This window comes from Rheinheimera soli (assembly GCF_021290985.1).
Classification (GTDB): Bacteria; Pseudomonadota; Gammaproteobacteria; order Enterobacterales; family Alteromonadaceae; genus Pararheinheimera; species Pararheinheimera soli.
Window position 1 is genome coordinate 1 of sequence record NZ_JAJOYU010000019.1, and the last position, 57,671, is coordinate 57,671.

General features: G+C 46.8%; 50 protein-coding genes and 1 pseudogene (1 of these 51 running past the window's edge). 28 read left to right on the forward strand and 23 right to left on the reverse strand.

The features are described 5' to 3' along the window. Positions 1-51: 51 nt before the first annotated feature. From LSG37_RS13655 to LSG37_RS13665, 3 genes are all read right to left on the reverse strand, one after another. Positions 52-1,680 (reverse strand): M28 family metallopeptidase, encoded by a 1,629-nt coding sequence (locus LSG37_RS13655; protein ID WP_233080402.1) that lies wholly within the window; start codon positions 1,678-1,680, stop codon positions 52-54. Between the two features lie 61 nt (positions 1,681-1,741). Then, positions 1,742-3,445 carry a M28 family metallopeptidase gene (locus LSG37_RS13660; RefSeq protein ID WP_233080403.1) on the reverse strand — a complete coding sequence of 568 codons (1,704 nt, stop codon included), beginning with the start codon at positions 3,443-3,445 and terminating at the stop codon, positions 1,742-1,744. A gap of 132 nt (positions 3,446-3,577) precedes the next feature. Then, positions 3,578-4,177: a hypothetical protein gene (locus LSG37_RS13665; protein ID WP_233080404.1), complete on the reverse strand. Its 600-nt coding sequence runs from the start codon at positions 4,175-4,177 to the stop codon at positions 3,578-3,580. An 81-nt stretch (positions 4,178-4,258) separates the two neighbouring features. Here LSG37_RS13665 and LSG37_RS13670 point away from each other — a divergent pair, with 81 nt between their 5' ends. Together LSG37_RS13670 and LSG37_RS13675 are read left to right on the forward strand one after the other, a co-directional pair. After that, entirely contained in the window at positions 4,259-4,525 is a 267-nt protein-coding gene (locus LSG37_RS13670; RefSeq protein ID WP_233080405.1) for a DUF3081 family protein, read from the forward strand. A 103-nt stretch (positions 4,526-4,628) separates the two neighbouring features. Beyond that, positions 4,629-6,566, forward strand: a complete 1,938-nt coding sequence (locus LSG37_RS13675) for an alpha-amylase family glycosyl hydrolase (RefSeq protein ID WP_233080406.1) — start codon at positions 4,629-4,631, stop codon at positions 6,564-6,566. Positions 6,567-6,638: 72 nt separating this feature from the next. Here LSG37_RS13675 and LSG37_RS13680 read toward each other — a convergent pair whose 3' ends face one another. The 7 genes and pseudogenes from LSG37_RS13680 to LSG37_RS13710 all read right to left on the reverse strand — a co-directional run bounded on the left by LSG37_RS13680 (position 6,639) and on the right by LSG37_RS13710 (position 13,826). Continuing rightward, complete coding sequence (locus LSG37_RS13680; RefSeq protein WP_233080407.1) at positions 6,639-7,175, reverse strand: hypothetical protein; 537 nt, start codon at positions 7,173-7,175, stop codon at positions 6,639-6,641. A gap of 138 nt (positions 7,176-7,313) precedes the next feature. Further along, positions 7,314-7,433 (reverse strand): annotated as a pseudogene (locus LSG37_RS13685) (DUF6429 family protein); the annotation flags it as partial. A gap of 17 nt (positions 7,434-7,450) precedes the next feature. Then, positions 7,451-8,212 (reverse strand): CPBP family intramembrane glutamic endopeptidase, encoded by a 762-nt coding sequence (locus LSG37_RS13690; RefSeq protein ID WP_233080408.1) that lies wholly within the window; start codon positions 8,210-8,212, stop codon positions 7,451-7,453. A gap of 264 nt (positions 8,213-8,476) precedes the next feature. Next, on the reverse strand, positions 8,477-10,114 hold the full coding sequence (locus tag LSG37_RS13695; RefSeq protein ID WP_233080409.1) for a methyl-accepting chemotaxis protein: 1,638 nt from the start codon (positions 10,112-10,114) through the stop codon (positions 8,477-8,479). Positions 10,115-10,265: 151 nt separating this feature from the next. Beyond that, complete coding sequence (locus tag LSG37_RS13700; RefSeq protein ID WP_233080410.1) at positions 10,266-10,997, reverse strand: substrate-binding periplasmic protein; 732 nt, start codon at positions 10,995-10,997, stop codon at positions 10,266-10,268. Between the two features lie 9 nt (positions 10,998-11,006). Next, positions 11,007-13,121, reverse strand: a complete 2,115-nt coding sequence (locus tag LSG37_RS13705; RefSeq protein WP_233080411.1) for a methyl-accepting chemotaxis protein — start codon at positions 13,119-13,121, stop codon at positions 11,007-11,009. Between the two features lie 9 nt (positions 13,122-13,130). Continuing rightward, complete coding sequence (locus tag LSG37_RS13710) at positions 13,131-13,826, reverse strand: TorF family putative porin (RefSeq protein WP_233080412.1); 696 nt, start codon at positions 13,824-13,826, stop codon at positions 13,131-13,133. Between the two features lie 212 nt (positions 13,827-14,038). On the opposite strand from LSG37_RS13710, the gene ppnP reads away from it, so the two are divergent. From ppnP to LSG37_RS13730, 4 genes are all read left to right on the forward strand, one after another. Then, positions 14,039-14,320: a pyrimidine/purine nucleoside phosphorylase gene (gene ppnP, locus LSG37_RS13715; RefSeq protein ID WP_233080413.1), complete on the forward strand. Its 282-nt coding sequence runs from the start codon at positions 14,039-14,041 to the stop codon at positions 14,318-14,320. Between the two features lie 39 nt (positions 14,321-14,359). Continuing rightward, positions 14,360-16,171, forward strand: a complete 1,812-nt coding sequence (locus LSG37_RS13720; protein WP_233080414.1) for an ABCB family ABC transporter ATP-binding protein/permease — start codon at positions 14,360-14,362, stop codon at positions 16,169-16,171. Positions 16,172-16,292: 121 nt separating this feature from the next. After that, a complete protein-coding gene (locus tag LSG37_RS13725) occupies positions 16,293-17,648 on the forward strand; it encodes a DUF4397 domain-containing protein (RefSeq protein WP_233080415.1) in 1,356 nt (451 codons plus the stop codon). Between the two features lie 182 nt (positions 17,649-17,830). Beyond that, positions 17,831-18,904 carry a calcium/sodium antiporter gene (locus tag LSG37_RS13730; protein ID WP_233080416.1) on the forward strand — a complete coding sequence of 358 codons (1,074 nt, stop codon included), beginning with the start codon at positions 17,831-17,833 and terminating at the stop codon, positions 18,902-18,904. A 115-nt stretch (positions 18,905-19,019) separates the two neighbouring features. Here LSG37_RS13730 and LSG37_RS13735 read toward each other — a convergent pair whose 3' ends face one another. The 4 genes from LSG37_RS13735 to LSG37_RS13750 all read right to left on the reverse strand — a co-directional run bounded on the left by LSG37_RS13735 (position 19,020) and on the right by LSG37_RS13750 (position 21,170). Further along, positions 19,020-19,220: a hypothetical protein gene (locus tag LSG37_RS13735; protein ID WP_233080417.1), complete on the reverse strand. Its 201-nt coding sequence runs from the start codon at positions 19,218-19,220 to the stop codon at positions 19,020-19,022. A 138-nt stretch (positions 19,221-19,358) separates the two neighbouring features. Continuing rightward, positions 19,359-20,180 carry an SDR family oxidoreductase gene (locus LSG37_RS13740; protein ID WP_233080418.1) on the reverse strand — a complete coding sequence of 274 codons (822 nt, stop codon included), beginning with the start codon at positions 20,178-20,180 and terminating at the stop codon, positions 19,359-19,361. Beyond that, the gene (gene map, locus LSG37_RS13745; RefSeq protein WP_233080419.1) at positions 20,177-20,971 is read right to left on the reverse strand and encodes a type I methionyl aminopeptidase; all 795 of its coding nucleotides are present in this window, start codon (positions 20,969-20,971) and stop codon (positions 20,177-20,179) included. The genes LSG37_RS13740 and map overlap by 4 nt, the downstream gene beginning before the upstream one ends. After that, on the reverse strand, positions 20,940-21,170 hold the full coding sequence (locus LSG37_RS13750; RefSeq protein ID WP_233080420.1) for a ParD-like family protein: 231 nt from the start codon (positions 21,168-21,170) through the stop codon (positions 20,940-20,942). Before LSG37_RS13750 ends, map begins: the two co-directional genes overlap by 32 nt. Positions 21,171-21,345: 175 nt before the next feature. On the opposite strand from LSG37_RS13750, the gene LSG37_RS13755 reads away from it, so the two are divergent. Beyond that, entirely contained in the window at positions 21,346-22,560 is a 1,215-nt protein-coding gene (locus LSG37_RS13755; RefSeq protein WP_233080421.1) for a methyl-accepting chemotaxis protein, read from the forward strand. Here LSG37_RS13755 and nhaR read toward each other — a convergent pair. Further along, positions 22,557-23,450: a transcriptional activator NhaR gene (gene nhaR / locus LSG37_RS13760; protein WP_233080422.1), complete on the reverse strand. Its 894-nt coding sequence runs from the start codon at positions 23,448-23,450 to the stop codon at positions 22,557-22,559. The genes LSG37_RS13755 and nhaR overlap by 4 nt on opposite strands. A gap of 237 nt (positions 23,451-23,687) precedes the next feature. Here nhaR and LSG37_RS13765 point away from each other — a divergent pair, with 237 nt between their 5' ends. Then, the gene (locus LSG37_RS13765; RefSeq protein WP_233080423.1) at positions 23,688-24,026 is read left to right on the forward strand and encodes a DUF4144 family protein; all 339 of its coding nucleotides are present in this window, start codon (positions 23,688-23,690) and stop codon (positions 24,024-24,026) included. Positions 24,027-24,087: 61 nt separating this feature from the next. Next, positions 24,088-24,390 carry a DUF1330 domain-containing protein gene (locus LSG37_RS13770; protein ID WP_233080424.1) on the forward strand — a complete coding sequence of 101 codons (303 nt, stop codon included), beginning with the start codon at positions 24,088-24,090 and terminating at the stop codon, positions 24,388-24,390. Here the strand turns inward: LSG37_RS13770 and LSG37_RS13775 are convergent. Further along, a complete protein-coding gene (locus LSG37_RS13775; RefSeq protein WP_233080425.1) occupies positions 24,387-25,964 on the reverse strand; it encodes an ATP-binding protein in 1,578 nt (525 codons plus the stop codon). The genes LSG37_RS13770 and LSG37_RS13775 overlap by 4 nt on opposite strands. 68 nt (positions 25,965-26,032) lie before the next feature. Beyond that, entirely contained in the window at positions 26,033-26,404 is a 372-nt protein-coding gene (locus tag LSG37_RS13780) for a DUF3703 domain-containing protein (RefSeq protein WP_233080426.1), read from the reverse strand. A 156-nt stretch (positions 26,405-26,560) separates the two neighbouring features. Between LSG37_RS13780 and LSG37_RS13785 the strand changes: the two genes are divergently transcribed. The 5 genes from LSG37_RS13785 (at position 26,561) to LSG37_RS13805 (ending at position 32,549) form a co-directional block, all read left to right on the forward strand. Continuing rightward, a complete protein-coding gene (locus LSG37_RS13785) occupies positions 26,561-27,016 on the forward strand; it encodes a hypothetical protein (protein ID WP_233080427.1) in 456 nt (151 codons plus the stop codon). Between the two features lie 80 nt (positions 27,017-27,096). After that, positions 27,097-27,588: a hypothetical protein gene (locus tag LSG37_RS13790; RefSeq protein WP_233080428.1), complete on the forward strand. Its 492-nt coding sequence runs from the start codon at positions 27,097-27,099 to the stop codon at positions 27,586-27,588. Continuing rightward, positions 27,572-28,963: a TolC family protein gene (locus LSG37_RS13795; protein WP_233080429.1), complete on the forward strand. Its 1,392-nt coding sequence runs from the start codon at positions 27,572-27,574 to the stop codon at positions 28,961-28,963. The genes LSG37_RS13790 and LSG37_RS13795 overlap by 17 nt, the downstream gene beginning before the upstream one ends. A gap of 12 nt (positions 28,964-28,975) precedes the next feature. Next, positions 28,976-30,361, forward strand: a complete 1,386-nt coding sequence (locus tag LSG37_RS13800) for a multicopper oxidase family protein (RefSeq protein ID WP_233080430.1) — start codon at positions 28,976-28,978, stop codon at positions 30,359-30,361. Positions 30,362-30,773: 412 nt separating this feature from the next. Further along, a complete protein-coding gene (locus LSG37_RS13805; protein ID WP_233080431.1) occupies positions 30,774-32,549 on the forward strand; it encodes a S8 family peptidase in 1,776 nt (591 codons plus the stop codon). 65 nt (positions 32,550-32,614) lie between these two features. Here the strand turns inward: LSG37_RS13805 and cueR are convergent, their stop codons facing one another. After that, entirely contained in the window at positions 32,615-33,028 is a 414-nt protein-coding gene (gene cueR, locus LSG37_RS13810; RefSeq protein ID WP_233080432.1) for a Cu(I)-responsive transcriptional regulator, read from the reverse strand. 1 nt (position 33,029) lies between these two features. Then, positions 33,030-35,207: a heavy metal translocating P-type ATPase gene (locus LSG37_RS13815; protein WP_233080433.1), complete on the reverse strand. Its 2,178-nt coding sequence runs from the start codon at positions 35,205-35,207 to the stop codon at positions 33,030-33,032. A gap of 166 nt (positions 35,208-35,373) precedes the next feature. Here LSG37_RS13815 and LSG37_RS13820 point away from each other — a divergent pair, with 166 nt between their 5' ends. After that, the gene (locus tag LSG37_RS13820) at positions 35,374-35,577 is read left to right on the forward strand and encodes a heavy-metal-associated domain-containing protein (RefSeq protein WP_233080434.1); all 204 of its coding nucleotides are present in this window, start codon (positions 35,374-35,376) and stop codon (positions 35,575-35,577) included. 17 nt (positions 35,578-35,594) lie between these two features. On the opposite strand, the gene LSG37_RS13825 is transcribed toward LSG37_RS13820, so the two are convergent. After that, positions 35,595-36,407, reverse strand: coding sequence for an NAD-dependent epimerase/dehydratase family protein (locus LSG37_RS13825; RefSeq protein WP_233080435.1), 813 nt, complete (start codon positions 36,405-36,407; stop codon positions 35,595-35,597). 248 nt (positions 36,408-36,655) lie between these two features. Between LSG37_RS13825 and LSG37_RS13830 the strand changes: the two genes are divergently transcribed. The 8 genes from LSG37_RS13830 to LSG37_RS13865 all read left to right on the forward strand — a co-directional run bounded on the left by LSG37_RS13830 (position 36,656) and on the right by LSG37_RS13865 (position 46,419). Then, complete coding sequence (locus tag LSG37_RS13830; RefSeq protein WP_233080436.1) at positions 36,656-38,206, forward strand: cytochrome ubiquinol oxidase subunit I; 1,551 nt, start codon at positions 36,656-36,658, stop codon at positions 38,204-38,206. A 1-nt stretch (position 38,207) separates the two neighbouring features. Then, the gene (cydB, locus tag LSG37_RS13835) at positions 38,208-39,344 is read left to right on the forward strand and encodes a cytochrome d ubiquinol oxidase subunit II (RefSeq protein ID WP_233080437.1); all 1,137 of its coding nucleotides are present in this window, start codon (positions 38,208-38,210) and stop codon (positions 39,342-39,344) included. 11 nt (positions 39,345-39,355) lie between these two features. Beyond that, entirely contained in the window at positions 39,356-39,472 is a 117-nt protein-coding gene (cydX, locus tag LSG37_RS13840; protein WP_008897492.1) for a cytochrome bd-I oxidase subunit CydX, read from the forward strand. A 17-nt stretch (positions 39,473-39,489) separates the two neighbouring features. Beyond that, positions 39,490-41,208, forward strand: a complete 1,719-nt coding sequence (cydD, locus tag LSG37_RS13845) for a thiol reductant ABC exporter subunit CydD (RefSeq protein ID WP_233080438.1) — start codon at positions 39,490-39,492, stop codon at positions 41,206-41,208. Next, positions 41,205-42,839, forward strand: a complete 1,635-nt coding sequence (locus tag LSG37_RS13850; protein WP_233080439.1) for an amino acid ABC transporter ATP-binding/permease protein — start codon at positions 41,205-41,207, stop codon at positions 42,837-42,839. Before cydD ends, LSG37_RS13850 begins: the two co-directional genes overlap by 4 nt. A gap of 340 nt (positions 42,840-43,179) precedes the next feature. Next, complete coding sequence (locus tag LSG37_RS13855) at positions 43,180-44,316, forward strand: hypothetical protein (RefSeq protein WP_233080440.1); 1,137 nt, start codon at positions 43,180-43,182, stop codon at positions 44,314-44,316. An 11-nt stretch (positions 44,317-44,327) separates the two neighbouring features. Further along, on the forward strand, positions 44,328-44,741 hold the full coding sequence (locus LSG37_RS13860) for a type 2 periplasmic-binding domain-containing protein (protein ID WP_233080441.1): 414 nt from the start codon (positions 44,328-44,330) through the stop codon (positions 44,739-44,741). Between the two features lie 64 nt (positions 44,742-44,805). Further along, positions 44,806-46,419 (forward strand): methyl-accepting chemotaxis protein, encoded by a 1,614-nt coding sequence (locus LSG37_RS13865; RefSeq protein WP_233080442.1) that lies wholly within the window; start codon positions 44,806-44,808, stop codon positions 46,417-46,419. Positions 46,420-46,580: 161 nt separating this feature from the next. Here the strand turns inward: LSG37_RS13865 and LSG37_RS13870 are convergent, their stop codons facing one another. Beyond that, positions 46,581-48,464, reverse strand: a complete 1,884-nt coding sequence (locus tag LSG37_RS13870) for a family 43 glycosylhydrolase (protein WP_233080443.1) — start codon at positions 48,462-48,464, stop codon at positions 46,581-46,583. Between the two features lie 116 nt (positions 48,465-48,580). Further along, positions 48,581-49,615: an arabinan endo-1,5-alpha-L-arabinosidase gene (locus LSG37_RS13875; protein ID WP_233080444.1), complete on the reverse strand. Its 1,035-nt coding sequence runs from the start codon at positions 49,613-49,615 to the stop codon at positions 48,581-48,583. A 323-nt stretch (positions 49,616-49,938) separates the two neighbouring features. Between LSG37_RS13875 and LSG37_RS13880 the strand changes: the two genes are divergently transcribed. The 3 genes from LSG37_RS13880 to LSG37_RS13890 are packed head-to-tail and all read left to right on the forward strand — an operon-like array spanning position 49,939 to position 54,685. Continuing rightward, positions 49,939-51,324, forward strand: a complete 1,386-nt coding sequence (locus LSG37_RS13880; RefSeq protein ID WP_233080445.1) for an MFS transporter — start codon at positions 49,939-49,941, stop codon at positions 51,322-51,324. Positions 51,325-51,353: 29 nt separating this feature from the next. After that, entirely contained in the window at positions 51,354-52,301 is a 948-nt protein-coding gene (locus tag LSG37_RS13885) for a glycoside hydrolase family 43 protein (protein WP_233080446.1), read from the forward strand. Positions 52,302-52,357: 56 nt separating this feature from the next. Then, a complete protein-coding gene (locus tag LSG37_RS13890; RefSeq protein WP_233080447.1) occupies positions 52,358-54,685 on the forward strand; it encodes a beta-L-arabinofuranosidase domain-containing protein in 2,328 nt (775 codons plus the stop codon). A gap of 1 nt (position 54,686) precedes the next feature. Here LSG37_RS13890 and LSG37_RS13895 read toward each other — a convergent pair whose 3' ends face one another. Next, positions 54,687-55,847 (reverse strand): FAD-dependent oxidoreductase, encoded by a 1,161-nt coding sequence (locus tag LSG37_RS13895; RefSeq protein WP_233080448.1) that lies wholly within the window; start codon positions 55,845-55,847, stop codon positions 54,687-54,689. Between the two features lie 143 nt (positions 55,848-55,990). On the opposite strand from LSG37_RS13895, the gene LSG37_RS13900 reads away from it, so the two are divergent. Beyond that, entirely contained in the window at positions 55,991-56,632 is a 642-nt protein-coding gene (locus LSG37_RS13900; RefSeq protein WP_233080449.1) for a peroxiredoxin-like family protein, read from the forward strand. Between the two features lie 289 nt (positions 56,633-56,921). Beyond that, positions 56,922-57,671, forward strand: partial view of an N-carbamoylputrescine amidase gene (gene aguB / locus LSG37_RS13905; RefSeq protein WP_233080450.1) — the 5' portion only. Its footprint extends 141 nt past the window's final position; the window shows 750 of its 891 coding nt (coding positions 1-750); its start codon is at positions 56,922-56,924; its stop codon lies beyond the right edge, outside the window.

Sequence of the window (57,671 nt, forward strand, 5' to 3'; positions counted from 1 at the left end):
AAAATGAAAAAACCGGCACTAAGGCCGGTTTTAATACGAACTAAGAACAGATCACTTTTGTAATGACTGGTCCCGTATCGCTTTAAATTCTTTACCAGGCAACCAGTTGGGCCAGCTTTGGCTGTTCGCCACTTCTAAGCCAACCTGATAAAACAGAAATAAATCCTGCTGCGAACCGCGTAAATCCCATTTGGGGTCGAACTCGTCATTGACCTTATGGTAGTAATCTGTGACGTAGTTTTTACGTTGCTGTAAGCCCCAATCTTTACCATGGGCTACGCTGTCGATGCCACCACGGGCGTACAGCATAGGCACACCTTTTTTCGCCAGATTAAAGTGGTCTGAGCGGTAATAAAAACCATCCTGCGGTGTAGGTTCAGGCGCTATATAGCGGTTTTGCGCTTTGGCGTATTTATCCAGTATAGGCTCAAGCTCTGAGCTGCCGTAACCAAACACCATCACGTCACGCATAGGGCCATAGACATTCATAATGTCCATATTGATACCGGCCACAGTTTTACTCACTGGAAACAACGGGTTTTCTGCATACCAGGCAGAGCCCAGTAAGCCCCGCTCTTCCACTGTGACTGCAAGAAAGGCGATAGAACGTTCTGGTGCCGGGCCTTGCTTAAACTTTTCAGCCAGCGCTAATAAAGCCGCCACACCGCCTGCATTGTCTTGTGCGCCGTTAAAAATCTTGTCGTCGCTGCGGCTGAAATCCAGACCAAAATGGTCCCAGTGCGCCATATAAATGACAGCTTCATCCGGCTTTTTACTACCCGGAATAAAACCTATCACGTTATTGGAATCAATTTCGCGCAGGTTGTTTTTGATGCTGATGCTGGCTTTGGCATTCAGGGGTATAGCTTTAAAATCAGGCTTTAAAGCACGCTCTTTCATCTGTTTTAAGCTGCTGCCATTGGCGGCAAATAAGCGTTCGGCGGCGTCCAGCGATAACCAGCCCTCCACTTCGGCTTTGTGCATGTTTTTGTTGGCATTGGCCAGTTCAAAACGGATAGGACTGGTGCCTGCAACAACGTTCCAGCCGTAGCTGGCGGCTTCAGTTTCGTGCACTATCAATACCATAGCTGCCCCCTGACGGGCCGCTTCTTCGTATTTGTAAGTCCAGCGGCCATAATAGGTCATGGCGTTGCCGGTAAAGAGCTTGGCATCCTGAGTGGCAAAGCCAGGGTCATTCACCAGCACGACCACTGTTTTGCCTTTTACATCTAAATCTTTGTAATCGTTCCAGTTGTATTCAGGTGCCACTATGCCGTAACCGGCAAATACCATTTCGCTGTTCTCGAGTTTAATCTCCGGCAGCATTCGGGTCGACCAGGCCATCATATCGGTTTTGTAACCCAGGGTAGCTGCGGTTTTATCCCCTGTTAAAGTCATGCCAGATACAGCCACAGGGTCAATTTGCACCACAGGCACAGCCTGGCGATAACTGCCGTTTTTATAGGGAGTTAAACCTAAACGCTTAAATTCAGTTTCAAGGTAAGCCACAGTGCGCTTTTCACCTTCAGTGGCAGGAGCCCGGCCTTGCATTTCATCTGACGCTAATTTCTCAAAATAGCGGGAGAAGTTAGGGTTAAAGTCGGTTTGTACTAATGCCGGCTCTGCGGCACTGGCGGTAAAAACCAGACCTAAAGCCAGGGTACTTATTAACTTTTTCATAGATTTCCTTTTAAAAAAATAAGGCAGAGTCAATGCTCTGCCTTATGGTCTTTTACTAACCTTATTTCGCTGCCAGAGACGCGTCGCGTATCGCACGGAACTCACGGCCTTCAAACCAGTTTGGCCACTGTTCTGAGTTCGCCAGATCAGCACCTACCTGATAAAACACATTCATATCCTGCTGCACACCACGCAAATCCCAGCTGTCATTAAATTCGTCAGCGGCTTTGTGATAACAACAGACGTTGTATTCTTTCTTCTGAGCAGCGCCCCACTCTTTACCATGTTCAAAGCTGTCGATGCCGCCTTTAGCGTACAGCATTGGCACCCCTACTTTGGCCAGATTGAAGTGGTCGGAGCGGTAGAAAGAACCATGCTCAGGACTTGGCTCAGGCGCTACATAACGGCCTTGCTGTTCAGTGTATTTGGTCAGAATGCTTTCCAGCTCTGAGTTGTTATGTCCAACCACCACCATATCTTTCATCGGACCATAGACGTTCATCACGTCCATATTGATGCCAGCTATAGTTTTATTCAGCGGGAACACCGGATTTTGTGCATACCAGGCTGAGCCTAATAAACCACGTTCTTCAGCTGTTACCGCAAGGAAAGCTACTGAACGTTTGGGTTGTGGCTGCTTCACAAAATGTTCAGCTAAGGCCATGATGGCAGCTGTACCGCTGGCGTTATCCTGTGCACCATTAAAGACTTTGTCTTTTGGATTGGAGAAATCCACCCCTAAGTGATCCCAGTGCGCCATATACAGCACCACTTCGTCCGGTTTTTCTGAGCCTTCGATATAGCCCATCACGTTATTGGAGGTCAGCTCACTGATATTGTTTTTCACTGAAACCGAAGCTTTCACGCCCATTGCTACAGGTGCAAAGTCTTTGCTCAGTGCTTTTTGACGCATAGTGTCAATGTCCGTGCCCATAGCAGCAAAGAGTTGCTGAGCCGATTCAGTGGTCAGCCAGCCTTCCACTTTGGATCTGTCCATGTTTTTATTGGCATTGATCAGGTCAAACTTAGTAGGCGATCCGCCTGCTATGACCTGCCAGCCATAAGAGGCAGGTTCTGTCTCATGGATAATCAGCGCCATAGCTGCACCCTGACGGGCCGCTTCTTCAAACTTGTAAGTCCAGCGACCGTAATACGTCATGGCATTGCCAGTGAACAGGTTTGGATCTTTAGTAGCAAAGCCCGGATCGTTGACAAACATCACCACGGTTTTGCCTTTTACATCCAGGCCTTCGTAGTCGTTCCAGTTGTATTCCGGTGCCACTATGCCGTAACCGACAAACACCAGTTCACTGTCTTTTACTTCAACCTGCTCAGTCACTTGCGTGGTCCAGGCCATCATTTGTTCTTTGTATTTCAGCTCTGTGGTCAGCTTGTCGCCCGACAGTTGCATGCCAGACACTTCTTTAGGGTCAATACGCACTAAAGACACAGGCTGCAGGTAGCTATCGCCATTAATGCCTTTTAAGCCAATGCGCTTAAAATGCTCTGAGATATAGTTAATGGTTTTTTCTTCGCCCGGCGTGGCAGGCATGCGGCCCTGAAATTCATCAGAAGCCAGAGTTTTTAAGTAGTCTTTGTACGCTGAGTTAAACTCAGTCCCCATCAAAGCACTGGCGGCTTTGGCTGGTTCAACTGCTGCAGTGGTCGCGCTTTGCTCTGGTTCAGCTGGTTTAGAACAAGCTGTTAGGGTTAAAGCGGCCATCATGGTCAGCGTTGTGGCTGAAAACCAAAATTGTGGTTTCATAACACTCCCGGATTATTATTGTTTTGTTTATCTATATAAACGAACTCTTCGATACTAACCAAGACAACTGCGACGCACCAGATCAGTGGTCGCAGCTTTTGCCCCGTTAAAGGAGAATGGCGTTAAAACAGCTTATTTAGCCGCACCCCAGTTCGCTTTTGGTAAGGCGACTGCTTTAGTTAAATCAAAGTCGACTCGAAATTCACGGCCTTCGCGGGTTAATCTATAGCTAAAACTTTCATTTGGGTATAAATACATATGCCAGGTGTTGCCGATAGACTGTGGCATTTTAGTTTTAATAAACAGGTTTTTAGAATAATCGTCAGCAGGGAAACTCTGAGCTTCAGTCCAGCCCGGAGTTGCTGTATGGCCACCGTACATAGTGGAGATGTCATCGCTGCCATCTTCATGTTTATGCTGATGCTGTAATTGCAGGCCATCAGCTGTTTTAGTAATAATCCAGGTGCGTGAACGGTTTTCACCCACCACAAAAGGCACCTGAATTTGTGTGTCGCTGCAGTCGCGCACATGCATCACCATATCGCCGCTAAAAGCCGCACTTGGCTGATTATCCAGCGTGGTTTTACCGGCAAAAGCTTTACCACAAAGCGATTTTAATTGATCAAAAAACTGCAGCTGTGCCGGGCTTGGTGCCGCAGCAGCAGACAAAGACATAAAAGTGGCAGCTAAGGTAAAGGTGTTGATAAGTAATGTTTTTTTAGTTATTTGCATCAGTGGACTCCTTTTTTAGTCACCGCACTATACCTTTAATAACGGCAAAAACGCAAAGCACCACAACAACAGGAAAATCTGATGCAAAACTTAATAGATGCAAAATTGCTGATGAAAGTATTCAGCAAAGTGGAACAACAGGGCAAGCCCGTGGACACGCCTTTTGGCAAAGGGTTTGAGCTGGACGGTATGACTATTGCCAGCGGCTTTGATGGCTACGATTTATATTTTGTGGCTGATCAGGTGACTGTCACTTTAGGTTTTCATCAGAAGTATCATATAGATGCAAAAGATGAAGAGCATATAGAGCAGTTTATCCAGCGTTTAAAACGTATAGATGCAAAGTAGCCAGCTCAAAGCGAATAGCTGCCTAATGAAAACGTATGCAGGAAAAAGGTCTGACAGACCGGCTGTGTTAGCATAAGGAAAAACGATATGGATACAGACGAAAATGCATCTTTCTATTTATTCCAAATGCAGCCGCAAAAAAGCCTGGCTGCTCAGCGCCTTTGCTTTGGCTTTAGTAGCGTCCTGCGGTAAGGCTCCAGTGCAAAACCAAACGCCAGCCACAGAAGTCAAAAAAGCGGCAGAAAAGCCTGCGCCAGTTGCAGCACAAGCCGAAGCTCAAACAGGTAAGGTTGTGGTGTATCAGATGTTCACCCGCTTATTTGGCAATACCAATAGCACCAATCAGCCCTGGGGCACTATTGAACAAAACGGTGTGGGTAAATTTAACGATATCAATGAAGCTGCGCTGAAAGGCATTAAAGAGCTGGGCGCAAGCTATGTCTGGTACACAGGTATTTTGCACCATGCGGTGATCCGCGATTACAGCGCTTATGGTATCAGCCATGACGACCCTGATGTGGTGAAAGGCCGCGCCGGTTCTCCTTATGCGGTAAAAGATTATTACAGCGTCAACCCGGATTTAGCTGTGGATCCGGCCAAACGACTGGAAGAATTTCAGGCGCTGATCAACCGCACTCATGCACAAGGCTTAAAAGTCATTATTGATATAGTGCCAAACCATGTGGCACGTCATTATCAATCACTGCATAAACCCGAAGGTATCGAGGATTTTGGTGCCAATGACGACACTAGTGTGGAATACAAACGCGATAACAACTTCTATTACGTGGTGGGCCAGCCTTTTCAGGTGCCAACACCACAAAACGGTTACCAGCCTTTAGGCGGCGAAGCGCATCCACTGTCTGACGGTAAATTTGAAGAAAACCCGGCGAAATGGACAGGCAATGGCTCTCGTTTAGCTCAGCCGGACTTTAACGATTGGTATGAAACCGTGAAAGTAAACTACGGTGTCAAACCAGACGGCAGTTACGACTTTGACAGCCTGCCTGCCGACTACGCCACTAAATCAGTACAAGAACATGCCGCCTTCTGGCAGGGCAAAGACGTACCAAACTCCTGGCTGAAATTCCGTGATATCACCTTCTACTGGCTGGATAAAGGCGTAGACGGTTTCCGTTTTGATATGGCCGAAATGGTGCCGGTAGAATTCTGGAGCTTTTTAAACTCCAGCATTAAAAGCAAAAACCCAAATGCCTTTTTATTGGCTGAAGTCTATAACCCGGCCTTGTACCGTGACTACATTCGTTTAGGCAAAATGGATTATCTGTACGACAAAGTAGAAATGTACGACAGCCTGAAATTAGTAATGCAAGGCACAGGCAGCACTGATGCCATCGCCAGCGTACAACAAGGTATGGCTGATATTGAACACCATATGCTGCACTTTTTAGAAAACCACGACGAGCAGCGTATTGCCGCCCCTGAATTTGCCGGTGATGCCAATAAAGCCAAACCCGCTATGGTGGTTTCGGCCTTAATCAGCAGTTCTCCAACTATGTTGTATTTTGGTCAGGACGTAGGTGAAGCAGGCGCTTTAGATTCAGGTTTTGGCGACCCAAGCCGCACTACTATTTTTGATTACGCTGGTGTGCCCGCTCACCAAAACTGGTTAAACGACGGTAAATACGATGGCGGAAAATTAACGCCAGAACAAAAACAACTGCGTGAGTTTTATAAAAAGTTAATGACCTTATCAGCGACAGAAGCAGTCTTTAACGGTGCTTACCAAGAGCTGCATACAGTAAACAAAGGAACTGAAGGTTATACCGATAAAACCTACGCTTTCGCCCGTTTTAACGATAAAACCAAAGTGATAGTGGCAAGCAACTTCGCCACCACAGCCACCAGCTTTGTATTAAAACTGCCTGCAGATTTAGTGCAACAATGGAAATTAAGCGGTAGCGGCTATGAACTAAAAGATCTGTTATCTGAGCGCAAAGCTTCGTTAAAAGTGACAGGTGATCAAGCTTCGCTGCAAATCGACTTAGCGCCGCTGGAGTCTGTGGTGCTGAAGTTTTGATGGTTAAATTGGCTTTTAATCTAAAAGGCGCCTGCGGCGCCTTTTAGTGTTTCAGACTTTCTAAAAAAAATATTACTGAATTGAAGCTCCCTCTTTTTCCAAACCTGAAAGTATCAGCAAATAAATACCCAGGTCATTTATATGCTTGACCTCCCTCTCTGAATCATCGAGTGTAGGTGACCAATAACAAAACTCTGTATATGACATCCCTGATTTAGGTCTGAAACACCAGGTCGATCCATCTAACCCCCTTACCTGATCAGATTTAGAATGAATCATCGCAGCAAGATACATGTCTTTGAGTTTCTCAGTTTTTTTTGGGCTCAATTTTACCTCTGACTTAAAAACGTAGTCTGGCCGGATCTGCTCACGCCAGATAAATCCATGCTGCTGTAATTCAGCGAACAGATAACCTGCATCTTCCTCGATGCAAAATCTAAACAGCAGATCATCTCGCAAAGAATTATTAATGCTTAGTTCAAACATTAACCCTGCATGGAGTTTATGTTTAGAACATTTATCCTCACCTGCAGAAACAGGTTGAGCCACAAACAGCAATAACATAATGAAATATATAAATTTATTTACATTAGCATGCAACAGCCCCATAGGAACACCACCTCGAACTAAAAGCCTGAGCAACCTCTGGGTCAATGACCAATTTAAAAATCAAGCCTTGCTCCTTGACTCAAAAGAGGTTTTACAATCACCTAGACGTCAAAAGCCTTTACCAATGCTAATGTCACACTACTTACAAAACAGCTTTTTAAACAATGCTTTAGACTTCTGCAGCCCTTCATCCGTAAGCAGCACGGTTTTTGCTTTACCGACTGGGTCGAGAATACAACCTTTTTCATAAAGCCTGTTTGTTAGATCCCATCAAGTCAGGAAACAACCGCCTTCTGCCCCAGTATAGCCAAAGTAAATAGCGTCCAGTCGTTAATGATATGAGCTCCAGAACACACCCAAAGGTTTTTGGTTTTGATATAAGCCAGAGTCAGCACCAGGCGGGCTGAGCCAATAATGACTAAACACTGCAACACATTCCAGTGATAAGTAGGCAGATGGATCAGGGCAAATAAAATCGCCGTCAGTATCCAGGCCGCCCAGATAGCGCGGCCTCTGGGCCAGTGAAAACAGCTGGTCAATAACCAAAGCAACGCCAGAAAAGGCAAAATGGTAAACAGCTCTTCACCAATCAGCTGGATAAAAGTGCGCAGATAAAACAATACCAGTTGATAATTCGAGGCCTCTTTAAGCTCTGCAAAGGCTGGGTTGGATTCTGTAGTCCAGAAATTTTCGACCAGCAAAGCGACAGAAAAAGTGACCAGTAAATTTAGTAAAGCGAAACCCAGCATCAGCCGCAGTTCCCGCCATCCAACCTTATAAAACAAGGCTTGAAGTTGGTGGCCGCTAAGCAGATACAAAGCGCCTAACGGAATTAACACAAAAAGTGCAGCCGGAATAAAAGCGGTCAAGTCCCCCCGAAATAGAAGAGCTACGCCGCTAAGTGCTGCTAAACCTGCCGCCACGGCAAGCATCAGCAGCCCCCACTGCATTGGGGTTAAACCCGTAGGAATAGCGTTATAAAACGGAAAATCACGACCTTGATCTTCCAGCCCTAACCAGCCCGATGTTTTACTCATTGTTGATTTCCCTTCCTTTGTTAGCACGTTTTTCCGGCCCCTAAATACTTCTGTTTTTCATACAATATCGGCATATATCCAACAGATAAGACATAGCTTTTTCAGGCCTGTTTAGCATCCAAGCTAGCTGCATTTACCCGGAAGTTCAACCGCTTGCAGGCTGATTGTTCTGATATCAACACAGAACTAAAGCCAGTTTAAGGCGGTAACAACCAAAGCTACGATTGATAGCTCAATCACAGCTTAGGTCTATGTGCTGGCAGGTTAAGCTAAACGAAAGTAATTCACATGGCCTGATAAACGGCTAGCGATTTGTTTTAACTCCAAGCTGGATCGGGCGACCTGATCGGCGGCGCTGGCGGTGAGTTCGGTTGCGCCTTTAATTTGCATCACATTACGGTTGATGTCTTCGGCCACTATGCTTTGTTGCTCGGCCGCACTGGCAATTTGTTCGTTCATTTGATTTAAAAGATTCACAAAACCTTTGATTTTACTGAAGGATTCTAGAGCGCCAGCCGCAAAGTCCACAGTATGACTTGCTTGTTTCTGGCTGCCAGCCATAGCACTGACTGTGGCTTGCACACCGTCGTGTAGGCGACTAATCATGGCCTGGATCATTTGGGTAGAATCCTGAGTACGGCTGGCTAAAGTACGAACTTCATCCGCCACAACAGCAAAACCCCGACCTTGCTCACCAGCCCGAGCCGCTTCTATGGCAGCATTCAGTGCCAATAAATTGGTTTGCTCTGCCACACCTCGTATCACCTCCACCACCTGGCCTATTTCAGCACTTTGGGCTGATAACTGCTCTATCACGCTGGTGGTCTGGCTGACGTCTTTGGATAAAGCTTCGATAGAGGCGATAGTTTTTGCCATCACTTCATCACTTAATTTCAGATTGGTTTCAGTTTCATTGGTTTTTTGTGCTGCGCTCACTGCATTTTGCGCTACATCAGCCACTGAAGTGCTCATTTCATTCATAGCGGTAGACACCATTTCTATTTCCTGGTGCTGCAAAATCAACTGATCCGTGGTTTTTTCACTGCTAACAGCCAACTCGTCAGCAGCTTTATCCAAAGCACCTGACGCCAGTTTTAACTCCACCACTATGCCGGATAACTGCGCTACCATAGCGCGCAAATGATGCAACAAACTGGAGTTATCCTGCTGCTTTAATTCAATTTGAATATCCAGCTCTCCGGCCGCCACTTTACGCACTATCATGGCGGCATATTCAGGCTCTCCACCTAAATGCCCAAGAGTGTGGCGCACTATCCAACTGGCGGCAGTGATTGCAGCTAACACAGCCACTAAAGTCAAAATACTGATCAGCCAGACTTCCTTGTTATACAACTGTTCAGAGGCAATAAACTCGGTTTCTGCCACCTGCAATTGCAAGTTCACCAGTTCAGTGATTTTTTCGCTGATAGGGTCGATGCTGTGGTACAAAGGGCCATTAAAGTCCTGCAAAGTGCCACTGATATCACCACTTTGTTGCTGCAAAAACAGCACCAGCTGCTTGATATCAGCATCGGCATTTTTAAACAAGACTGCAGCTTGGGTAGCAAGCTGTTGCTCCTGTGTCGTCAGCGTGGTGGCCATATAATTAGCCCACTCGACAGCAATTTGTTGCTGGGCTTTTTGTACTTGATCCAGCGCCTGCTCTGAGGTTAATAAGCCTGACTGAGCTTTGTTCACCGCATCAATCACCGAAACCGCATATAAATCCGCAATATTTTTTAAGCCTTTGAGTGGCACCACTCTGTCCAGATAAACAGTTTTTAAGCCCTGATTCATGCTATTCATTGCAAATAAGCCTGTGGCGGCTAACAACAACATCAGGACTAAAGGGATAGCAAAAAAGAATGACAGACGAGCGGCTAAACCAAATTTTGTGTTCATAACAGACTCCGATTCCGTTCAGGCGAAAGATGACCCTATGGCTCAGGTGACTCCGGGCGAGCCGCAAGAAAAATTCCATAGTTGGCACAAGTTTAGAAGTTGTTTACATTAGCGCAAGAGCAGACTAACCTTTGTAACAAATTAACAAAACTTAATCGGAAACCTGAAGAATTGCAGCAGATCCAGATTTAACTTTTTGTAAATGTTGATTAAATTTTTCTATCAGTTGCTGATGCGCTGGTTCACGTCGCAAAGCCAGATGTAAAGTTTTCAATTCAGTGAAGCTGCTATTGAACTGCACTTTATCTGTCGCCAGCCGCTTTACTTCCGTATCGTGCTCCAGCAAATAGAGTAAAACTCTGCGGTCTATCACCGCCAAATCCAAACGGCCCAACGCCACTTTCAGAACATTTTGCCGATCAGATAACGCCAGCTGTGGTTTCAGTTGCCCTCTGTTAATCATCTGATCAACGAGTGTCAAATTGACATAATCCTGCACCACTCCCAGTTGAAACTGCGCTAACAAAGCAACATTCAGCTGGCCCAGTGGCTTTGCTGTGGCTTCAACAAAACCCAGTTCACTGACACCAAGGCTATCCGACAGAATAAACTTAGGGTTGTAAGTTTGATACTCAGGAAAATAACCTGAGTACAACCCACCGGCTTTTTCACTGGCTCTTATAGCTCTGGACCAGGGTAAAAACTCTGTCTGCAACTCCAGTTGCATAGAGGCGAATACTTGCCTGAGCAGCACAGTGGTTTCCCCCTGCTGCTCAAGTTGATGCCCAGTGTAAGGCGGCCAGTCTAAACTGGCCAACCTGACAGCTTGCTCAGCCTGAACGAACAGAGGCCACAGGCATAACCAGCCAAGGTAGTTCTTCACTATTGTTCCTCAGCAGCGCAACTGCGCCAACTGAGCGTCCATGGCTCCGGTAATAGTGTCTATTTCCTTGCTGATTAACAGGTTTTGTTTAGCCAGTTGATGCAGTGCCTTAGTGGCATCATCTATGGCTGTAATATTGCGGTTAATTTCTTCACTGACCTGATTTTGTTCCTCCGCAGCTGAAGCCACCTGAAAAGCATTATCCGCTATGCTGGAAATACCAGCTGTGGCCAAAGAGAGTTTTTCATAGGAGCTTTCAGCTTCCTGTAAAGTACTGGTGACTTTGTCGGTATTGGTATGAATTTGTTGTACCGCCGCTGCAACCTGTTGTTGCAACGCATGGATCAGATTTTTAATTTCATCTGTTGAGCTGTGAGTACGGGCTGCTAATGACCGCACTTCATCGGCCACCACAGCAAAACCACGGCCCTGTTCACCGGCCCGCGCCGCTTCAATGGCAGCGTTCAGCGCCAATAAGTTGGTTTGTTCGGCTATGGCCTGGATCACATCAATAATGCCATTAATTTTCTGGCTGCTTTGCGCCACTTCATTCACGCCCTGACTGGTGTGGCTAAATTCTACAGACACAGTTTTAAACGCCTCAACCGTATTCTGAAACAAATGATTGGCGTCCGTTAAGGCAGCAAGTGATTCCTGAGCACCTTGCGCAGTGCTGCCCGCCAGATTAGCCACTTCATGTGCAGTGGCTGACATTTGATGCATAGCAGAAGCCACGTTTTGAATTTCACTGGCCTGAATACTGACAGAGCTATTGGTTTGATCTGTGGTTTTTACCATTTGTTCTGACTGGTATTGCATCAGCTTAGAGGATTCTTTTAAGTTATTGATCATCGACTTTAATTTGGCAGTGAACAGGTTAAAACCATCCGCCATATCATTTAATTCCTGATGCTGACTTTGTTTTAATTGCCGGGTCAGATCGCCTTCAGAGCCTGCCAGTTCTTTCATCAACACACTCATATGCAAAATAGGGGCTGTGGCACTTTTTAAACCCAAGGCCATTAACACCACAAAAGCGAGTAGTAGCACCAGACCTAAACCAATCATGCTTTGAGTGGTTTGGGCTGAGTCTGCATTCAGTTGATCAGCCAGTTGAATCGCCATCGCCAGGGCTGTCGCTTCAGGCACTGCCACCACAACTTTCCAGAGCGACTCTGTACTGTCGAGTTTTATCGGTTGTGTCACCAGCATGGAATCTTTGTATAAGCTGACGCCCGCCTGTTGCTGCTGCAAATGCGCCGCTAAATCTGCATCAAGCGCTTTAATCGACTGGCCCAGTTGATCAGGATATTTGTTACTGGCTACCACCAGGCCATATTTGCTAATCAAATAAAGTTCAGCTTTGCCACCATAGAGTAAATCAGCCTGGGCCTGTAATAAGGTTTGTAACACAGGCAGGTTTAAATCAACCCCTGACACCCCTCTGAACTGATCCTGAGTCACCACCGGATAAACCAGCGAGGTTAAAAGCACCTGATTGCCCGGCGTGATTTCCCATAAATAAGGTTCCATCAGGCAGGCTTTTTTGCTGTCACGGCTGCACAAATACCACTCAGCTTCACGCACACCGTATTCATTTTTTGCATCTTTGTATTTCACGGCCGGATCGGGAGTTTGTACAAATTTGAGCTGGCCTTGCTCACGGATCCAATAAATTTCCATAGAACCGGTTTTAGAGCTGTGATCATTAGCGATTGAATACTGACTGTCAGCACCATCGTAACCATTGGGTTCAAACTGACCAAATAAAGACGAAATACCAGGGTTGCTACCCAGAATATGGCCAGCCATCACTTTCACCTGATCACGGCTGTAAGGCGTTTGACCACTGCCCAAAGCTGAGCCGGATAACACTGCCGCAAAATTTTTGGCGGTATCAAAATTACGGTCCAGCACTGCGCTGGTTTCCAATGCGGTGCGCTGAGCAGCTTCGGTCAGAATTTGTTCAGCTAAAGTCCGTACCGACTGAGTTAAACGATTTACTGCAGACTCATTGCTGCTGGTCATGGAATACCAGCCAATAAAGGCCATGCTGCCAATACTGATCGACAGCAAAACAGCAACACCAAAAGTGAGTTTAAAACGTAATGAATTCAACTGCATAATATTCACCTAAAGCCAATTAAAGGTTTTTGCTACAGACAGCGAAAAAGTGGGTTCGCCTAAATCATCCAGCGCCAGATCGGTGTCATCAAAAGCAGCTGTCCATTTTGCGCCTAACCATTCACTGACCAGAGCCACACGCCAGTGATGATAAGTGCCGTCTGTGTCGCGCAAAAATTTGTCTGTGTCTGTCGAGGTGGATCGATCGCCAGACAGGAGCAGCGTCAGATGGTCAGTCAGTTGAACCGTCTGAGTCAGCATAACGATGTAATGCCCACCACCAGCACCAAAATAATCGTTGGCATACCAGTAACTTAGTTTGGTGTTTTCATAAGACACTTTGATGTACGCTTCAGGATAATCAAAAGCACTGCTTTCACTGCTGCCATAATAAGTGTAATGCGCCACACCAAAATCCAAAGCCCAGTTGTTACCTAAATCTGTGTAATAACCTGCATAAAAATCCACTTCAAAATCCGTGTTTTCGACAAAGCTGACGTTCGAGCCCCAGGTTCCGACATACCAACCAGAATCAGATACCCAGTCCAGACTTGGCTGCAAGGCCGGATCATCTTCGGTTAAAGTAATACCGTTAAATAAATAGTTGGAAGTAAGAGTCACTGTAGAGCTTAAGTTCGCTAGAGCTGCCGGGCTAAGCGCCAGCATAAGCAGAGCGGGAACACCGAATTTTTTTGAGAACCGCATAAGAACTCCAATGCTGATTAAGAATTAAATTCAATCACTTAGATTAAATTCATTGTTCTAGCTTTTAAGGTATAGCAAGAGTTTCAAAAAAAGCCCGTAGCCTATGCAACTTCCCCCTTTTAGACATAGACATCTAAACACCCAGAAATCTCTTTATTTCGCAGCTAAAATCGGGTTAACTGGTTCTGAAATCTTTCAGGAGCACAAATCAGATGTTTAAAGTAAATAGTTATTTTGACGGCAAGGTGACATCCATCGCTTTTCAGGGTGAAGCATTACCAGCCACTGTAGGGGTAATGGCACCAGGTGAGTACGAATTTGGTACCAGTCAGCATGAAGTTTTAACTGTGATTAGTGGCGCTTTAACCGTATTATTGCCGGGCCAGACAGAGTGGCAAAGCTTCAAGAGCGGAGCTGTGTTTGAAGTGCCTGCCCAGGCGAAGTTTCAACTCAAAGTCGAAACCGACACTGCCTATCTCTGCACTTATCAATAAGGTGTGTATCCGACACGCCTTTTCAGGGAAAACTGATTTATGCGTGGTATGGGAACAGCAGCTAAAAGAGCAGATGCGCCTAAACAAACTGAAGCTCTTAATCTAAAGCAAACAGTACAGTATATGTGGCCCTATATCTGGGCCTTTAAAAGCCGGGTGTTATTGGCTGTGGCCGCGCTGTTGGCCGCTAAAGCTGCCACTTTGTATCTGCCTTATGCCTTAAAACTCATCATAGACGACTTAGATCCCAGCTTAAACTCGGTATTAACTTTGCCGCTGGCGTTTCTTTTCTTTTACGGTTTCTTAAGGTTTGGCGCAGTTTTTTTTGGTGAAGTGCGGGATGCCTTATTCAGTCGAGTCACTGAACATGCGATGCGTAAAGTGGGGCTTAGAGTATTTAACCATTTGCACCAGTTGGAACTGAGTTTTCATTTAGACCGCCAAACCGGTGGTATCAGCCGCGATATAGAAAGAGGCACCAACGGCATCAGTTTTCTGATGCGGTTTTTAATGTTTAATATTGTGCCTACCCTGTTGGAAATACTGCTGGTCGCCGTGATTTTTGCGCTGCTGTTTTCGTACTGGTACGCCGTTTTAACTTTTGTTGCTGTCGCTTTGTATGTGGCTTTCACTTTTTATGTTACCGAGTGGCGTAACAAATACATCCGCGAAGCCAATCAGGCAGACTCTGCCACCAATAGCAGAGCAGTCGACAGCCTGCTGAACTATGAAACCGTCAAATACTTTAATAACGAAGCTTATGAAGAGCGCACCTACGATCAGTTTTTAGCCAACTGGGAACAGGCCAAACTAAAAAACCGTATGTCGCTGTTAGCGTTAAACTCAGGTCAGGCGTTGATTATTGCCGTCGCTATTACGCTGATGATGTGGATGGCAGCACAAGGTGTGCTGGATAAAGAGCTGACGCTGGGCGATTTGGCGATGGTGAATGCCTATATGCTGCAGCTATTCATTCCTTTGAATTTTTTAGGTTTTGTTTATCGTGAAATCCGCCGCTCTTTAACGGATCTGGAAAATATGCTCGGGCTGCTGAAAAAAGAAGCGCAAATTAAAGATAAAGCCGATGCACCAGAGCTTCAGTTACAGCAAGGCCGTATTGAATTTAATCAGGTCCAGTTTAGTTATCAGGCTGGCCGCTCTATTCTGAACGGCTTAAGTTTTGTGGTCGAACCCGGCCAGAAACTGGCTATAGTAGGGGCTTCTGGCGCAGGAAAAAGTACCATAGCCCGGCTTTTATACCGCTTTTACGATATTCAAAATGGCAGCATTTGTATTGATGGTCAGGATATTCGTGATGTCACTCAAAGCTCGTTACGCCAAAGCATTGCCATAGTGCCGCAGGATACTGTGCTGTTTAATACCAGCATCAGAGAAAACATTCGCTACGGTAAACCTGATGCCAGCGAAGCTGAAGTGGATCAAGTGATTAAGCTGGCTCATCTGGACAGCTTTATTCAAAGTTTGCCTCAAGGCGATCAAACCTTAGTGGGTGAGCGTGGTTTAAAAGTATCAGGCGGTGAAAAACAACGTATTGCCATAGCCCGGGTGCTGCTAAAAGGTTCGTCTATTCTGATATTTGATGAAGCCACTTCAGCGCTGGATTCTCATTCAGAAGCAGCCATCTTAAAAGCTTTACGTGAACTGGCAAAACACCATACCTCTGTAGTCATAGCTCATCGTTTATCTACTGTGACTGATGCAGACAACATTTTGGTACTGCAACAAGGCGAAGTGGCCGAAGCCGGCACACACCAGCAATTGTTGGCTCAGCAAGGGCTCTATGCACAGTTATGGGCCAAACAACAAGAGACAAAACCCAAAACGGAGTAAAGCCTGGTTAAGCAAAAATTAAGATAAGTTAAGCAGAGTAAATGCCGGGTAAAGAGCTGAACCCGGTTTTGTTTTTTTGTTCTGATGACGGTATTTATCATCACAGGACAAGAAAACCATTATGTTGTTACGTCAGTTTATTTTTCCTATCACCAGCCTGGTGTTACTTAGTGCTTGCGGCGGCAGCAGTTCGTCTGAAGGCAACGATACCTATCCAAGCAGTTATCTGCAGTTTTATAACGGCTCGGCCAACAGTGCCACCACTACCCTGACCTTAACCGACAGCGATGAGGTTGAAAGTACGCTGGGTTCAGCTCCTTTTGGCGACAGCACCTCGCTGGTTACAGTAAGCGACGAAAGCTATGATCTGGCCTTCACTTATACCGACAATAGTGGCGATGTTCAGACCGTACTGGAAGATCAGGTCAGTATGAAGACCAGTCAGAAGACTGTGCTTTTTATGGTGGACAGCTACGAAGCGCCAAAATTACTGAACTTAAGTTTTGTGCGGGATGATGAGCTGGACGATCAATTTAAAATTTACTTTGCCAACCTGCTGGCAGAAAACAAAAGCATGGACCTGTATATCAGCAGTTCTACTGAAGATTTTTCTGATGCAGATTTTGTTGCGACCACAGCTCAGTATGGGTTTAGTGAAGCCATGACTTTTGATAACGGCAACTATATTTTGTATTTAACAGATGCAGGTACTCAGGAGGTTATATTACAAAGCCCTGTCTATAGCTTTAGCTACGAAACCGAATACATTCTGGCTTTGCGGGATAACGCAGGCCCCCTAAAACGCAAGATTGCGTTGGATGTGATAGGCAATACTACTACTGTGTACCCGCTTGAAGATGTCAACAGCAATGCTCAGTTTCGCGTATACAACAGCCTGAATGATTTAGATCCAGCCCAGATTTTCGTTGGCAGTACCAGTGGCACGCCAATTTTTGCCGACTTAGCCGCTGATACCCTGACATCCTATGTCGAAATTCCACATGGCGATTACAGAGTGACCTTAACGGCAAACGAAGGAGCCAGCCAAATCCCTAATGGTTTATTGACATTAAATCAGGGCCAAAGCAAAAGCCTGGTGTTTTATCGGGATGAAAATGATCAGCCAACTGTATTAGCCGTCACAGACAGCGACACTCCGCAGGTATACGACTTTGTGTTTAACGTGGTTAACGTGGTACCAGACTTTGCCAACGTCAGCATTTATTTTGTACCACCAGGCAAGACTATGGAAACTACGGCTTACTACATCAGCAGTATCAATGACGCCACCAGTGCAAGCATCACCTTACCTCTGAACAGCTATACCGTGTTGTTGGTTCGTAAAGATCTAAACAACAACAAAACCTTGCTGGCTCAGACTGCTGAAATTGAATTTATTCAGGGCAGTACTTACCTGCTGGTGGCAGAAAAAGACCCGGACACAGAAACAGGTTATAAAATCAGTCTGCAATACTAAAAGGCAAACTGACTTTGTGGCAAAGACCCGCCTGAGCAACGGGTCTTTTTATTTATGTCCAATGCAGGAAGTTCCAATCATGATCGGGCTATCCACCTTACTTTAATCTGGCGTCGCCCTTCCTTGTTATTTGTTTTTCCTTTAAATTAGCGCCCAGTTGAAATAATAATTTGGAGTACTACATGATGACCTGGTTTTTGTTAGTGGTCGGCCTGGTGTTATTGGTCGTTGGCGCAGATTTACTGGTAAAAGGAGCTGCTCGTTTGGCTGGCTCTTTTGGTATACCAGCTTTAGTTATTGGTTTAACAGTAGTGGCTTTTGGCACCAGTGCGCCAGAATTAGCAGTCAGCGTGAAAGCTGCTTATTCCGGACAGGCTGAACTGGCTATAGCCAATGCGGTTGGCAGTAATATCTTTAATGTGCTGTTTATTTTAGGAGCGGCAGCGATCATTTCGCCGTTGATTATTTCACGCCAGCTGATCCGCCAGGACGTGCCAATCATGGTTTTAGTTTCAGTCATGGCCATGTGGATGACTTTCGATGGTGCTATCAGCAAAATTGAAGCAGCAATTCTGACTTTGGGTTTAGTTAGCTACACCTGGTTTTTATTCCGTCAGGGCAAAGCACAGGGAGCAGACACGTCCGATGGTGAAGTTGAGGAAATGCTGAAAGCCAAAGTTCCAACCTGGCAAAACCTGTTGCTAGTGATTGGCGGCTTAATTTTACTGGTATTGGGTGCACGTTGGCTGGTTGAAAGTGCAGTAGAAATAGCTAGGTCCTGGGGCGTGAATGAAGCTGTTATTGGTTTAACCATAGTGGCTGCTGGAACCTCCTTACCGGAAGTCGTCACTTCAATTGTAGCCACGATTCGTGGAGAACGTGATATAGCCGTAGGCAATGTGGTTGGCAGTAATATCTTTAATATTCTTTGTGTGCTGGGTATTTCAGGTCTGGTCTCCCCTATCCCACTGATGGCTGGCGAGCACATGGCTATGGTCGATATTCCGGTAATGGTGGGTGTGGCAGTGCTTTGTGTACCGCTGTTTTTCATCGGCTCTGTACTGAACCGCATTGAAGGTTTGTTATTTATGCTGCTCTATATTGCGTACACTTGGTATCTGGTCGCTATGGCATTAAAAGAAGCTTATTTGCCAGACTTACAGCAAGGTATCTTGTTTGGCTTGCTGCCATTGGTGGTGTTTTATGTTGCCGCTTCTTTTATTCACGACAGAATGAAGAATAGAAAAGCGGTTTGATCATAAAGGCTTATATTCTGAACAGCAGGCCCGAATGGGCCTGTTTTTTTGATACACCAATGCCTTTGCTAAAAAAACTAAAACGCCACCTTTTAGGTGGCGTTTTAACTTGAAGTTAGTCTTTTTGGCTTTTATTACGTAAGGCCAAAGGGTCGGCGTTCAGGCCAAAACCCAGCAGAGGCAATAACTCCGGTATTTCATCTTCCGGTATGCCCACTTTGTGAAAATGCTTTACCACATACTGCAAATCATGGCCTTGCTCTTTGAATTGTTGTGCAGTTTTTAAATGCACAGTACGCATAAAGTTGGATGTCATGGCAGTCACTCCCTGAAGAAAAAGCGACTGTCATAGTGGTGAAACATTAACCAGCAGGCAAGCAATTTTCGACGAAAATTTGCACAATTTTTCAAAAAAATTCTAAGCTATTGATCCGGTACAAGATCCATTTTTTGATTATTTGGCCAGCTTAAATTTTCGACTCAGCAGCTTATCCAGCCATTTTTGTGGCACCAGCCGCGCCAATAAAGGCAAAGCAACAGCACCATGACCTATAGCCACTACACCGCTGCAATCTTTTTTATGTAGCTGTTGCACTAAGCTTTTGGCAAAGCTTTCTGCTGACGTAGGCTGATTCTGACTGGCATTAGCGCGCAACATCACACCTTCCCGCATGGACCACCACAGAGAGTCTGGTTTTAACAGTTGTTCGACTTCTTGTTTAGCTCTATTGGCAAAACCTGTATCAATAGCTCCAGGTTGCACTGTCAGTACTCTGACTCCCAAAGGAGCTAATTCCATCCTCAGCGCATCAGACAAACTATGCAAAGCTGCTTTGGATGCACAATAGACGCCGGCAAAAGGTGTGGTTAATACACCCGACACACTGCCAATATTCACCACCAGCCCTTTACTTTGTATAAGCAAAGGCAAGCAGGCCTGAGTTAAATCCATTGCAGCAAATACATTGACTTCAAACTGTTGGCGTAAGCCTGCAGCACCAGCATCCAGCACTGGCCCCATCAGGCCAAAGCCAGCATTGTTGATTAGAATATCGAGCTGGCCTGCTTGCTGTTGCAGCTGCACTACAGCCTGTTGCACTGAAGCTGGATCAGTCATTTCAAGTGCAATAGTCTCGAACCCAAGCTGCTGTAAAGCAGCCAAATCTGCTTCCTTTCGTGCTGTAGCAAACACCCGGTAGCCTTGGCGTTTGGCTTCCAAAGCCAGAGCTCTACCTATGCCGCCGGAGCAACCTGTAATAAATAGGGTTTTCGTCATACAGAAGCCCGTGGTAACAAATGTTGCTCTTCAGGTCTTAAGGTCAGCACAGAAAAACCTGTGTCAGTGACTGCTATGGTATGTTCCCACTGTGCAGACAGTTTTTTATCTTTGGTGACCACTGTCCAACCGTCGGATTTTTGTTTAATACGTCTGTCGCCCTGATTGATCATAGGTTCAATGGTAAACACCATGCCAGGTTTTAACGTCAGGCCTGTGCCTGCCTTACCATAATGCAGAATTTGTGGTTCTTCGTGCATTTCACGGCCTATGCCATGACCACAGTATTCCCGTACCACCGAATAACCATGCTGTTCAGCATAATGTTGCACAGCTGCGGCTATATCTCCTAAACGAGCACCGGGTTTCACCTGATAAATGCCCTGCCACAGCGCCTGATAGGTCACATCCACCAGTTTTTTCGCCAGCGGGCTGACCTTGCCAATACAATACATTTTGCTGGAATCGGCTATAAAACCATCTTTTTCCAGCGTAATGTCCAGATTAACAATATCGCCCTCTTTGAGAATGTCCGTCTGTTTGGGCATGCCATGACACACCACCTCATTGATGGAGCTATTCAGCACATACAAATAATCATATTGTCCTTTGCTGGCAGGCCTTGCTCCCAGCGGTCCACGGATAAAAGCTTCTACTGCATCATTAATTTGCATGGTGCTGATACCGGGTTTGACCAGCTCATCGAGCATCAGAAAAACCTGCGCCAATAACTGTCCGGCTTTGTGTTGGATATCCAGTTCAGCCTGGGTTTTCAGATGGATCGAGTTCATTCAGCAAGTCCTGCAAAGTAGAAGATTTATTTTTCAGTAATTTACGGCACAACTGCTGATAACTCAGCTGTGGATGTAACTCAGCAAGCATGCCCACTCTGATCCAGAATTCAGCTTGCGCATTGATCGAGCGGGCCATCACTCTGCTGGCTTCGCGCAGATCGTCATGCAGGTCATCCGATATTTTTACTATGCCCATAGATACACTTTATATACGTTATATATATTCATTGTATAAAAACAATCTGCCTGATGCACTTAAAAAAATATGAAAAACTGGTTATGGTATGACATAGGACAATAAATCATCTGTAACAGTGGGTTATAGTGCAACATCAGCAATTGGGTTTGAAACTTAGACTGAGAGTCAGTACATGAGCTTATTTAACGATATTTACAATGCAGTCGAACGGCAGTTTTTCTATAGCCTGACATTAAAAATTGTTGGCAATATTGGCTTTTTAACGCTGATTTTCTGGCTGGCAATGTTTGCAGCTTACCCAGTTGAAGGTAGTCCGGGACAAAGCTGGTGGTGGATCCTGATCCTCGGCACCGGGGCTTTTATCTTTACCATAGGCTATCTGATGCATTTAATAGTGCGGCCAGTGAAAGCTCTGGTGCATGCACTGCGACAGGCGAATCAGGCCGGCAGTGATTTAAAAACCCGTTTACCGGCTTTTACTTTTGACGAATTCCGTACTTTGTCTGAGCAATACAATTTATTTGTTGATCAATTATCCACCATGCTGCGGGACATTCATCAGCAAGCGTCCAGTAATTTTAGTGTTAACCAACAAGTCGCAGAAGCAGTGCACAGCACCAGACAACAATTGCAGGGCGCCGAGCAAAGCAGCCAACAGATCCGTGCTCAAAGTGATCAGTCCTTACAACGTCTGGCAGAGATAGTGCAGAGTAACGATCAGGTGATAGTGGTTGCCAGCAGCACTGTACACAACGCAAAAACAGCCAGCACTCAATTGAACCAACTAACCACACAGCTGCATAAAATCGAGCAGCTATTGGCCAACTTTGGTGGCACTGTCACAGGTTTGCAGAAAAACGCCGAAAACGTGCGGCAGATTTTATTGATGGTGGAAAACTTTTCCGATCAAACCAACCTACTGGCGCTGAATGCGGCTATTGAAGCAGCACGGGCTGGTGAAGCTGGCCGTGGTTTTGCGGTAGTGGCAGATGAAGTCCGTACTTTGGCCGCCAAGGTCAATAGCGCAACAGGCCAGATCTCAGGTTTTCTGAATGAAATGGATGTATTGGTACGGGACACTAAAAATGAGTCAGAACAGCTGCAACAACAGGCTGGTGAAGCTCAGCAGCAAATTCAACTCACCAGTGGCGATTTCAGCCAACTGGAGCAACAACTGAAAAATGCTCAGCAACAGTTGAACCATATTCAGCAGCATGTGCAGCAACTGGCGCATAGTTCAGAGCAAAACCATCATCATCTGACTGAAATAGAACAAGGGACCAATCTGGCCTATCAGCAAATGGCCGCTATCGATCAGGCCACAGAGCAGTTATTGTCTGGTACTAAACGCACTCAACAACAACTGCAGCCTTTTTCAGCGGCTTAGCTCGATTTGCCGTCCTGTTGCAGTGCTTTCACCAGTTGCAATACGGCTGGGTGAGTCAGTTTTCGTTCGGGTGATATGGCGTAAAAACGCTCTGTCACCCTGTGGATCACCCCTACTTTTAGCAGACGATAGTTGGTTAACAACTGAGTTTCCAACAGCAAAGGTGCGGCAAAAGCGCCAAGCCCTTGCTGAGCAAAAGCTTGCATTAAAGCACTGTCATCAAATTCAGCCACTACATCAGGCTGCACCTCTACTTCATTAAACCAGCCCATTAACTGCTGACGAATAATGGATTTTTTACCTTGTAATAAAAATGGCTGATCGTGTAAAGAACGTGGAAAATCTGAACTTAACTGCCCTGCTAACGCCTCGCAGGCATACACCGCCATAGGGGATTCGGTGACTAAATGACTGTAGGCTTTGACATGACTGCCAGGCTGTATCGGCTGATCAGACAACACCATATCCAGTTTATTAATGGCCAATTCGGATAAAAGCGCTGCCTGCTCACCTTCGCGACAAATCAGTTTAATAGGCAGCTGCAAAACAGGTTTTAGCATTTCGTAGACAAAAGCTTTTGGCAATACGTCGGTAATACCTACACTGAAGTTTTGCCAGCTGCTGTGCTGACGGGTCAGTACAGCTTTAAGCTCATCCCCTAACTGAAAGATATCTGCAGCATAACGTTGCACCACCACTCCAAGTTCTGTCGGGATCAGTCGTTTGCCCTGACGGGAAAACAAGGCGGTGCCTATACCATGTTCAAAAACGCTGATTTGACCACTGATGGTTTGGGGAGTGATATGCAGCAGCTCACTAACTCTGGCAATACTGCCGTGTTCGGCCACCAGATAAAAATAATAGAGTTGGTTGTAATTAACAGGAGTCATCTTTATTCAATTATTTACGAACATATTGACAGTTATATTCGATTTTTACTGACAAAGTAAAGAGCGTATAACTGTCTTCGTTGTGACAGTTCCCGCTGAATTTCACAGTAACAGTTTAACCCATAGGCCCATCCGCGCCTTTTGCCCCTTGCTCGCAAGGGGCTTTTTTTATGCCGTGATCTTTCAAACTTCAGCTACTTTGCAGATACAATGGCACAACAGAGCTAAAGAGTTGTGATGATGATCCACTACCCCGCCATTTTTAAGTTTTCAGGTCAGGATGAACTGATTTATCTGGCCGATCCCAGCAGTTTCGAGCAGCAGTATCAATTACAACAAGCTTATTTGACACCAGAGGATCTGCTGATTGATGCCACAGGCCAGGCTTATCTGCTGTATCAGCTAAAACCAGACAACACTGCTCTACCAGCGCAGTTGCGGCTGTTTGAACTGCCGGAATTGACAGCTCTGGTGCAGGCACATTTTTTTGCTCTGGCCCAAAGTTGTGTTGTAAAAATTCAGGCGCCTTCTATCGCACAGTTGTTTGGCCTTGTGGCTGATACTGACGACGAATAGCAGCTTGTTCTACAGATCATTGCTGTTTACACTGATGTAGTTTCAGGCAGAGGACAAATCAATGGCCGTTGAATTATTAGTGGGCTTGCACGTCAGCAACCCAGAGCTGTATGCAGAGTATCGTCGTCAGATGACGCCCTTATTGCATCAACATCAGGGCGATTTTGGTTGTGATTTTATCGTGCAACAAAGCCTGAAACCTGCGGACAGTGCAATCAACAGAGTCTTCACCATTTATTTTGTCAGTCAGGAACTGATGGATAGCTTTTTTAACCACCCGGATTATCTGGCGATACGGCAACAGTATTTTCAGCCCGCTGTTGCTGCTTCACATATTCTGGCGAGCTATCAAAAAGCAGACTAATGGCTGTCAGGGCACGGAAAGTCACAAAAAAACACTGTGCCCTGTCCTGGCACTGACCGAAAATCGATAGTGCCGCCCATAGACTCAATAATAGCTTTGCTGATTGCCAGGCCAAGGCCTGTACCTGAACGGGCTTTGGTATCTGAGCCATCGGCCTGGGCAAAACGCTGGAATATTTTTTCCTGAAAATGCAGAGGGATCCCTTCGCCTTTGTCTTCCACCTGAATACGGAGTCTGTCTTCCATCCGGTAATAACTCAGAAAAACCCCGGCACCAGTTTTTGAATACTTGATGGCATTAGACAATAAATTGCTCAGCACTTGCTGCAGTCTGTGGCTATCCAGTTGCATCATCAAGGATTCGTTGTTCAACAAAGACAGCTGCACTGCAAACCTGTCGGCATAAGGCTGGTTTTGACTGATGGCTTGCTGGCACTCCTGCGCTAAATCACAAGGTTGCAAATAAAAGTCCATTTTGCCTGCACTGAGTTTTTCCATATCCAGTAAATCATTCACCAACAACTGCAGTCTTTTGCTGTTTTGACTGGCCACTTTCAGCATCGCCAGCGCTTTTTCAGGCACAGCACCCAATACCTGATGGATCACCAAATCCAAAGCGCCGCTTATAGCAGTAATAGGAGTGCGCAGTTCATGGCTGACGGTAGAAATAAAATCGGTTTTCATCTGCTCCAGCTGCTTTTGTTCACTGATATCCTGCATCAGCACTAAAGCCCCCAATAGCTGACCAGAACGGCTTTTCAGTTGTTCTCCCCGACAGCGTGCCCAGCGTGGAGCCTGGTTTTTCGCTTTAATACAAATATCCTGCCCTAGTACAGTTTCGCCATGGAAGGCTCTGAGCAAAGGAATTCGTTCCACCGGCAATACAGTATGTCCATCTTCTTCATATAAATCGTAATAATGGCTCCACAACTCTGAGTCACATTGGCGTACATCCACACCGTGCCATTCGCGCGCTACCTTATTAAACTGTTCCAGTTGTCCTTCGCTGTCACAGGCCACCAGCGCGTCAGGAATGGAATCAAGTAACAGATCCAACAATTGCAGTTTATGCTCGGTTTGCAGCTTTTGTTTATGTTCGTTCAGGCGCTCCATCACTAAAGCGGCCAGCTTACGCAATACAGTTTTGTCCTGCTCCGTCATTTGTCTTGGTATGCGGTCAATAATGCACAAGGTGCCCAACGCATAACCCTGCTCGTTGATCAGCGGACAACCTGCATAAAAGCGAATATTTGGAATAGTACAAACTAGAGGATTGTCAGAAAAACGTTGGTCTTGCGACGCATCTTCAACAATAAAAATATCAGGCTGTAAAATAGCGTGAGCACAAAAAGCCAGTTTACGATCGGTCTGACACACATCCAGCCCTTGTTTACTTTTAAACCACTGCCGCTGTTCATCAATTAAAGACACCAGTGCTATAGACACCTGGAATAAAGTAGCGGCTAACGAAGTAACAGCATCAAAAGTAGCGTCGGGTTCGGTATCCAGGATCTGCAATTTAAGCAGCGCCTTTAATCTGTCCTGTTCATTGTAGGGAATTGCGGCAACCTGCATGCGTGCACTCCATAGCTGGCAACAAAAGTTCTGCTTAAAAACATATCACAAGATTGACAATCTGTACCTTATAACAACGGATCCTTAGCTTCAGACAACAGATGCACTAAGTCATCAGGTACAGGCTGAGCCTGTAATACAGGATAGCGACTGGAGCCAGGATTGCCCAAAGGTAATCGCCCGGTTAAATGACCCAGAGGGGTGAGCGCAATACGTAGCAATTGGCCACGAATTTCAGGCCAGTTTGTTTGATCTGCTGCCAGCTTGAGCATTTGCCAGTGGCTTTGCAGGTGCAATACGAAATGGTGTTGCCCCAGAATATGCGCCCGCTCTAAATGAAACCAGGCTTCTGACCATAACTGTTCGTGCCGCGCCTGCTGCGCTTGTTTGATCTCAAGATGGTAGGCTTGTTCTGCCGTTGGAGACATGACTGAAGACATAAATAGAAAGCTCCGATATCGCTAAATAATCTTTACAATGACGCGCCTTTGTCACCCAGTCAAGGCTTTGCTATAAGCTGCTTTGGCTTGAGTTTTATGCTTGTTTGTATTAGGGTAGCGCCAGTATTTTTTGGTGACACTGGCAAGCAAAACAGCATGAACAGAAATCGGGGTCAGGTATCCTGGGTTAGTTTAATAGTGCTTATCAGCTTACTCCTGTTTAAAGGAGTGGCAGCTGCCGCTATGTTATGTTGTGGCCCTGATCATGCAGCACACCCCGCCAGTCATTCGAAATCCTCAGATACAGATCACAGCATGATGGAGCACCATGGCCATCACACCGCAGCAGTTGAGCACAACAGCATGCCGGTTGGCTCAGATCACCAGCTCCTGGATGAACTTCAGACAATAGACGACCAGGTGATGATGATGGATATGCATCAGTTATCCTGCTCAGGTTGTGCCGTCAGTTGTGCCGCTGCTGTGCTGATGGTCAATCCAGCGGATTTTATCGCTGACCCGGTGCAAAACGAACGCTTTCTCAGTTTCACCCCTTTCCTTTTCCCTCTGACAGGTTCTGGCCTGGAACGACCTCCCCGTTTATACAGCTGATCTCTCTACTTGCACCATCAAAAGCCTATCTGGCGCTTTTATCTGGTGTGATTTTTCAGCTTCACTAAACAGGACTTTTTATGTATCAGCTTATTTATCCGGCGCTTTTTGGCGTCCTGGCGTTGTTTTATACAAAACCAGCAATGGCCTCTGAAAAAGAGCAAACACAGCTTCAGCCACTTCATTCAGTGGTGATCCAAAGCCGCACTACAGATTGGAAACAAGCCAATCAAAAAGTTGCCGAACTGGGTGGCTGGCAATTTTACGCCAGTGAGGCGGGAGCTCATCAGGACATGGATCACTCCCAGCATGGTTCAGAGGCAATGATGGACCATTCCGGGCACAAGATGCCGATCGATCATTCACAACACCATCATCAGCAGCAAATGGATCATTCACAGCATGCTATGCCGGAAGATCATTCAAAGCATCATCAGCAGCATTTGGATCATTCGCAGCATGCTATGCCAGAAGATCATTCAAAGCATCATAATCATCAGCAAATGGATCATTCAAAGCACTCAGAGCCACAACCCGTTAAAACAGGAGATGAGCATGAGCATCATCACTAAGCTGAGCCCGCTGGCGGCTGTGGTACTGCTGAGTGCCTGCGCCGGAACTTCAGGACTCAATACAACAGATCTGGTGCAACAACAGGCTGTTGCTCAGCAGGTGAAAATCCCCGCGATAGATCCGGCATTAAGATCAGAGGCTGAGCAGGAAATTGCCCTGCTGCTGGCAGAACCTTTAACGCAGCAAACTATCAGCCGTATTGCGGTATTAAATAACCCGGATTTTCTGGCCGCTTTATCATCGCTGGCCATTAGCAAAGCACAATTAACTCAGGCCGGGTTATTACCAAATCCTGGTTTTCGGGTAACCCGAAGCCGCTCAGAAGAGGGTTACAACACAGAGCTCGATTTTTCACTGAATTTATTTAACCTGATTTTTCTGAATAAAAACAAAGCTATTGCTCAACAACAAGCACATCAGCAACAGCAGCAGGTCGCTTTACAACTGATGGATTTACTGACAAAAAGCCGCAGTGCTTTTATAGAAGCTGTAGTGGCAGAGCAGCGTTTTAGTTATCTGCAGACAGTGCAGGAAGCCATAGATGCGTCGGCAGAACTGGCTAACCGTATGTATCAGGTAGGTAATTACAGTGAACTGCAACAAGCCAGGCAGCTAAAATTTGCAGCAGAAATTCGCCTGCAACTGGCTAAAACTCAGCAACAACAGCAACAAAGCTGTGAACAACTTTACCTTCTGCTCGGGTTATCAGCCTCAGATACAGCACTGAAATTACCTGCTCATTTGCCTGCAATTCCAGCCACTTTGCCCCTTCAGGACGATCTGGAACAACAAGCTCTGGCACAACGACTGGATCTACAGCAAGCCAAAGCAAAGTTAGCTCAACTGGAACTGCAGCTGGGATTAGAGAAAAACAGCCGTTTTGTCCGGGGTTTGTCCGCTGAAGTTGCAGGATCAGTGCAACAGAGCGCAGAACGAGAACTGGCATTAGGTTTTGAACTGCCGTTATTTGATTCAGGTTCAGCGCGAGTCAGCAAAGCAGAAGCCGAATATCAACAGGCCTGGTGGCAGGCCAAAGCACTGGAGCAAAAAGCCCGCTCTGAAGTGCGTCAAGCTTATGCTTTGCAGCAAAGTTCGTATCAGATAGCCCGGCACTATCAGGATCAGTTAGTGCCATTGGCACAAAAAATTAATCAACAAAATGTGCTGCGTTACAACGGTATGTTAATTGGCGTATTTGAGCTGATTGCTGATACCCAGGCTCAGGTAGAAACAGTCACAGGACAAATGACGGCACAGCGGGATTTTTATTTGTCAGAACTGCGCCTGCAACAAGCGGTGTGGGGCAGCCCTTCCCTGCCACTGTCGACAGAAACTGACACCACAAACAGCGCTGCCTCTGCAGCTGGCCACTAACAGGAGAATGTTATGTTAACCCGTCGTGATTTATTAAAAAAAGTCGGTGCCATTACAGCTGCTGTAGGTGTGGCTGCGGTTAGTCGAAGCTCAATGGCGGCTTTGCCTGAACCTGTTATTCAACAATCTGCCGACACTATGGATCCTTTAATTCCAAACACAGGCCGGCCTTACAATCCAGTGGTCACTTTAAACGGCTGGACTTTGCCATGGCGTATGAACAACGGCGTCAAGGAGTTTCACTTAGTGGCAGAGCCCGTGGTACGTGAACTGGCACCTGGTATGAAAGCACATTTATGGGGCTACAACGGTCAGTCACCAGGCCCGACCATTGAAGTGGTAGAAGGCGACAGAGTGCGTATTTTCGTCACCAACAAGTTGCCGGAACATACCTCAGTGCATTGGCATGGTCAGCGTTTACCTAACGGTATGGACGGGGTGGCAGGTTTAAATCAGCGCGCTATTAAGCCCGGTAAAACCTTTATGTACGAATTTGTCGCCCGCCGTCCCGGCACTTTTATGTATCACCCTCATGCCGATGAAATGGTGCAGATGGCGATGGGTATGATGGGCATGTGGATCACCCACCCAAAAGAGGCGCATCCGCATATTGATGAAGTGGACAGAGATTTCTGTTTTCTGCTAAACGCTTACGATATTGAACCCGGCAGCGCTACTCCAAAAATTATGACGATGACTGACTTTAATCTCTGGACCTGGAATAGTCGGGTATTCCCTGGCATAGACCCTTTAGTGGTGCGCAAAAATGACAAAGTACGGATCAGGGTCGGCAACCTGACGATGACCAACCACCCTATTCATATCCATGGTCATGAGTTTACGGTGACTGGCACAGACGGCGGCCCTGTGCCTGCATCTGCCCGTTGGCCTGAAGTCACTACAGATGTGGCTGTAGGCCAGATGCGCCAGATTGAACTGATTGCCGATGAAGAAGGTGACTGGGCTTTTCACTGCCATAAATCGCATCACACCATGAATGCCATGGGCCATGATGTGCCGACGCTGATTGGGGTGGATCACAGTGGGTTGATGCAAAAAATCAATAAACTGGTACCGGATTATATGGTGATGGGCGAACGGGGTATGGCCGATATGGCTGAAATGCAGATGCCTTTACCAGCCAACACTTTGCCGATGATGTCAGGCGATGGGCCTTTTGGTTCAGTAGAAATGGGCGGTATGTTCAGCATATTTAAAGTCCGTAACGATCAGGCTGCGGGCGATTATAAAGATCCGGGCTGGTATCAACACCCAGCCGGCACAGTAGCGCAGGAATGGACAGGAGAAGTGCCGCAGATCACGTCCGCTCAGGCAGATACTAAAGACGCGGCAGTAGAGCTAAAAGTAAAAAAACCTGGTGCACATCACCACCACTAACCCTTTACTTCTTTCATTATGCTTTAACCTCAGCCCACATTTTTCGGGCTGAGGTTTTTGGAAAAACGTTTTTCCGAACAACTTATGTGCAAAAAACCAGCATCATGACAACTATTCGCGCCCCTTTTATATCATTTAGGAATATCTAATAACCAAAACAAAAATAACACACCTGTTACCAAATGTAATCAAACCCAGCATTTTAGCCGCTCACAGAATGCCACTCATCGCAAAAAAAATATCTAAACACGAAAAAATGAAAACAAAAGATTAAATTTGATAAATACACACCTATTTACATTAACAATATATTGACCAATCATCATATCGCCTGCCCAACATATTAACTAAATAAGGGACAGGGGCTTCCACGGATGAGGCAATTCACATAACAATAATTTGAGAGAGAAAAATGCAACATAAAACATTCAACCTATCCAAAGTCTCATTGCTTACCTTGTCCGCACTTTCCTTATTGGCTACTGCTGCACAGGCTGCTCCGTTAAATTCACGCGCTAGCTTAGAAGTGAACGAAACCAAAGCTGTTGAGCCACCAACCCGCTTTATCGTGAAGTATAAAAATGCCGCTACGTTATCTGCTCAGGGTCTGGCCAGTACTGCAGCCAGCTCAGTAAATCAGTTAAAAACTCATGCAGCTTCTGAATTATCCAGCCGTGCTGGTGAACCTATGAGCTTTGTGCGTTCTTTAGCTGTGGCTAACCGCCATGTGGTGAAAGCCGAACGTCGTCTGTCTAAAGCTGAAACAGCCCGTACTATCGAGTTGTTAGCTCAGGACCCTATGGTGGAATCGGTTGAAGAAGACCGTATGTTACAAATTGCAGCTGTACCTAATGATACTCAGTACACCAGCCAATGGCATTATTATGAATCCACTGGTGGTTTACGTGCTAACACAGCCTGGGACAATGCCACAGGTACAGGTGTAGTGGTTGCCGTATTAGATACTGGTTACCGTCCGCATGCTGATTTAAACGCTAACCTTCTGCCTGGTTACGACATGATTTCAGACAGCTTTGTTGGTAATGATGGCAACGGCCGCGATTCAGATGCCCGTGATCCGGGTGACTGGATTTTAGCAAACGAGTGTGGTGGCACACACGCTGCTCAGGATTCTTCATGGCACGGTACTCACGTTGCCGGCACTGTTGCCGCTGTAACCAATAATGGTTCTGGTGTCGCTGGTGTGGCTTATGGCGCAAAAGTAGTGCCAGTACGTGTGCTGGGTAAATGTGGTGGTTACACCTCAGATATCGCTGACGGTATCATCTGGGCATCAGGCGGCACCGTATCTGGTGTTCCGGCCAACGCCAACCCGGCTAAAGTAATCAACATGAGCTTAGGCGGTTCAGGTGCCTGTGACTCTACCACTCAGGCTGCTATTAACTCAGCCCGTTCTCGCGGTTCAGTGATAGTTATTGCCTCAGGTAACGACAATGCTAACGCCAACAACTTCAACCCGGGTAACTGTGCTGGAGTAGTGAACGTAGCTGCAACAAACCGCAGTGGTGGTCGCGCTTATTACTCTAACTACGGCACCTCAATTGACGTGGCAGCACCAGGTGGTGCCATGAACTCAGCCAACGATCCAAACGGTGTGTTATCTACCTATAACACTGGTACTACAACCCCTGGTTCAGACAGCTATGGTTATAGTCAGGGCACGTCAATGGCAGCACCTCATGTGGCTGGTGTTGCCGCATTAATTGCGCAGAAAAAACCTGGTGCTACACCAGATGAAATTGAAACTATTCTGAAAACCACAACCCGTTCATTCCCTGCCACCTGTAACAACTGCGGTACTGGTATTGTTGATGCGGCTGCGGCTGTAGCTGCTGCTTCTGGTACGGGCGGCGGCGGTGGCACTGGCGCTACCTCTACAGTAAACAATATCAGCGTGGCACGTAACGCATGGAGATACTACACAGTGGTGGTTCCTGCTGGTATGAGTGTGCTGACAGTCAATACCTCTGGCGGCACCGGTGATGGTGATTTGTATGTACGTCGTGGTTCACAACCTACCACTTCTGCTTACGATTGCCGCCCTTACCTGAATGGCAATAATGAAAGCTGTACCTTCAATAACCCTGTTGCAGCCACTTACCATATTGGTATCCGTGGTTATACTGCGGTATCAGGTGTAACTTTAACAACGTCTTATCAGCCTTAATCCCTGGGCTTTTAGGTGAAGATCCCGGTATCTGCCGGGATCTTCTTTTTTCACCTATCAGGAACTTACCTTTGCAGGCCATCCAAAATAGCGCACTGGGGTTGATCGTCACCGCAACAACTGTCAGCTAATTGCTGTAACACCTTTTGCATCTGCTGCAATTCAGCCACTTTTTGTTTTATTTCATCAAGATGTACTTCAGCCAGCTGTTTTACTTCTCTGCTGCTTCGGTTTGGATCGCGCCATAAGCCTAACAAAGAGCTGATTTGCGCTATAGAAAATCCCAAAGCTCTGGCCTGTTTAATAAAGCCTAACTGCTGCAATTGCTGGCTGTTATATAACCTGTAGCCTGCATCCGTTCTATTGGCTTTCAGCAACAGGCCCGCTTCTTCATAATACCGGATCATTTTGGCAGAAAGCCCTGTCTGTTTTGCCGCCTGGCCTATAGTCACCAGGGTTTTGACTAAAGTATTCATCATTTCACTCCTTAGCCTTCCAGCGCTGTAGCAACAAAGCATTGCTGATCACCAGTAAACTACTGCTGGCCATAGCTGCACCTGCGATCACCGGATTTAAGTAACCCAAGGCAGCAAGGGGTATGCCCACTATATTAAAAATAAAAGCCCAAAACAGGTTTTGCTGAATTTTGCGGTAGCTAAGCCGCGCTATCTGCAAGGCTGCGCTGACAAGAACTGGCTTACTACGCATCAAGGTCATAGCCGAAGCGCTGACAGCAACTTCGGTACCACTGGCCATAGCGATACCTAAATCTGCCTGCGCCAAAGCAGGAGCATCATTAATACCGTCACCGACCATAGCCACTTTATAACCTTGTTGTTGCCAGAGCCCAATGGCAGCAGCTTTCTCTGCTGGCAGCACTTCGGCTTTCCAGTCGCTGAGTTCCAGTTGTTGCGCTATTAAAGCCGCACTGGCCTTACTGTCGCCTGTTAACATAGCCACAGTGATACCTTGTTGCTTTAACAAGCTGACGGCCTGTAACGCATCTGCTTTTAACTGATCCGTAAAACAAAATAATGCCAATAAGCGATAAGGTTCTGCACCTTGTTGTTGTGCTAACCAGGACACTGAAGCGCCGCTGGTGGTGATCTGATCAAGAGGTAACTCAAGTCCAAGTTGCTGCATCCAGTGACTGCTGCCAAGCACTAAATGATGCCCTTGCACTTTGCCCTGTACACCTTTACCTGCCACCACCTGAAACTGTTCTGTTTCAACGGCGGCCACCTGATGTTCAGTGGCATAACGAAGCAAAGCTTTGGCTAAAGGGTGTTCACAGTGTTGCTGCAACGAAGCCGCCCAAAGTAAAAGTTTGGGTTCATCGACAAAAGAGCTGAATTGCTGCAGTTCTGGCTTACCTTGAGTTAAGGTGCCGGTTTTATCAAACACTACCAAGGTCACTGCTTTGGCCTGCTCTAAAGCGCTGGCATCTTTGATCAAAATACCAGAGCGTGCTGCTGATCCTGTCCCTGCCATAATAGCTGCAGGTGTTGCCAGACCCAAAGCGCAAGGACAGGCAATCACCAGCACAGCCACTGCATTTAAAATACCTGCCACCCAGTCTGCGGTGATCAACCCCCAGCCCAGTAAAGTCACTACAGCAATGACTAACACCCCAGGCACAAAAATAGCGCTGATTTTATCCACTAAGGCCTGCACCGGTGCTTTAGCGCCTTGTGCCTGCTCCACCAGTTGAATAATACGCGACAAAGTCGATTCGGCTCCAACCGCTGTCGCTCTGAGTTGTAATACCCCATCCAGATTGACAGACCCCCCTGTGACTTTGTCGCCCGGGCTTTTACTGACAGGCACAGACTCACCGCTGATCAGCGCTTCATCGACATGGCTTTGACCTTGTTCAACTAAAGCATCAACCGGGATGCGTTCACCAGGTTTGACCAACACCAAATCATTTTGCTGCACAGTCTCTGCTTTGACTTCAAGCCAAAGCCCGTTTTGAAACAAAGTCGCTACTGCAGGTTTTAAATTCTCCAGCGCACGCAGCGCATCAGTGGTACGTCGTTTTGCTTTGTGTTCCAGATATTTACCCAGTAAAACCAAACTTAATACCGCACTGCTGCTTTCAAAATACAAATGGGGCGCGCCGTGCTGAGCCTGATGTGCATCAAAACTCCACCATAAATACAACGACAAGCCATACGCGGCGCTGGTGCCAATAGCGACCAGCAGATCCATAGTGCCACTGCCGGCCTTTAATGCGGCCCAACCTGCTTTATAAAAACGCGCACCAAAATAAAACTGCACTGGTGTTGCTAATAACCATTGCCATAAAGCCGGCAACATCCAATCTAGTCCGAACAACAAACCAAACATCGGCAAAATCAAAGGCAAGGTCAGTGCAATGCTTGCGACAGCTGGCCAGTACTCTTGTTGGTAAAAAGCAGTTGTAGTGACTTCTGCTGTTGGGGTTTCTACTGGCAAACTGGCGTGATAGCCGGCTTGCTCTACTGCGACTATCAGCTGTTGTGCTGCAAGTTTGTCCCCTTTGACTGTTGCAGTTTCAGTGGCAAGATTCACGCTGGCTTGTTGTACGCCGCTGACTTTAGCTAAAGCTTTTTCAATACGGCCAACACAGGAAGCACAGCTCATTCCGCTGATGTTCAGTTGGATTTGCTCAGACATAACATGACTCCGGACAATAAGGGCGAAGGCCCGACAGAGATAAGGCTAAAGCTTGCCCTTAGGGTAAGGTCAACTTAATAAATTTCGCAATATGACTTGACCTTACCACAACAGCAGAGTTCATCATGTTCGCGAACTCACACAGAGCACAAAGAGGACGTAGCGAATGAAAATAGAATTAAAAGTAACGGGCATGAGCTGTAATCACTGCATTAGTCTGGTGAACAAAGCCATAGCAAAACTGCAGGCCGATGCCAAAGTGACAGTGGATTTGGCGTTGCAGCAGGTACAGGTAGAAAGCTCTTTAGCAGCTGAAGATCTGATTACAGCTTTGGATGAAGCCGGTTTCCCGGCTACTCTGAACGACTAAAAGTGGCGCCTGGCTGCTCAGCTACAAAAAGGTAAAGCAGCCAAAGCAGACTCATACTGATAGGAGAAACCGGCGATTTTTTGCGATTTTGCACTCAGCACTCTTCTGCCTGGTGCAGCTGCAGTGTTTTTTGGTTCAAACTCCGGAGCAGGCAAGGATGCCAGTTCACAGGCGGTCAGGTAAAACTCGGCTTTGGAACAAAAAGCCGGGCTGGATAAGTTAAACAGCTCTGGCCATAACTGCTGCTGAACTATGGCAGAGACAGCGGCACAAATATCACTGCTGTGCACCATATTCACAGCCACATCAGCGGCTCCGGCCTGTTTACCGGATAAAAACCGTGCTGGATGACGGCCAGGGCCAATTAAACCTGCCAGGCGTAAAGTGCAACAAGGGACAGCCTTGTTCAGCACTTGTTCTGCAGTAGCCAATACTTCTATACGTGCATCGGCCAGTTGCAACTCAGTTTGCTCGTCCACTTCTCCGGTTAAACCTTCGTAGATCCCGGTGCTGCTCAGATGAATACAAGCCAAAGCTCCGCAGTTTTTCATCAGGGTCGCAAGTTGGGCAACAGCTCTGTTGTACCCTTCGCCGTCGGTGCGGCTGGCTGGCACAGTACAAATAATAAGGGCGTCTTTAAATAAGCTTTCCAGCTCTGCTGTCGGCCTTACTGATTGGGCTAAATCTAAAACAAAATGACCAAACTGTTCAGCAACCACTGAAGATTTGGTGATATTGCGGCTGCTGAGCCATAACTCATGCCCGTCAGCCTTGAGCCGGGTTGCCAGTTGAGTCCCTAACCAGCCTGCACCTATCACTAAAATTTTCATCTCTGACACCTTCCCAAACTTACTGATGAATTTGATGGTAACAGAATATCTACTGCGACTTTTATCAAATTTTAAGTAATTTCCGCTAACACACTGATCTTTATTGATCCGCATCAACATAACAGACAGACAGACAAAAAGCGTAGCTTAGTGTTCACTTATGCTGATGTATGAGTTTTAGCAACTTATTGGTGCTGCATTCTAAGCACCAGACCAGGCCCACAGTTCCAGATCGAGGAGCAATCCGAATGGATGTTGTAGAACTATCACGGTTACAGTTTGCCTTTACGGCAATGTATCACTTCTTATTTGTGCCCTTAACTTTAGGCATGGCCTTTTTGCTGGCTATTATGGAGTCGGTTTATGTCATGACAGGTAAAGAAATTTACCGCGATATGACGAAGTTCTGGGGCAAGCTGTTTGGTATAAACTTCGCTTTGGGGGTCACCACTGGCATAGCCATGGAATTCCAGTTTGGTACCAACTGGTCTTATTATTCGCATTATGTCGGCGATATCTTTGGTGCACCTTTGGCCATTGAAGGTCTGATGGCATTTTTCCTTGAATCCACCTTAGTGGGCTTGTTCTTTTTTGGCTGGGACCGCCTGTCAAAAGTGCAGCATTTGACGGTGACCTGGCTGGTGGCTCTGGGCTCAAGCTTATCAGCTCTATGGATTTTAGTTGCCAACGGCTGGATGCAGCACCCGGTCGGCTCTGAATTTAATTTTGAAACCATGAGAATGGAAATGGTCAGCTTCAGCGAAGTGGTATTGAACCCGGTCGCTCAGGTGAAATTTGTGCATACGGTGTCTGCAGGTTATGTCACAGGCGCTATGTTTGTGCTGGCCATTTCCGCCTGGTATATGCTCAAAGGCCGCGATTTAGCTTTTGCCCGCCGCAGTTTTGCCATTGCCTCTGCTTTTGGTTTAGCCAGTATTTTATCTGTGATTGTGTTAGGCGACGAATCTGGTTATGAGCTGGGGGATGTGCAAAAAGTAAAACTGGCCGCAATAGAAGCTGAGTGGAAAACGCATCCGGCACCAGCAGACTTTACCTTGTTTGGTCTGCCCAATGAAGAAACCCAAACCACAGACTATGCCGTCAAAATTCCTGGCGCTATGGGCCTGATGGCCACACGTTCTTTGGATAAAGAAGTGATGGGGCTGGCCGAACTGAAAGAGCTGCACCGCGCACGTATTCTCAATGGCCAGATTGCTTATGATTTATTGAAAAAACTGCGGGCTGGTGAAAAAACGCCGGAAAACATTGCTGCTTTTGATCTGGTAAAAAATGATTTGGGTTATGGCTTGTTGCTGCTGGCTTATACAGAAGATCCTGTTAATGCCACGCCAGAACAGATTGAACAAGCAGTACAAAACAGCATTCCCAAAGTAGCACCGCTGTTCTGGTCCTTCCGTATTATGGTGGCGGCAGGCTTTATTATGCTGCTGGTATTTGCATTGTCCTTTTATCACAGTGCCAAACGTACACCGGAAAAACCCCGCTGGTTATTAAAGGCCGCTATTTTTTCCCTGCCTTTACCATGGATTGCCTGTGAGGCAGGCTGGTTTGTCGCTGAATATGGCCGTCAGCCATGGGCTGTAGGTGAAATATTGCCTACTCATATGGCTGCGTCTCAACTGACAGCAGGTGAAATTTGGATCAGCTTATTGGCTATTACCGCGCTTTATACAGTGTTTCTGATCATCGAAGTTTGGTTGATGCAGCATTTTGCCCGTAAAGGCCCTGCGTCTATTCATACCGGTAAGTATCACGGCGAACAGGCCCGGGAGGTTTAACATGGATTATGAATTTTTACGTTTTATCTGGTGGTTGCTGGTTGGTGTATTGCTGATTGGTTTTGCAGTGACTGACGGTTTTGATATGGGTGTAGGTGCGCTGTTAAAAGTTATAGGCAGGGACGATACTGAACGCCGGATTCTTATAAATGCAGTAGCACCGCACTGGGATGGCAATCAGGTGTGGCTTATTACTGCTGGTGGCGCTTTGTTTGCTGCCTGGCCCCCGGTGTATGCCACAGCGTTCAGTGGTTTTTATCTGGCCATGATGCTGACACTGGCGGCTTTATTCCTGCGCCCTATCGGCTTTGATTACCGATCTAAGCTGGATAATGCCAAATGGCGCAGCAACTGGGACTGGGCTTTAACCGCAGGTTCTGCCATACCTCCGATTATTTTTGGTGTGGCTTTTGGCAACTTGTTGCAAGGCGTGCCTTTCCACTTTGACGACTTACTGCGGATTTATTACACAGGCTCGTTCTGGGCTTTATTAAATCCCTTTGCCTTGCTGGTCGGTGTACTGAGTTTGCTGATGTTTATCAATCAGGGTGCTTGTTATCTGCAAATGAAAACCGAAGCCCCACTGCGCCAGCGCGCTCAGGCAATATCGATGATCTGCGCAACTCTGGCCGCAACCTTGTTTGTGGTCGCTGGTTTCTGGCTGGCTGCTGCAGGTATGGGCTATAAAGTGACCAGTGTGATTGACAGCAATGCGATTAACAGTGCTGTGACTAAAACTGTGGAACACAGTTCAGGCGCATGGTTCAGTAACTATGAAAGTTATCCGTTGCTGTGGATTTTCCCTGTGTTGGGTGTAGCTGCCTTCCTGCTCTCAGCTTTTTTCAGCAAACTGGCCAAAGGCTGGCAGTCTTTTGTTGCGTCATCGTTGGCAATCACAGGGGTCATTATGACTGCAGGAGTGTCTATGTTCCCATTTATTCTGCCGTCCAGCAGCATGCCCAATCATAGCCTGACCATGTGGGACGCGACATCCAGTGAGCTGACGTTAAAAATCATGTTTTTCGTCGCCTGTATTTTTGTACCTATAGTGCTGGGTTACACTCTTTGGTGTTACTGGAAAATGTGGGGCCGCTTAAACCGCAACTCCATCAGCAGCAACAGCCATTCATTGTATTAAGGAGCAGAGTTATGTGGTATTTCACCTGGATTTTAGGCGTATTACTGGCCTGCTCTTTTGGCATCATTAATGCGATGTGGCTGGAGTTTAATGGCTACCCTGGCGAAGAGGACGAGTCATCAGAATAAAACCAGATCCTACAGCCATGCAGTCTTTAAGGCAGTTCGTTCAATCAGAAAAAAACCGGCTGCACCTTGCAGTAACGCTGGGTGCTGCGGCTGCTTCACTGATGATCTGGCAATGCTGGTTACTGGCTACTTTATGCAATCTGGCGTTACATCAGCAGCAGATCCCACCCGATCTGCTGCTGCATATTTTAGTGCTTTGGCTGCTGCGGCCTGTGCTACTGGCGGCCAAAGATTTACTCGGGCTTGCGGCCAGCCAAAAGCTACGCACTTCTCTTCGGCATCAGTTGCTTGGAATCATCAGCCAGGCAGGACCGCTGCGGCAACGTATTGCTGCAGATGGTGATTTATCTACCCGGCTGTTAGAGCAGGTGGATGCACTGGATCCTTATATCAGTCGCTATTACCCACAACTCTATCTGGTGGTGCTCTGCCCTTTGTTTATCTCTGTCGCTGTAGCCAGTCAAAGCCTGTTAGCCGCACTGCTGCTATTGGCTACAGCTCCGCTTATCCCACTTTTTATGATTTTACTTGGTAAAAAAGCCGCAGAAGCCAGTCAGCAGCAAGTACAGGCTTTAGGTTTATTGGGCGGGCGTTTTCTGGAGTTTTTACGCGGAGCAGCTTTGATCCGGCAATTGCAAGCCGAACCACTGGTGTTAAACCGGTTAAACAATGCCAGCGAAGACTACAGAAGCCTCACCATGTCTGTGCTGAGCAAAGCTTTTTTATCCGGCGCTGTGCTGGAGCTGTTTGCCTCTTTAGCTATAGCGCTGGTCGCTTTGTATTTAGGTTTGGGTTTACTTGGCGAGTTGCCCTGGGCTAAAGCGCAAATTCCGGTTTCTTATCAACCGGCACTTTTTATCTTACTGATGGCGCCAGAGTTTTATGCGCCACTTCGTCAACTGGGGGCGGATTATCATGCCAAAGCTCAGGCCGAAGCCGCTTTTGCCAGTTTGGCTCCGATCTGGGATCTGCCTGTGTGCACTGGCGGCAATACTCAGGCCCCGACAGAGTCTGTGAGCATTGAGTTTCAACATTTAAGTTTATTGGGGTCAGAACACAGAGCTGCATTGCTTAAGGATATTCAGGCACAGATCAAACCCCAACAACGTATTGGCATTATTGGCCCAAGCGGTGCAGGAAAAACCAGCCTGCTGGAATCTTTACTGGCTTTTCAGCAGCCCAATCAAGGCCAGATCCGGATTGCAGATCACAACCTTACAGAATTGGATTTAACCCAATGGCGACAACAACTGGTGTATTTGTCGCAACAAAGCCAGTGGTTAAGTGGCACAGTGCGAAGCAATTTGCTGTTGGCAAAACCACAAGCGACAGAGCAGGAACTGCAGCAGGTGTTGCAACAGGCGCTTTGTGCCGACTTTGTTTTTGCTTTACCTCAAGCTTTGGACACAGAACTGACAGAAGGCGGAATTGGCCTTTCAGGGGGGCAATTACAGCGTCTGGCGCTTGCCAGAGCTTTATTAAAACCAAGCTGGCTTTGGCTTCTGGATGAACCCGCTTCTATGCTGCCCGTTGAGCAACAAAGGCAGTACTTTCAGCAATTAGAGCTGTTAAGTCGTGGCAAAACCTTATTGCTGGCGACTCATCAATTGCAACATCTGCAGTGGCTGGACCAAGTGTGGCTGATTAACCAGGGCACGATTATTGCCATAGGTTCTGTGGCAGACATTCAGGCTCATCCTCTGTATCAAGCCAGCTACAGCCAGGAATCAACATGAAGGATCAACTGAAGCTTTCAGCTTTGATGCGCCTGCACTGGCGTTGGTGGTTACTTAGCCTGACACTGGGAGCTGTTACTCTCGGCAGTGTGATGGGGTTACTGACGGTGTCCGGCTGGTTTATTACTGCAGCTGCAGTGGCAGGTTTACAGCTTGCCGGTGCAGGCACTTTTAACTACTTTAGCCCTGGTGCTCTGATCCGATTTTTTGCCATCAGCCGCACAGCCAGCCGTTATTTTGAACGTTTAAGCTCGCATCAGGCCGTTTTGTTATTGCTGCAACAATTAAGACTTTGGTTTATGCGGCGATTTTTAGCCAGCAGTTTCAGGCCTGATACCCAATCAGCGGATCTGTTGCAACGGCTAATCACTGACATAGACCGACTGGATCAATGGCCTTTACGTGTAGTCGCTCCGGTATTCTGGGCTGGTCTTATCAGCTCTGGCTGGCTGGCCGCGCTTTGGTTTTGGCAAGCAGAACTGGCTCAGATTGCTGTGGTTTATCTGCTGCTGTTGCTGTGTGTGCCAGTGCTTGGGGTTGTACTAGGTTATAGCCGGGCTTGCAGCTTAGTTGAACTGGCATCCCAACGCCGACACGAGTTGCTTGAACCATTATCCGTTTTAACCATGTTACAACTGCATCAGGGCTGGTCAGACGCAGAGCAACAATGGCTTGAGACCGAACAGCGGTATCAGCAGTTATTATGGCGTCAGCAATTGCTGGACTTGTGCTGCCAATTTTTGCTGCTCAGCGCTATTGCCCTGATGAGTTTTCATTTATTAGTGACCGCTTTGCCATTGTTACAAAACCAACAGATCAGCATAGCGGCTTTAGTGGCCATGCTAATGTCAGCTATGGCTTTACCAGAGATCTGGTTACCGCTGGCCACTTTGTATCGCCATCTGGCCGACAGCAAGATGGCTAAACGACGCTTAAATCAAATTCAGCCAGCCATCGAAAACGGCAGATACAGCACTCTGGAAGGGCCTTTGCAACTAGAGCTGCAACAACTGTCTGTCGGTTATCCCGCAGCTGTGCAACACACATTACCACTGACGATCAGCTTAAAAGCAGGTGATCTGTTATGGCTGCAAGGCCCATCAGGAGTAGGGAAATCAGCGTTTCTCAGCACGCTGGCTGGTTGGCTGCCGCCTTTGTCGGGCCAGGTTTTGCTTAATGGCACAGAGTTACAGCTTTATAGGTCTAACACTCAAAGGCAACAGATCAGCCTGCAGTCTCAGCACGTCAGCTTGTTTAATATGACACTGGCAGCCAACTTGCGTCTGGCGAAACCAGAAGCCAGTGACGAAGAATTACGCCAAGCCTTAGCAGACACTGTATTAAGCGAATGGGTAGCCACTTTGCCACAAGGGCTTGAAACAGAACTCGGCGAGTATGGTGTTGCTGTGTCTGGTGGACAAGCCAGACGCATAGCGCTAGCCCGTTTGTTATTACAAAATACTGGCATCCTGTTGCTTGATGAGCCTTTAGTCGGGCTGGATCCAACCACAGCGCAGCAATTAGTCCACAACCTTCGCCGTCGTTGTCATCAGCACATTTTGATCATCACCAGCCATCAGCCTTTCGCAGTGGATACACACTGCTATCAATTACAACTAAAGGTGTTGTAAATCAAATAAAAAAGATCAACTACAGTACTGTCTTTGACTATGTTTAACAGGCCATAACTGCATATTTACCTTAAATCACAATGCTAAATTTGATAAATATGAAAAAACTAGCAATTCGATTCGGCGAGCTGTATAATTCGTGCGACAAAAGTTAATGCAATTGTAAAAAGGTACAAGGGCTTAACTCAGTCAAAGTAGGCAAGGACACCTCACCTGAAGCAAGGTCGCATACCTTATAGAAACCAAAAACTTAGTCAAGCTTGACTGCAGATATCTAAGAAGGCTGACATCATTTGGCCTTTGATGAAGTACTACACTATAAAATCGATGAGGATACCCTATGTTAAAACGTAAATTACTGGCAGCAACTATTGCCGCCACCTTGTGCGGCACCAGTCAGGCCGCAGTAGACATTAATGGTTTTGCGTCGATCAAAGGCGGTATGGCACTTGGCAGTGGCGACGAGCTGTATGGCTACGACGATGACTTCAGCTTTAAAAATGAAAGTCTGGCAGCACTGCAGGTCAAGTCAGATTTAGGCGATAAACTATCAATCACAGCTCAGCTGTTAGGCCGCGGTGCTAACGACTGGGACGTTAAATTTGAATGGGCTTTTTTAAGTTACGATTTAACCGATACTCTGCGTATTAACGCAGGTCGTTTAAGAACTCCGTTTTACAAATACTCAGACTTCCGTGACGTAGGCTATGCCTATGACTGGTCTCGTGTGCCACAAAGTGTTTATGGTTTAGGCTTTGATAATATCGAAGGCGCTTCGTTATACCATACGACTACCCTGGGTAATTTTGACTCATCATTGCAGTTGATTGTCGGCAGTTATGATGGCGATGCCGCCATTGGTGATGCAGCTGCAGATGCCCAAATTGATAATGTGACAGGTATAGCCTGGGAACTGGGCCAGGATGGATATTCATTCCGTATGGCTTACCTTGTAGGTAAAACCACATTCTATGTTGACCAACTGGATAACAGCGCTACAGGTTTATATGCACAATTAAGAGCTTTTGGCTTAGGTTCACTGGCAGGTGAATTGGATATAGTGGATGAATCCAGCTCTTTTGCCGGTATTGGTTTTAACATTGATAAAAATGACTGGCTGGTGGTGTCGGAAATCACCAAAGCTTCAGTAGATAACTCCTTTATCTCTGATCAGGAATCCTACTACATTTCCATTGGTCACCGTTTTGACAACATCACACCTTATGTGTCTTTTGAAAAAGAAGACAATGATGCCAAGACTGAAATTTATGCCGGCGTGCCGACTGCTTCACCTATTTTTGGCCCGGTGGCTGGTTTGGTGAACCAAATGGAGACTGAACGTAACAGCATCAACGTCGGTGTGCGTTATGATTTCCACCCTTCAGCTGCATTTAAAGCTCAATATACCAACGCAGACAATAAAACGGCTGATCGTAAAGACAGTGTCTTGGTTGTTGGCGTAGATTTGGTGTTTTAAGGAATCCACTTATGTTAAAAAAATTACTGTTAATTCCTGCCCTGACTCTGAGCTTTATGGCTTTTGCCAATGTTGCAGTGATAGTTCACCCATCCAATGCGGCGACTTTGTCGCAGGATGACATCAATAAACTATTTACCGGTCGCGCCAAAAGTTTTACCGATGGCAAAGCTGCTGAACCTGTGAATCTGGCCGAAGGCGTTGCCATTCGTGCTGACTTCGACCAAAAAGCTTTAGGTCGTTCTTCCAGCCAAATGAAAGCCTATTGGTCTAAACTGGTATTTACAGGTAAAGGAACCCCACCTAAAGAAATGGCGTCTGAACAGGAAGTGCTGGATGCAGTAGCGAAAAACCCTGCAGCTATTGGTTACGTCAGTGCGGCCGCAGTAACTGGCGGTGTCAAAGTTGCCTTAACACTGAACTAAAGGTTGTCCAGGCAGGTGACGCACTCACCTGCCTTTGTTGTAAGCCTTACTCTGGATACTACTTATGCTGAAACACCTGAGTTTACTAAAGAAAATCTGGCTTATCATTGCCATCGCAATCTTAGCTTTTTTAATAGTACTGACCTCATCTATTTACTTTACGGCCCGCAATGCCGACAGCATTGTGCTGATTAAAGACAAAATGTATGACAGCTCTAAACTTGCCTCCCAAATGGTGGTGGAATTTAATGCGGTCGAAGAATTTTTTACTCAGTCTGTTTCATTGTCAGATCCGGATATCCTCAGCACAGCAAAAACAACACAAGAACGGGTGCTCACTAATCTGGCCAAACTAAAACAGCTGGACACAGCCAATCTGAAACAGCTGGAAACGCTGGAGCAAAACTTTAGTGCTTATGCCAAGGCCGCTGCAGAAATTGCTCAGTCGATGATAGATGGCACTTTGGATATGAGTGCAGCCCAAAGCATTATTCAAAATAAGACCACTTTGTATGAAACGGCAAAAAGTGGTTTTGTTGCCTACGAAAAGCAAACCGATGACAACTTCCAGCAAATTCTGGTGGATATGTCGGCCTCCTCAGAACGCTCTGTATTAATCATTGTGTTATGCGGCACTATCTTATTGATTATTATGGCCGTTGTTGGTCATGTGATAGGCCGTAACATCAGCAAAACAGCCAATAGCCTGGCCAGCTCTTTACAAGTGTTAGCCTCAGGCAAAGGATCATTGTCCAGTCGCCTTTCTATCGACTCTGAAGATGAATTTGGCGCTGTGGCCCGCAACTTCAACGAGTTTATCTCTTTATTGCAAAGCTCCTTTGTCGCCATAGCCCAGTTAGTGGATCCGGTCAGCCGCACTGCAGATGCTCTGGCCAAAGGCATGAAAGAGCTGGATAGCATGACGGGTCAGCAGAAAAACGACGCCGATACAGTGTCCCATTCCATGGAAGAAATGCAAAGCAGCGTCAAAGATATCAGCCAATCCGCCAACGCAGCTTCTGGCAGTGCCAACGATGCCAGCCGCCTTGCAAAACTGGGGTATGAAAAAACCACCTCTTCTGTGCAAGCCTCTAAAGATTTGGCGGGCGAAATAGCTCATACCAGTACAGTGATCACTGAACTGGCAAAACAAACTCAGGAAGTGGGCGGTATTTTAAAAAGCATCAATGATATTGCCGACCAAACCAACTTACTGGCATTAAATGCTGCTATTGAAGCGGCGCGTGCTGGCGAACAAGGCCGCGGTTTTGCTGTGGTTGCAGATGAAGTACGTTTACTGTCCTCGCGCACAGCCTCTTCAGTTACTACTATTCGCGACTTGCTTGGCAAACTGACACAAAACGTCGACAGCGCCGTGCGTTTAATGGACCTGGCAGTGAACAAAGCCAATAACAGCGCAGTGCTGACAGCTGAAGCCGGCAGCTCTATCGAACTGATTAATCAGGAAATTGACAAAATTAATATGGTCAATGCCCAAATCGCCACAGCCACTGAAGAACAAACTATGGTGGCCAGTTTAGTGCTGGATAATACCCACCAAATGGCCGACTCATTCAGCAGAACTATTCAGGTGCAAAATACAGTGGCTGATATCTCAGACCAGTTGCGCGGTCTGGCTCAGGAACTGAATACTGTGTCGTCCAAGTTCAGGGAGTAAAGAGTTTAGGGAATAAAGGGATCAGGGAGTAAAGAGTTCAGAGAATAAAGATTTCCGGGACTAAAGATTTCCGGGACTAAAGAATTCAGGACTAAAAAAATTACGGCTGCAGCCAATGGCGCAGCCGTAATCAATTTTGCTTCCCTTTGATATCCCACCGCTTAGTCTGCTGTCCTCAGCTGAAATTGCTGGCATATAACATCAGCCAAAGCCGGGGCCTGTTTTAACTTTTCCTGATCCTGCAAGCTACAACTGGGTAAGTCAGCCACTTGTTTTGTATGTTGGGATAATAAAGACAAGGCACCATTGGCTAAGAGTTGCAAAGCCCACAGGCTGGACTTGGCAGCACAGTTCCCTAGTACCAGATCGGCTCCTGGGGCTAAAGCGTTTTCTTTAACCTGAACACAAAGTTCCGGGTTTTGGCTGTTTTGTAACTGGACAAAACCTTGTTGCCCCGCCTTCCAGTTCCACTGCTGACAGCTTTGATCAGCCCAGTTTTGTTGAGTCACTGCTGTACCGATCTCTGCACTGCAGCCTTGGGTGCTCCAGACTTTGCCACTTTGCCTGCTGCTCAGCACTGTGTTGCCTGTCGGCAGCATGAACCAGTCATCACATAACTCTGCCTCCTCCCCTGCTTTACAGGCCGCTGAGCTTAATGCCTTTTGATCCGCAGCATTTAATAGCTGATAGTAGCCATCAGTGCCTGCTTTCAACTGCCATTGCTGCGTTGGCTGATTGACCCAGGCGGACAATTCAGACTTTGCGCCGATAAATAAACCAGCCGCGTTGGCTAGTCGATAACGGCCTTTGGTGGTTGGATCAATAATCCATTGACCTTGCTCAGTACAACTTTGTTCTGTCAAACCTTGCTCCGATGACGTCAGACATAGCTGGCTAGAGCGATTGATTAACTGCCATTTCACGCCTTGTGGTACCACGGTCAGAGGACCATTTTCGCCGGAAGGAGCTGCCACTGTCTGGCCTTCAGGCACCGGAGTGCCAAAATCCGGTGTGCCATCCGCTTTGAACCTGAAGGGCTGAGCTCTTACTGAACGGCTCGCACCGCAGCCATCCGTGACTTTATTATTGCCGTGATACACCAGCCAGTTTTCTGTGCCATCCGGTGAGGTGAAAAAGCCATTATGGCCAGGACCAAAAACGCCATTCCCCCGCTCAAACACAGGTTGCTCTGCTTTCACCCATGAACTGGCATCCATAGGATTGTCACCCACCAGTTCCAGCAAGCCCAGTTTATAATCCGGTGTGTCACAGTAGCTGGCTGAATAAATAACAAAAGTCCGGCCATCGCGTTTCAGCACTTCAGCACCTTCATTCACCTTACGGCCTGATTGCTCCCAGGGCAATGAAGGGCGGGACAACACCATGCGCTCGCCAGTTAAAGTCCATGGATTGGACATTTCGCTGATCCAATTCAGCTGCTCATCTCCGACCCATTCCGACCACAGCAGATACAATTTTCCATTGTGTTCCATATAGTTGCCGTCAATATTCCAGCTATCCGGCATCGGAGAACCTTTGTATTGATAAGGCCCCATAGGGTCGTCACCAGCACTTTCCAGCACAGACAAATGCTGACCATCTAAATTTTCCTGCTTGCCCGAGGTATACATCATGTACCAGCGTGGACCATCAGGGCCTTGTAAGCGATGAAATTCAAAAGCCCAGAAGTTACAGCAGCTTTTTGGGTTCGTTTCAGACCAGACATTCACCGGGGTGGCCGTAGCTAAACCAGCCAGAGTCGGCGATTTACGCATCACCAGCTGAGAAGTCCAGGTGGTGGTGGTCAGGTAATAATTGCCCTGCCAGTATTCCAGCCAGGGATCAGCGCCGTTAGCAAACAAAGGGTTAGTAAAACTTTGGTCTTCAATTGCTGCGGTAGCAGCTTCAACTGGTGCGGCAGCGACTGAAACTACATCGCTGTCTTTTTGTTCTGGTGAGCACGCGGCCAACACACTCAGTAAGCCGATCGCCAATGGAATACCGTACCCTTTTAAGCCGGGTAAAGGCTTGGTTTTAAAAGTCATAGCTAACCCTGTCTGGTCTGTTGATTTTATATTTGTATTACAATAAGACTTTACAAGTCTAAAACGAAAAGCAGCGGAAAACAACAGCGGCGGCATCCCGCCGCCAAAACAAGAATTCAACGAATAAGGGTACTCTCGTAACCCAACCAGTCTTTTTCATCAACCTGTGGCCAGCCGTTTTTATCCCAGTTTAAGGCGGTAATTTTCAACTTTTGCAGGCCGTTATCGGCCATTTCGTAGGCATGAAACACCAGATAATCTTTGCCGTCGAAGCCGTACACTGAATTATGACCTAAACCTGGCCAGTCGTTGTTGCCTTTAAGCAACACTGAGCCGCCGCCAGAAGCTAAATCTTTGCCCTCTTTATCCAGATAAGGCCCGGTTAAGCTTTTAGAGCGCCCGACCACCATATGGTAAGTGCTGTCTTTACCGCGACAACATTTTCCATAAGAAACAAAGAGATAATAAAACTGATCTTTTTTGTAGATAAAAGGCGCTTCCAGCTCAGCAGGGCCTGGTTCGGCATCATCTAAAAATGCTGGCCGCTCTGCTTTGGCCAGCGTATGCCATTGTTCAGGCTGCGCTATACGGGTCAGGCTTTGATCCAGCTTCACTAATTTCAGCCCACCCCAAAAGGAGCCAAAACTCATCCAGGCTTCACCTTGTTCATCCAAGATAATGGCAGGGTCTATCGCATTCCATAAGTCACGTTGTGGCACAGACTGCAGCACTATGCCCTGATCCACCCACTGATACTTTGGATCTTGTGGATCCAAAGTGGTATTGACCGTTACACCGATAGCCGAGGTATTTTTACCAAAAGCGGAGATGGAGTAATACAGATAAAACTTGCCCTGATGCTGAAAAATGTCCGGCGCCCAGATATGACCATCAAAGCTGGGGGAGACAGATTTTGCCCAGTCAGGCTCAGTCGCAAAAACCCGACCGCCTAAACGCCAGTTTGTTAAATCACTGGATTGATAAAAGGTGATGCCTGGTCCTGTGCTGTATAAAAAATACTGCCCCTTTTCTTTGGCCATCACCGGATCATGGATACTGACCTGCTCAGCCTGTAATGGGTTTGTCAAAAGCATAGAGCCACTAAAAAGTGCCAACCTAAGTGCAGAAGCTTTGAAATTAAGCTTGCTCATGTCGTCCATCCTGTTTTAGTTGAATTTGTATTACAAATAGCATAAGTTCAACGCAGCAAGCAATAACGGGCAGAAACACCACTGCTGTAAGTTGCGCTGAAGACAACAAAGAAACTCTAAAAATAACCATACAAAACAAATAGATAATTACTATCATTTGGCAGAACCTTCAATCTGTTTTCTGGCTTGCCAGCTGAATTCAATAGTAATACTATAAGATCATAAACCAAATAAATTAGGTTTTAGCATCAGGATCCAACCGCGTTTTAACGACGGATGAGAAAAACTGAGCATAAAACTGATGTAAACCACAGGGGAGTCGAATGGCAGGTTATAAACTTTCTGTCATGGAGAAAATTGGCTTTGGCGCCGGAGATATGGCCGTCAATGTCGTGATTTCATCCATGATGCTGATCATCACTTTTTTTTATACTGATATCTTTGGTTTAAAAGCCTCAGACGTTGCCATTTTATTTCTGGTGGTGCGACTGATTGATGCGGTTACCGACCCTTTGATGGGCATGTTGACCGATAAATTCACCACCCGCTGGGGCCGCTACCGGCATTATTTCCTGTTTATGGCTATCCCTTTTGGTATCTCGGTGTTTTTAACTTTTTCGACACCGGATCTGGATTACAACGGCAAACTGGTGTGGGCTTATGCCACTTACATCTTCGTCACCCTGATGTTTACGGCTGTCACTATCCCCTATATTTCCATTATTGGCGTCTTAACCGATTGCCCAAAAGAGCGATTATCCGCCAACGGCTACCGTTTATTTTTCGCCAAAATTGCCGCCTTTTTAGTGACAATCATAGTGCCTGTGTTAGCAGCGCAGTGGGGTGAAGGCCAACTAGCCGCTGGGTATCAAGCCGCTATGGGGTTGATGGCGGCTATGGCCAGTTTATTGTTTTTATTCTGCTTTTTTAATACTACGGAACGTTTGCAGCATCAGGTGGAAACCAAGCCCTTTTTCAGTCAGCTAAAACTGCTGTTGAAAAATGATCAGTGGCTAATTTTATGCGCAGTATGTGTCACAGGCACTATTGGTTATGTCATTCGTGGCTCAGTGGCTGCTTATTACGCCAAATATTATCTGGGTGGTGATGCCACTATGCTGTCGGCCTTTTTATCTACAGGTGTGGTCGCCGCTATTCTGGCTATGGTGGCTTCGACCTGGATCACTAAACATTACTGCAAAGTAAAACTCTTCCGTCTAAGTCAGATTGTAGTAGCAGTGTTAAGTGTGTTGCTGTTTGTACTGGTGAAGCCGGGTGATTTATGGCTGGCTTTTGTGTTGTATTTTTTACTCTCTTTTGTAGTGGATTTGCATGCGCCTGTGTTCTGGTCGGCTATTGCCGAAGCCGTCGATTATGGCGAACACAAAACCGGTCAGCGCGTATCAGGTTTAGCTTTTGGTGGTATTTCGTTTTGCCAGAAAGCAGGCATGGGCATAGCGGGTTTTGTCGTCGGTAGCTTACTGACCTTTTTTGACTATCAACCTGATCAAGTGCAAAGCGAATTCAGCTTATTGGGTATAGCGCTGATGTTATCGGTGATCCCGGGCTTCTTCCATTTGCTGATGGGCCTTCTGATGTACAAATACAAAATTACCGACAACTTTTATCAGGACATGGTGGCAGGCCAAATTCAGAGCCCAAAGTCTGAACCGGCAACACCGGCAGTCCAGTTGGTCAATGCCAAATAACACTTTTAAAATAGCGCACTGGAGTTTTTATGCGATTGTTAACGCCTTTAATTGAACAGCGGGCCGACCCCTGCATTTATCGTCATAGCGACGGTTATTATTATTTTACCGCCTCAGTGCCAGCCTACGACAGAGTCGAGTTGCGCCGTGCCCGTACTATTGAAGAACTGCCGCAGGCCACACCCATCACGGCCTGGTTAAAGCCAGATACCGGGCCTTATTCTGAGCTTATTTGGGCGCCGGAAATTCATTTTCGCCAGGGAGCCTGGTATATCTACTTTGCAGCAGCTCCTAGTCGCGAGATTAAAAACAAACTGTTTCAGCATCGTATGTATGTCATTTGCTGCAAAGACGCTAACCCTATTGAGGGTCAATGGCAGTTTTTAGGCCAGATTGATACCGGCATCGATACTTTTTGCCTCGACGCTACGACCTTTGAGCATAAAGGCCAGCTGTATTATTTATGGGCGCAAAAAGACAATCAGATTGAAGGCAACAGCAATTTGTACCTAGCCACTATGGATACGCCGGACAAAATCAGCAGCAAGCCTGTGCTTTTAAGTAAGCCAGAATTTGACTGGGAAATTCGTGGTTTTTGGGTCAATGAAGGCCCAAGCGTGTTGGTTCGTCACGGCAAAGTCTTTATCAGTTACTCCGCCAGTGCCACAGATGAAAACTATGCAATGGGTTTATTGTGGGCTGATGAAAATGCCAACCTGATGGATCCACAAAGCTGGCACAAACTGAAAGAGCCAGTGCTACAAAGCTGCTTTGAACATAAAGTTTATGGCCCTGGTCACAACAGCTTCACTGTATCCGCCGACGGAAAAACTGACTTACTGGTGTATCACGCCCGCACTTACACCGAAATAGTCGGCGATCCACTCTGGGATCCAAATCGCCATACCTATGTTAAAGCTTTGCGTTGGGATGCTCAGGGTATGCCGGTATTTGGCCGACCTTCCGTACAAGAATAACTGCAGGAATAAATACCGGGTCAGAGCCTTGGCTCTGACCCCGAGGATATAAAGCCATGCGACTATTATTTTCCCTGTTTTTGGCCACCAGTTTCTGTGTGCAAGCTGTTGCCTTGACGACTGTGCCACTCAAAGAAGTGCGCCTGACCGACGGCCCCTTTTTACATTCAGAGCAAACCAATCTGCAGTACTTACTGGCGCTGGATGCGGACAAATTACTGGCACCACTGCGCCGTGAAGCCGGTATTGAACAAAAGACAGAGTCCTATGGTAACTGGGAAAATACCGGTTTAGACGGTCATATGCTGGGGCATTATTTAACGGCTTTGGCCTTTATGTTTAGCGCTACAGCAAATGATCAGATCAAAGCCCGGCTGGATTATTTACTAACCGAACTTGAGAAAATCCAGCAGGCTCAGCAAGGTTATTTAGGCGGAGTGCCTGGCAGTAAAGCCTTGTGGCAACAAATTCAGCAAGGCCAGATTGAAGCCGATTTATTTAGCCTGAATAAACACTGGGTGCCTTTTTACAATATTCATAAAACCTTCGCTGGCCTGCGTGACATTTACCTGCAAACCGGCGATCAACGTGCCAAAACTCTGTTGCTGAATTATGGCAACTGGCTGAAAAATCTGGTGAAAAACTTATCAGCGCAGCAAATCCAGCAAATGCTGCTGACCGAACATGGAGGTATGAACGAAGTGCTGGCTGATATGGCGGTCATTTTTGATGACAATAGCTACATGACACTCGCCAAAGACTTTACCGAATTACGTATTCTAGAGCCGCTACTCCAAGGCGAAGACAAGCTAACAGGTCTGCACGCCAACACCCAAATTCCTAAAGTGGTGGGTATAGCCCGTATTGCTGAATTGTCAGGTGATAAAAACTGGTTAAAAGCGGCTGAATACTTTTGGTCTTTAGTGGTCGAGCAGCGCACTGTCGCCATAGGTGGTAACAGCGTGCGGGAGCATTTTCATCCCACTGACGACTTCAACCCTATGCTCAATGAAGTGGAAGGGCCTGAAACCTGCAATACCTACAATATGTTAAAACTCTCCATGTTGCTGTACCGCCAGACCGGCCAGAGCAAATACCTTGATTATTATGAGCGAGGCTTGTGGAACCATATTCTGGCCAGTCAACACCCGGAACATGGCGGTTTTGTTTATTTCACGCCGATGCGGCCGCAACATTACCGGGTTTACTCTAAAGTGGATCAAGGCATGTGGTGTTGTGTCGGCTCAGGCATAGAAAGCCATAGCAAACATGGCGAATTTATTTACAGCTTTGATAAAAACGCTTTGCAAGTGAATTTGTGGATAGCCTCCAGCATCAGCACTCCAGAGATAAAACTGCACCAGCAGACCCTGTTTCCGGATGAAAACAGCACTGAATTGCTCTTTGACGCAGCAAGCGAACTGAACCTGCAGCTGCGTTATCCATCCTGGGCTGGTGCCGTTAGCGTCTGGCGTAATGGCAAAGCAGTTCAAGTCACTGCCAATGCCGATGAACATATTCTGCTCGCTGGCCCCTGGCGAAAAGGCGACAGAGTGAAACTTGAGCTGCCGATGCAGTTAAGTCTGGACCCTATGCCAGCCAAGCCTGATTATCATGCGGTATTGTATGGCCCTATAGTACTTGCCAGTCGCAGCTCACCTTTTAAAAACGAAAGCTTAAGGTTTATTGGTGACGACAGCAGAATGGGCCATATAGCGTCGGGTCCAACCTGCCCTGTCTCCGCTGCACCACTTTATATTGGTGATACAAAAAACTTCCTCACCAGCTTAAAGCGTCTGCCCAATCAACCTTTAAGCTTCAGTACAGGCCAGGGCTTTTTGCAGGGCAAGCCTGAGCTGATTCCTTTTTTCAGGCTGCATGACAGCAGATACCAAATTTACTTTCAGCACACTAGCCTCGAAGGCTGGCAACAACAAAAAGCATCGCAAGAACAGCAAGATAAAGCCGCGGCTTTATTGGAACAACAAACCTTGGATAAAGTCTATCCGGGTGAGCAGCAACCTGAGTCGGATCATTTTTATCAGGGTGAACAAAGCGAAGCAGGTATCAATTTAGGCCGACATTGGCGGCACAGTAAAAGCTGGTTTAGTTATCAGTTAAGCCACAAGGGCCAACAAAACCTGACCTTGCGGCTGGAGTATTTTGGTTTGGATAGCGGACGAGCGTTTGAAGTCTGGCTGGATGATAAAAAGCTGACCGATGTGGAGCTTAAAAGCGGTTTAGGGCCGGACTGGTACAGCGTCGACTACCCAATCCCCAATGATCTGCTGCCGAAAAATGCCGAGCACTTCCGCGTCAAATTTGTCGCCAAGCCCGGCAGCATAGCAGGTGGACTTTATCAGGTACGTTTACTGAAGTTGTAGCTTAACTGATACCGACCGCATAACGGCTGACCCAATGCTTTAACGGGCCAGCCTTTTCTGCTACTGCTAAACCCAACTGACGTAAAAAACGCACAGGAGGCAAGCTGCTGCTAAAGCTTTGATAAAACAGATCCATAGCCGACATCATCAGCGCATTTTCGCGCTGGCGTGTGTTTTGGTATTGCTTTAATAACTCAGACTCCCCTAAATCCTTGCCTTGCGCAAAAGCCTGCTCCAGCAGCTCAGACAATAGCATCGCATCGGCAAACCCTAAGTTCACCCCCTGGCCTGCCAGCGGATTAATGCTGTGAGCTGCATCGCCGACCAGCACCAGCCTGCCTTTGACATAGTCCTTCGCATGCACACGAGCTAAAGGAAAACTTGCGGCCTGTTCTATGCTGATGTTGCCAAGCTTGGCTGGAAAAGCCTGCTGGATCTGTTCAGCCAAAGCGGTTTTAGATAATGACGCCAGCTGTTTAATTTTATGATGATGGTCGTACCACACTAAAGAACCTTGCTTGCCCGGCAAAGGTAAAAAAGCCCGTGGGCCTGACTCGTTAAACTGCTGCCAGGTGATGTCCTGCTGCTCATATTCTGTATTGACTGTAACCACTAAACAGCTTTGTTGATACTGCCAACCCGACACAGCAATTTGTGCCAACTGACGCAGCTGCGACTGCCCACCGTCTGCTGCTATCACCAGTTTGGCTTTTAGCTCACCAAATTCCGTTGTGGTGACACTGGCATAGTCAGGGTGCTGCTCAAAACCAGTCACAGTGGCTGGGCAAAACAGTTGCAAGTTGGCAGGGAAGTTGGCCCACAGCGCCTGCTGAATAAGGTTGTTTTCAACTATATGGCCCAGATGAGTCAGTGCTACTTCGTCGGCATGAAAAGTGAGTCCGGCCTGCTCGCCTTCAAAAGCCTGTAATCTTTTATAAGGACATAAACGCCATTGCTGCAATAAAGACCAGGCGCCTAAATCCGTCAGCCACTGCTCACTTCGTCTGTTAATAGCGGATACACGCAAGTCTATGGCGCTGTGAGAATCAAAAGCTGACACAGGCTGTTTTTCAATTAAGCCCACTTCTAAACCAGCACGGCTTAACTTCAGCGCCACTGAAGCGCCCACCATACCACCACCTACAATTAATATATCCAGCACAACAACCTCCTGCTCACTTCAGAACATTCTACCCTGCTTTGAAATCTTTTTTTTGCGCTATATCAGCAATTATTCTGCACCCACTGAAAGATTATCCAGACAACTCCGGTATATAAGCCCATATCACTTAAGGAAAAACCAAAATGAAAATTCAGCATATTCTGTTACTTAGCCTCAGCCTCTTCAGTTTTATTCTGTTGGCAGAACCCCGTATTGCCCAAAGCCCTGAAGATATTAAGCCGTTATTAAACGGCATGTCTGCTCCTGAGGTCAGTCTGCAGGATGCGACAGGCCAAGCCGTAGAGCTCAACTCAGTGTTAAAACAGCAAGACACTGTGTTGGTGTTTTACCGCGGCGGCTGGTGTCCTTATTGCAATCTGCAACTGGCGGCCTTGCGTGAGATTGAACCAGACCTTAAGGCCTTGGGTTATCAACTGATTGCAGTAACGCCAGACAGCCCCGCCGCCGTTCAGGCCAGTCTAAAAGACACCAAAGATGCAGCTATTACTTATACCCTGTTATCGGATAGTCAGTTCAATTTAAGCTCTGCTTTTGGTGTGGCTTATTATCTGGATGAAAAAACCAGCGCCACCTATTTAAATACCTACAAACTGAATCTAAATAAGGAAGCAAGCAGCGGCAAAGTAGTGCTGCCCGTGCCTGCGATTTATATCCTGAATAAAGAGGGTTTAGTGCAGTACAGCTATCAGCATATTAATTACAAAGTCCGCTTGCAGCCGGAGCTGCTGTTGCTGGCGGCTCGTTTAGCCAAAGAAAGCAAATAAGCAATATACATTCACTAAAAACCCAGTATTTATGCATATCCACCCATAGTTAATTCAGGGCAGCACTAACTGCCCTGAAACTCTGCACCAACACCGTAAAACTCATTGACGACAGCCCAAAAATACGGCATTTTGCGCGCCCTTGCAGCCCAGGCTTTTGATTGCCTCTGTTGGTTGCCACTGTTGGTTGCTCTAGGGGGCAAAACTGACTAGAGTAGCTGCATCTTTAGATCCGAATTCTGTTTTGAATTCTATTTTGAACAATAGCTCTGGCTTGAGGAGACTTTGCATGCGTAAGGTAACTGTGGCCGCCACCCAAATGATTGGTGGCTGGAATGTAGAAGAAAATATTGCCCGTGGTGAGCGCTTAGTCCGTGAAGCCGCTGAACAGGGCGCCCAGATCATCCTGCTGCAGGAACTGTTTGAGCGTAACTACTTCTGCCAGAAACAAAAGTATGAATATTTAGAGTTCGCGACCAGTGTCGAAGACAACGCGGCTATTAAACATTTCAGCAAAATTGCCAAAGAGTTGAAAGTCGTTCTGCCTATCAGCTTTTATGAAAAAGCCGGTAACTGCTTTTACAACACTGTAGCTGTAATTGACGCCGACGGTAGCAACTTAGGTTTATACCGCAAGAGCCATATTCCTGATGGCCCGGGTTACAGCGAAAAGTTCTATTTCACACCAGGTGACACAGGCTTTAAAGTCTGGGATACAGCTTATGCCAAAATTGGTATTGGTATTTGCTGGGATCAATGGTTCCCTGAATGTGCCCGCAGCATGGCATTAATGGGTGCAGAACTGCTGTTCTACCCAACAGCTATTGGCACTGAACCTCATGATGAAACGGTCAATTCACGCGAGCACTGGCAACGTACTCAGCAAGGTCATGCCGCTGCTAACCTGGTGCCATTGATTGCTTCTAACCGTATTGGTCGTGAAACCGAAGACGACTTTGCTATTACCTTCTACGGCAGCTCTTTTATTGCCAACGAGTTTGGTGCCAAAGTAGAAGAAGCCGATGAAGTCAGCGAAGCT

Coding starts and splice junctions, on each gene's coding strand:
- LSG37_RS13670 (WP_233080405.1), top strand. CDS start 4,259: ATGCAAAACTTAATAGATGCAAAATTGCTGATGAAAGTATTCAGCAAA.
- LSG37_RS13795 (WP_233080429.1), top strand. CDS start 27,572: ATGAGCATCATCACTAAGCTGAGCCCGCTGGCGGCTGTGGTACTGCTG.
- nhaR (WP_233080422.1), bottom strand. CDS start 23,450: ATGACTCCTGTTAATTACAACCAACTCTATTATTTTTATCTGGTGGCC.
- LSG37_RS13875 (WP_233080444.1), bottom strand. CDS start 49,615: ATGAGCAAGCTTAATTTCAAAGCTTCTGCACTTAGGTTGGCACTTTTT.
- LSG37_RS13860 (WP_233080441.1), top strand. CDS start 44,328: ATGTTAAAAAAATTACTGTTAATTCCTGCCCTGACTCTGAGCTTTATG.
- LSG37_RS13880 (WP_233080445.1), top strand. CDS start 49,939: ATGGCAGGTTATAAACTTTCTGTCATGGAGAAAATTGGCTTTGGCGCC.
- LSG37_RS13900 (WP_233080449.1), top strand. CDS start 55,991: ATGAAAATTCAGCATATTCTGTTACTTAGCCTCAGCCTCTTCAGTTTT.
- LSG37_RS13870 (WP_233080443.1), bottom strand. CDS start 48,464: ATGACTTTTAAAACCAAGCCTTTACCCGGCTTAAAAGGGTACGGTATT.
- LSG37_RS13655 (WP_233080402.1), bottom strand. CDS start 1,680: ATGAAAAAGTTAATAAGTACCCTGGCTTTAGGTCTGGTTTTTACCGCC.
- LSG37_RS13890 (WP_233080447.1), top strand. CDS start 52,358: ATGCGACTATTATTTTCCCTGTTTTTGGCCACCAGTTTCTGTGTGCAA.
- LSG37_RS13885 (WP_233080446.1), top strand. CDS start 51,354: ATGCGATTGTTAACGCCTTTAATTGAACAGCGGGCCGACCCCTGCATT.
- LSG37_RS13825 (WP_233080435.1), bottom strand. CDS start 36,407: ATGAAAATTTTAGTGATAGGTGCAGGCTGGTTAGGGACTCAACTGGCA.
- ppnP (WP_233080413.1), top strand. CDS start 14,039: ATGTTTAAAGTAAATAGTTATTTTGACGGCAAGGTGACATCCATCGCT.
- LSG37_RS13720 (WP_233080414.1), top strand. CDS start 14,360: ATGCGTGGTATGGGAACAGCAGCTAAAAGAGCAGATGCGCCTAAACAA.
- LSG37_RS13665 (WP_233080404.1), bottom strand. CDS start 4,177: ATGCAAATAACTAAAAAAACATTACTTATCAACACCTTTACCTTAGCT.
- LSG37_RS13750 (WP_233080420.1), bottom strand. CDS start 21,170: ATGGGCATAGTAAAAATATCGGATGACCTGCATGACGATCTGCGCGAA.
- LSG37_RS13850 (WP_233080439.1), top strand. CDS start 41,205: ATGAAGGATCAACTGAAGCTTTCAGCTTTGATGCGCCTGCACTGGCGT.
- LSG37_RS13800 (WP_233080430.1), top strand. CDS start 28,976: ATGTTAACCCGTCGTGATTTATTAAAAAAAGTCGGTGCCATTACAGCT.
- LSG37_RS13730 (WP_233080416.1), top strand. CDS start 17,831: ATGATGACCTGGTTTTTGTTAGTGGTCGGCCTGGTGTTATTGGTCGTT.
- cueR (WP_233080432.1), bottom strand. CDS start 33,028: ATGATGAATACTTTAGTCAAAACCCTGGTGACTATAGGCCAGGCGGCA.
- LSG37_RS13725 (WP_233080415.1), top strand. CDS start 16,293: ATGTTGTTACGTCAGTTTATTTTTCCTATCACCAGCCTGGTGTTACTT.
- LSG37_RS13755 (WP_233080421.1), top strand. CDS start 21,346: ATGAGCTTATTTAACGATATTTACAATGCAGTCGAACGGCAGTTTTTC.
- LSG37_RS13735 (WP_233080417.1), bottom strand. CDS start 19,220: ATGACATCCAACTTTATGCGTACTGTGCATTTAAAAACTGCACAACAA.
- LSG37_RS13820 (WP_233080434.1), top strand. CDS start 35,374: ATGAAAATAGAATTAAAAGTAACGGGCATGAGCTGTAATCACTGCATT.
- LSG37_RS13660 (WP_233080403.1), bottom strand. CDS start 3,445: ATGAAACCACAATTTTGGTTTTCAGCCACAACGCTGACCATGATGGCC.
- LSG37_RS13710 (WP_233080412.1), bottom strand. CDS start 13,826: ATGCGGTTCTCAAAAAAATTCGGTGTTCCCGCTCTGCTTATGCTGGCG.
- map (WP_233080419.1), bottom strand. CDS start 20,971: ATGAACTCGATCCATCTGAAAACCCAGGCTGAACTGGATATCCAACAC.
- cydX (WP_008897492.1), top strand. CDS start 39,356: ATGTGGTATTTCACCTGGATTTTAGGCGTATTACTGGCCTGCTCTTTT.
- LSG37_RS13790 (WP_233080428.1), top strand. CDS start 27,097: ATGTATCAGCTTATTTATCCGGCGCTTTTTGGCGTCCTGGCGTTGTTT.
- LSG37_RS13765 (WP_233080423.1), top strand. CDS start 23,688: ATGATGATCCACTACCCCGCCATTTTTAAGTTTTCAGGTCAGGATGAA.
- LSG37_RS13805 (WP_233080431.1), top strand. CDS start 30,774: ATGCAACATAAAACATTCAACCTATCCAAAGTCTCATTGCTTACCTTG.
- LSG37_RS13740 (WP_233080418.1), bottom strand. CDS start 20,180: ATGACGAAAACCCTATTTATTACAGGTTGCTCCGGCGGCATAGGTAGA.
- LSG37_RS13680 (WP_233080407.1), bottom strand. CDS start 7,175: ATGGGGCTGTTGCATGCTAATGTAAATAAATTTATATATTTCATTATG.
- LSG37_RS13690 (WP_233080408.1), bottom strand. CDS start 8,212: ATGAGTAAAACATCGGGCTGGTTAGGGCTGGAAGATCAAGGTCGTGAT.
- LSG37_RS13865 (WP_233080442.1), top strand. CDS start 44,806: ATGCTGAAACACCTGAGTTTACTAAAGAAAATCTGGCTTATCATTGCC.
- LSG37_RS13780 (WP_233080426.1), bottom strand. CDS start 26,404: ATGTCTTCAGTCATGTCTCCAACGGCAGAACAAGCCTACCATCTTGAG.
- LSG37_RS13855 (WP_233080440.1), top strand. CDS start 43,180: ATGTTAAAACGTAAATTACTGGCAGCAACTATTGCCGCCACCTTGTGC.
- cydB (WP_233080437.1), top strand. CDS start 38,208: ATGGATTATGAATTTTTACGTTTTATCTGGTGGTTGCTGGTTGGTGTA.
- LSG37_RS13695 (WP_233080409.1), bottom strand. CDS start 10,114: ATGAACACAAAATTTGGTTTAGCCGCTCGTCTGTCATTCTTTTTTGCT.
- cydD (WP_233080438.1), top strand. CDS start 39,490: ATGCAGTCTTTAAGGCAGTTCGTTCAATCAGAAAAAAACCGGCTGCAC.
- LSG37_RS13785 (WP_233080427.1), top strand. CDS start 26,561: ATGAACAGAAATCGGGGTCAGGTATCCTGGGTTAGTTTAATAGTGCTT.
- LSG37_RS13815 (WP_233080433.1), bottom strand. CDS start 35,207: ATGTCTGAGCAAATCCAACTGAACATCAGCGGAATGAGCTGTGCTTCC.
- LSG37_RS13775 (WP_233080425.1), bottom strand. CDS start 25,964: ATGCAGGTTGCCGCAATTCCCTACAATGAACAGGACAGATTAAAGGCG.
- LSG37_RS13830 (WP_233080436.1), top strand. CDS start 36,656: ATGGATGTTGTAGAACTATCACGGTTACAGTTTGCCTTTACGGCAATG.
- LSG37_RS13675 (WP_233080406.1), top strand. CDS start 4,629: ATGCATCTTTCTATTTATTCCAAATGCAGCCGCAAAAAAGCCTGGCTG.
- LSG37_RS13770 (WP_233080424.1), top strand. CDS start 24,088: ATGGCCGTTGAATTATTAGTGGGCTTGCACGTCAGCAACCCAGAGCTG.
- LSG37_RS13705 (WP_233080411.1), bottom strand. CDS start 13,121: ATGCAGTTGAATTCATTACGTTTTAAACTCACTTTTGGTGTTGCTGTT.